The 57,671-nt window shown below is 59.6% G+C and carries 46 protein-coding genes, 3 tRNA genes and 9 pseudogenes (2 of these 58 only partly in view); 22 read left to right on the top strand and 36 right to left on the bottom strand.

The features are described from left to right. On the bottom strand, positions 1-48 hold the beginning of the coding sequence (locus N7E02_RS23545; protein WP_093003064.1) for a response regulator. The gene continues 324 nt to the left of window position 1, outside the view; only the first 48 of its 372 coding nucleotides appear in the window; it begins with the start codon at positions 46-48; its stop codon lies beyond the left edge, outside the window. Between the two features lie 130 nt (positions 49-178). On the opposite strand from N7E02_RS23545, the gene N7E02_RS23540 reads away from it, so the two are divergent. The 4 genes and pseudogenes from N7E02_RS23540 (at position 179) to N7E02_RS23525 (ending at position 4,004) form a co-directional block, all read left to right on the top strand. Next, on the top strand, positions 179-490 hold the full coding sequence (locus tag N7E02_RS23540) for a DUF3572 domain-containing protein (protein WP_286580001.1): 312 nt from the start codon (positions 179-181) through the stop codon (positions 488-490). Between the two features lies 1 nt (position 491). Next, a pseudogene (locus tag N7E02_RS23535) lies at positions 492-1,140 on the top strand (hypothetical protein). Positions 1,141-1,250: 110 nt separating this feature from the next. Further along, entirely contained in the window at positions 1,251-2,528 is a 1,278-nt protein-coding gene (locus N7E02_RS23530) for a DNA polymerase IV (protein ID WP_445344463.1), read from the top strand. A gap of 144 nt (positions 2,529-2,672) precedes the next feature. Continuing rightward, positions 2,673-4,004 carry a L,D-transpeptidase family protein gene (locus N7E02_RS23525; protein WP_286579999.1) on the top strand — a complete coding sequence of 444 codons (1,332 nt, stop codon included), beginning with the start codon at positions 2,673-2,675 and terminating at the stop codon, positions 4,002-4,004. 179 nt (positions 4,005-4,183) lie between these two features. On the opposite strand, the gene dnaE is transcribed toward N7E02_RS23525, so the two are convergent. From dnaE to N7E02_RS23395, 26 genes and pseudogenes are all read right to left on the bottom strand, one after another. Further along, positions 4,184-7,675, bottom strand: a complete 3,492-nt coding sequence (gene dnaE / locus N7E02_RS23520; protein WP_286579998.1) for a DNA polymerase III subunit alpha — start codon at positions 7,673-7,675, stop codon at positions 4,184-4,186. 906 nt (positions 7,676-8,581) lie between these two features. Then, entirely contained in the window at positions 8,582-8,980 is a 399-nt protein-coding gene (locus N7E02_RS23515) for a type II toxin-antitoxin system VapC family toxin (RefSeq protein WP_286579997.1), read from the bottom strand. Beyond that, positions 8,977-9,252 carry an AbrB/MazE/SpoVT family DNA-binding domain-containing protein gene (locus N7E02_RS23510; protein ID WP_286579996.1) on the bottom strand — a complete coding sequence of 92 codons (276 nt, stop codon included), beginning with the start codon at positions 9,250-9,252 and terminating at the stop codon, positions 8,977-8,979. The genes N7E02_RS23515 and N7E02_RS23510 overlap by 4 nt, the downstream gene beginning before the upstream one ends. A gap of 95 nt (positions 9,253-9,347) precedes the next feature. Further along, positions 9,348-10,033 (bottom strand): annotated as a pseudogene (locus N7E02_RS23505) (ABC transporter ATP-binding protein). 6 nt (positions 10,034-10,039) lie between these two features. Then, positions 10,040-11,356, bottom strand: a complete 1,317-nt coding sequence (locus N7E02_RS23500; RefSeq protein ID WP_286579995.1) for a lipoprotein-releasing ABC transporter permease subunit — start codon at positions 11,354-11,356, stop codon at positions 10,040-10,042. A gap of 91 nt (positions 11,357-11,447) precedes the next feature. After that, positions 11,448-12,770, bottom strand: a complete 1,323-nt coding sequence (gene proS / locus N7E02_RS23495; protein ID WP_286579994.1) for a proline--tRNA ligase — start codon at positions 12,768-12,770, stop codon at positions 11,448-11,450. A gap of 539 nt (positions 12,771-13,309) precedes the next feature. Then, positions 13,310-13,582, bottom strand: a complete 273-nt coding sequence (locus N7E02_RS23490; protein ID WP_286579993.1) for a DUF1467 family protein — start codon at positions 13,580-13,582, stop codon at positions 13,310-13,312. Between the two features lie 118 nt (positions 13,583-13,700). After that, positions 13,701-14,105 (bottom strand): methylmalonyl-CoA epimerase, encoded by a 405-nt coding sequence (gene mce / locus N7E02_RS23485; RefSeq protein ID WP_286579992.1) that lies wholly within the window; start codon positions 14,103-14,105, stop codon positions 13,701-13,703. Positions 14,106-14,355: 250 nt separating this feature from the next. Then, positions 14,356-16,027, bottom strand: a pseudogene (locus N7E02_RS23480) (ribonuclease J). Positions 16,028-16,035: 8 nt separating this feature from the next. Beyond that, positions 16,036-16,806, bottom strand: a complete 771-nt coding sequence (locus N7E02_RS23475) for a biotin--[acetyl-CoA-carboxylase] ligase (RefSeq protein ID WP_286579991.1) — start codon at positions 16,804-16,806, stop codon at positions 16,036-16,038. Between the two features lie 2 nt (positions 16,807-16,808). After that, positions 16,809-18,251, bottom strand: a complete 1,443-nt coding sequence (nuoN, locus tag N7E02_RS23470; RefSeq protein ID WP_286579990.1) for an NADH-quinone oxidoreductase subunit NuoN — start codon at positions 18,249-18,251, stop codon at positions 16,809-16,811. Between the two features lie 18 nt (positions 18,252-18,269). After that, positions 18,270-19,780 (bottom strand): annotated as a pseudogene (locus tag N7E02_RS23465) (NADH-quinone oxidoreductase subunit M). Further along, positions 19,780-21,780 (bottom strand): NADH-quinone oxidoreductase subunit L, encoded by a 2,001-nt coding sequence (gene nuoL / locus N7E02_RS23460; RefSeq protein ID WP_286579989.1) that lies wholly within the window; start codon positions 21,778-21,780, stop codon positions 19,780-19,782. Before nuoL ends, N7E02_RS23465 begins: the two are co-directional and overlap by 1 nt. 7 nt (positions 21,781-21,787) lie before the next feature. After that, positions 21,788-22,096: an NADH-quinone oxidoreductase subunit NuoK gene (gene nuoK, locus N7E02_RS23455; RefSeq protein WP_093003032.1), complete on the bottom strand. Its 309-nt coding sequence runs from the start codon at positions 22,094-22,096 to the stop codon at positions 21,788-21,790. Between the two features lie 18 nt (positions 22,097-22,114). After that, positions 22,115-22,729 (bottom strand): NADH-quinone oxidoreductase subunit J, encoded by a 615-nt coding sequence (locus tag N7E02_RS23450; protein WP_286579987.1) that lies wholly within the window; start codon positions 22,727-22,729, stop codon positions 22,115-22,117. Between the two features lie 126 nt (positions 22,730-22,855). Further along, on the bottom strand, positions 22,856-23,344 hold the full coding sequence (gene nuoI, locus N7E02_RS23445) for an NADH-quinone oxidoreductase subunit NuoI (RefSeq protein WP_286579985.1): 489 nt from the start codon (positions 23,342-23,344) through the stop codon (positions 22,856-22,858). A gap of 39 nt (positions 23,345-23,383) precedes the next feature. Then, on the bottom strand, positions 23,384-24,427 hold the full coding sequence (gene nuoH, locus N7E02_RS23440; protein WP_286583998.1) for an NADH-quinone oxidoreductase subunit NuoH: 1,044 nt from the start codon (positions 24,425-24,427) through the stop codon (positions 23,384-23,386). A 7-nt stretch (positions 24,428-24,434) separates the two neighbouring features. Continuing rightward, the gene (gene nuoG, locus N7E02_RS23435) at positions 24,435-26,516 is read right to left on the bottom strand and encodes an NADH-quinone oxidoreductase subunit NuoG (protein ID WP_286579984.1); all 2,082 of its coding nucleotides are present in this window, start codon (positions 26,514-26,516) and stop codon (positions 24,435-24,437) included. A gap of 86 nt (positions 26,517-26,602) precedes the next feature. After that, on the bottom strand, positions 26,603-27,907 hold the full coding sequence (nuoF, locus tag N7E02_RS23430; RefSeq protein ID WP_286579983.1) for an NADH-quinone oxidoreductase subunit NuoF: 1,305 nt from the start codon (positions 27,905-27,907) through the stop codon (positions 26,603-26,605). A 10-nt stretch (positions 27,908-27,917) separates the two neighbouring features. Beyond that, a complete protein-coding gene (locus tag N7E02_RS23425; protein ID WP_286579982.1) occupies positions 27,918-29,105 on the bottom strand; it encodes an NADH-quinone oxidoreductase subunit E in 1,188 nt (395 codons plus the stop codon). 98 nt (positions 29,106-29,203) lie between these two features. Then, complete coding sequence (locus tag N7E02_RS23420; RefSeq protein WP_286579981.1) at positions 29,204-30,394, bottom strand: NADH-quinone oxidoreductase subunit D; 1,191 nt, start codon at positions 30,392-30,394, stop codon at positions 29,204-29,206. A gap of 85 nt (positions 30,395-30,479) precedes the next feature. Then, complete coding sequence (locus tag N7E02_RS23415; RefSeq protein WP_286579980.1) at positions 30,480-31,082, bottom strand: NADH-quinone oxidoreductase subunit C; 603 nt, start codon at positions 31,080-31,082, stop codon at positions 30,480-30,482. Between the two features lie 18 nt (positions 31,083-31,100). Continuing rightward, positions 31,101-31,681: pseudogene (locus N7E02_RS23410) on the bottom strand (NuoB/complex I 20 kDa subunit family protein). Continuing rightward, a complete protein-coding gene (locus N7E02_RS23405; RefSeq protein WP_286579979.1) occupies positions 31,672-32,037 on the bottom strand; it encodes an NADH-quinone oxidoreductase subunit A in 366 nt (121 codons plus the stop codon). Before N7E02_RS23405 ends, N7E02_RS23410 begins: the two are co-directional and overlap by 10 nt. A gap of 723 nt (positions 32,038-32,760) precedes the next feature. Then, positions 32,761-32,837: transfer RNA gene (locus tag N7E02_RS23400), tRNA-Asp, on the bottom strand. A 55-nt stretch (positions 32,838-32,892) separates the two neighbouring features. Next, positions 32,893-32,969: transfer RNA gene (locus tag N7E02_RS23395), tRNA-Asp, on the bottom strand. 276 nt (positions 32,970-33,245) lie between these two features. Here N7E02_RS23395 and N7E02_RS23390 point away from each other — a divergent pair. The 14 genes and pseudogenes from N7E02_RS23390 (at position 33,246) to N7E02_RS23325 (ending at position 44,071) form a co-directional block, all read left to right on the top strand. After that, positions 33,246-33,321, top strand: a tRNA-Val gene (locus tag N7E02_RS23390). A gap of 299 nt (positions 33,322-33,620) precedes the next feature. After that, entirely contained in the window at positions 33,621-34,865 is a 1,245-nt protein-coding gene (locus N7E02_RS23385) for an acyltransferase family protein (RefSeq protein ID WP_286579977.1), read from the top strand. Between the two features lie 203 nt (positions 34,866-35,068). Then, positions 35,069-35,242: a hypothetical protein gene (locus N7E02_RS23380; protein ID WP_286579976.1), complete on the top strand. Its 174-nt coding sequence runs from the start codon at positions 35,069-35,071 to the stop codon at positions 35,240-35,242. Between the two features lie 2 nt (positions 35,243-35,244). Continuing rightward, positions 35,245-35,385: a hypothetical protein gene (locus N7E02_RS23375; RefSeq protein WP_286579975.1), complete on the top strand. Its 141-nt coding sequence runs from the start codon at positions 35,245-35,247 to the stop codon at positions 35,383-35,385. A 29-nt stretch (positions 35,386-35,414) separates the two neighbouring features. Beyond that, on the top strand, positions 35,415-36,458 hold the full coding sequence (locus N7E02_RS23370; RefSeq protein WP_286579974.1) for an SGNH/GDSL hydrolase family protein: 1,044 nt from the start codon (positions 35,415-35,417) through the stop codon (positions 36,456-36,458). A gap of 359 nt (positions 36,459-36,817) precedes the next feature. Continuing rightward, positions 36,818-37,981 (top strand): glycosyltransferase, encoded by a 1,164-nt coding sequence (locus N7E02_RS23365; protein WP_286579972.1) that lies wholly within the window; start codon positions 36,818-36,820, stop codon positions 37,979-37,981. Further along, positions 37,978-38,550, top strand: a complete 573-nt coding sequence (locus tag N7E02_RS23360) for an LbetaH domain-containing protein (RefSeq protein ID WP_286579971.1) — start codon at positions 37,978-37,980, stop codon at positions 38,548-38,550. Before N7E02_RS23365 ends, N7E02_RS23360 begins: the two co-directional genes overlap by 4 nt. Next, complete coding sequence (locus tag N7E02_RS23355; RefSeq protein ID WP_286579969.1) at positions 38,547-39,461, top strand: glycosyltransferase family 2 protein; 915 nt, start codon at positions 38,547-38,549, stop codon at positions 39,459-39,461. Before N7E02_RS23360 ends, N7E02_RS23355 begins: the two co-directional genes overlap by 4 nt. A gap of 143 nt (positions 39,462-39,604) precedes the next feature. After that, complete coding sequence (locus N7E02_RS23350) at positions 39,605-40,885, top strand: lipopolysaccharide biosynthesis protein (protein ID WP_286579968.1); 1,281 nt, start codon at positions 39,605-39,607, stop codon at positions 40,883-40,885. Continuing rightward, the gene (locus N7E02_RS23345; RefSeq protein ID WP_286579967.1) at positions 40,882-41,538 is read left to right on the top strand and encodes a glycosyltransferase family protein; all 657 of its coding nucleotides are present in this window, start codon (positions 40,882-40,884) and stop codon (positions 41,536-41,538) included. Before N7E02_RS23350 ends, N7E02_RS23345 begins: the two co-directional genes overlap by 4 nt. Next, positions 41,523-42,035: pseudogene (locus N7E02_RS23340) on the top strand (glycosyltransferase family 4 protein); the annotation flags it as partial. The gene N7E02_RS23345 and the pseudogene N7E02_RS23340, both read left to right, overlap by 16 nt. Continuing rightward, on the top strand, positions 42,032-42,997 hold the full coding sequence (locus N7E02_RS23335; protein WP_286579966.1) for a DUF6625 family protein: 966 nt from the start codon (positions 42,032-42,034) through the stop codon (positions 42,995-42,997). The pseudogene N7E02_RS23340 and the gene N7E02_RS23335, both read left to right, overlap by 4 nt. A gap of 88 nt (positions 42,998-43,085) precedes the next feature. Beyond that, positions 43,086-43,763, top strand: a complete 678-nt coding sequence (locus tag N7E02_RS23330; protein WP_286579965.1) for a glycosyltransferase — start codon at positions 43,086-43,088, stop codon at positions 43,761-43,763. Further along, positions 43,760-44,071: a hypothetical protein gene (locus tag N7E02_RS23325; protein ID WP_286579963.1), complete on the top strand. Its 312-nt coding sequence runs from the start codon at positions 43,760-43,762 to the stop codon at positions 44,069-44,071. Before N7E02_RS23330 ends, N7E02_RS23325 begins: the two co-directional genes overlap by 4 nt. An 18-nt stretch (positions 44,072-44,089) precedes the next feature. Here the strand turns inward: N7E02_RS23325 and N7E02_RS23320 are convergent, their stop codons facing one another. From N7E02_RS23320 to gmd, 8 genes and pseudogenes are all read right to left on the bottom strand, one after another. Beyond that, positions 44,090-44,674 (bottom strand): hypothetical protein, encoded by a 585-nt coding sequence (locus N7E02_RS23320; RefSeq protein ID WP_286579961.1) that lies wholly within the window; start codon positions 44,672-44,674, stop codon positions 44,090-44,092. 112 nt (positions 44,675-44,786) lie between these two features. Continuing rightward, entirely contained in the window at positions 44,787-46,190 is a 1,404-nt protein-coding gene (locus tag N7E02_RS23315) for a glycosyl hydrolase family 28-related protein (RefSeq protein ID WP_286579960.1), read from the bottom strand. 226 nt (positions 46,191-46,416) lie between these two features. Beyond that, a complete protein-coding gene (locus N7E02_RS23310; RefSeq protein ID WP_286579959.1) occupies positions 46,417-46,971 on the bottom strand; it encodes a hypothetical protein in 555 nt (184 codons plus the stop codon). Positions 46,972-46,988: 17 nt separating this feature from the next. Beyond that, the gene (gene wzy, locus N7E02_RS23305) at positions 46,989-47,819 is read right to left on the bottom strand and encodes an O-antigen polysaccharide polymerase Wzy (RefSeq protein ID WP_286579957.1); all 831 of its coding nucleotides are present in this window, start codon (positions 47,817-47,819) and stop codon (positions 46,989-46,991) included. Positions 47,820-47,876: 57 nt separating this feature from the next. Further along, complete coding sequence (locus N7E02_RS23300) at positions 47,877-48,545, bottom strand: glycosyltransferase (protein WP_353622929.1); 669 nt, start codon at positions 48,543-48,545, stop codon at positions 47,877-47,879. Further along, positions 48,531-48,994 (bottom strand): annotated as a pseudogene (locus N7E02_RS23295) (glycosyltransferase); the annotation flags it as partial. The pseudogene N7E02_RS23295 and the gene N7E02_RS23300, both read right to left, overlap by 15 nt. Positions 48,995-49,161: 167 nt before the next feature. Beyond that, positions 49,162-50,133, bottom strand: coding sequence for a GDP-L-fucose synthase (gene fcl / locus N7E02_RS23290; RefSeq protein ID WP_286579954.1), 972 nt, complete (start codon positions 50,131-50,133; stop codon positions 49,162-49,164). Then, positions 50,126-51,229, bottom strand: a complete 1,104-nt coding sequence (gene gmd / locus N7E02_RS23285) for a GDP-mannose 4,6-dehydratase (RefSeq protein ID WP_286579953.1) — start codon at positions 51,227-51,229, stop codon at positions 50,126-50,128. The genes fcl and gmd overlap by 8 nt, the downstream gene beginning before the upstream one ends. Positions 51,230-51,879: 650 nt before the next feature. On the opposite strand from gmd, the gene N7E02_RS23280 reads away from it, so the two are divergent. The 4 genes and pseudogenes from N7E02_RS23280 to N7E02_RS23265 all read left to right on the top strand — a co-directional run bounded on the left by N7E02_RS23280 (position 51,880) and on the right by N7E02_RS23265 (position 57,114). Next, positions 51,880-52,608, top strand: coding sequence for a sugar transferase (locus N7E02_RS23280; RefSeq protein WP_286579952.1), 729 nt, complete (start codon positions 51,880-51,882; stop codon positions 52,606-52,608). 245 nt (positions 52,609-52,853) lie between these two features. Continuing rightward, positions 52,854-54,314, top strand: coding sequence for a phosphomannomutase (locus N7E02_RS23275; RefSeq protein WP_286579950.1), 1,461 nt, complete (start codon positions 52,854-52,856; stop codon positions 54,312-54,314). After that, positions 54,311-55,736 (top strand): annotated as a pseudogene (locus N7E02_RS23270) (mannose-1-phosphate guanylyltransferase/mannose-6-phosphate isomerase). The gene N7E02_RS23275 and the pseudogene N7E02_RS23270 overlap by 4 nt, the downstream one beginning before the upstream one ends. 68 nt (positions 55,737-55,804) lie before the next feature. Next, positions 55,805-57,114: pseudogene (locus tag N7E02_RS23265) on the top strand (UDP-glucose dehydrogenase family protein). Between the two features lie 300 nt (positions 57,115-57,414). Here N7E02_RS23265 and N7E02_RS23260 read toward each other — a convergent pair. Then, a protein-coding gene (locus tag N7E02_RS23260; protein WP_286579949.1) for a hypothetical protein crosses the window boundary here: on the bottom strand, positions 57,415-57,671 show its end. 424 nt of this gene lie beyond the right edge of the window; the window shows 257 of its 681 coding nt (coding positions 425-681); the start codon falls outside the window, past its right edge; the stop codon is at positions 57,415-57,417.

Genomic DNA, 57,671 nt, shown 5'->3' with positions numbered 1-57,671 from the left:
CTTCATGTTCAGCTCGTTATCTTCAACAATCATGACCCGTTTGGGCATGCGGTCCATTCCTTAATTCACGCCTTGCAAGCATTCCTTCGACATATAAGCTCCCGAAAATTCGATTCCACGGAGCTTCGTTCGCGACGACGCTAACGCGATTTAGTTGAAAAGAGGTAACCTCAGGACAATGCCCCCGAAAAACACCGCAAACCAGCAGGCAATCGCCGCGCAGGCAGAGGAAACAGCCGCGACCGTTCTCGCATGGCTGGCAGGCGAACCGGACATGTTCCAGCGTTTTCTCGCACTTTCCGGCGTGACACCGGACCAGATCCGCAATGCGGTGTCAGACCCCGGCTTTCTGGCGGGCATGATCGATTTCGTCATGGGCCATGAGCCGACCCTGCTCGCTTTCTGTGAGGCCACGGGCACGAAGCCGGAAACGGTGGTGGCCGCCTCGCATCACTATACAGGCCCTCATCTCGGCTCCGGCGAATACTGACATGACAGAAATCGTAGACATCTCCCACATCCGCCTTGGTGACAGACCGCTGGTCGTCTGTGACGTCGATGATGTGGTGCTGAACTTCGCGGCCCCGTTTGCCGACTATCTGCGCAAAGGCGGCCATGAACTGTTGCCGCGCTCCTTCCGGCTGACCGGCAATATCGTCTCGATTGAAACCCAGGTCGCGCTGGAAGAGGCAGCCGTCAAAGGCCTGATCGGGGACTTCTTCGCAGCGCAGGAAAACTGGCAGACACCGGCCGAGCTTGCAGTCGACACCCTCAAGGCACTGGGTGAAGACGCTGACATCGTCTTCCTGACCGCCATGCCGCCACGTTATCAGGAGGCCCGGCGCCGGCTTCTCGACCGGCTCGGCTTCGACTTCCCGCTGGTCGCGACGCAAGAGCCGAAGGGCCCGGTGATGCACAATATCCACTCCGGTCGCGCCCTGCCCTCGGTTTTCATAGACGACATGGCCCACAACCTCCATTCCGTGCGGGATCATGTCGCGAGCTGCCTCGTGATCCACATGATGCCCGATTCTGCCGCTGCATCTTCTGGCGCCGAAGCCTGATGACGGCATCGTCAGGGCAATGGACTGGGGCCATGCGGAACGTCTTATCCGAGCCCATATGCGCTGCGCCTCATAGACCTAAGGACGATGCGGCTACCCCACGGAAGCGACCTCGCATCCTCTTGAGCGTTGCGGGATTCCAGCCTATTGTGGCGATGTTCAATATTTGTTCCGGACCTGATGCTCGTGACCGACAAGAAGACCGGCTTCTGCCGCGACTGCCTCGCCGAGCAGACGGCCGAGATCAAGAGATGCCGATCCTGCGGCAGTCCGCGGCTTGTCTATCACAACGAACTCTATGACCTGACGCTCGCCCATATCGACTGCGACGCCTTTTATGCGACGATCGAGAAGCGGGATGATCCCAGCCTCGCCGACAAGCCTGTCATTATCGGCGGAGGCAAGCGCGGCGTCGTGTCGACCGCCTGCTACATTGCCCGTATCAGCGGCGTGCGTTCCGCCATGCCCATGTTCAAGGCAATGGAACTTTGCCCCGACGCGGTAGTGATCCGCCCCAATATGGAGAAATACGTGACCGTCGGCCGGCAGGTGCGGCAGTTGATGATGGAACTGACGCCGCTCGTGCAGCCGCTGTCGATCGACGAGGCCTTTCTTGAACTTGCAGGCACCGAGCGTCTGCATCGCGATCCGCCGGCGCGCATCCTGGCCAAGCTTGCCAAGCGCGTCGAAAGCGAGCTCGGCATCAGCATTTCCGTGGGCCTCTCCTATTGCAAGTTCCTCGCCAAGGTCGCCTCCGACCTTGAGAAACCGCGCGGTTTCTCCGTAATCGGTGAGACCGAAGCCAAGGATTTTCTGGCCCCTCGCCCGGTCACGACGATCTGGGGCGTCGGCAAGGCCTTCAACAGCACACTCGAAGCCGACGGCATCCGCACAATCGGCCAGCTCCAGACGATGGAGGAAGGCGATCTCATGCGGCGTTACGGGACGATGGGCCAGCGGCTCTATCGCCTCGCCCGTGGCATAGACGACCGCGACGTGCATCCGAACGATCCGGCCAAAAGTGTTTCCGCCGAAACGACCTTCTTCGACGATATTTCGCGCCATGACGACCTTGTGCCAATTCTCCGGCGGCTTTCGGAAAAAGTGTCGGCGCGGCTGAAGAAACACGAGATTGCCGGACATACCGTCGTCCTGAAAATGAAGACGGCAGACTTCAAGAGCCGGACGCGTAACAAGCGGCTGGAAGACCCGACCCAGCTCGCCGACAAGATTTTTCGCACCGGCCTGTCCCTGATGGAGCGGGAGACGGACGGCACGAAGTTCCGGCTTCTCGGCATCGGTGTCACCGATCTCTGCGACCCGACGCTGGCCGATCCGCCCGATCTCGTCGACCAGCAGGCCGGGCGGCGCGCGGCGGCGGAGGCGGCGATGGACAAGCTGCGCGACAAGTTCGGCACGGCAGCCGTCGAGACCGGCTACACATTCGGCGGCAAGCGTCGTTAAGCGGCGATAAGAAATTTTCGGGGCCCCCAATCGGCGCATTTCAACGGTTTGTGATGCCGCGCCACGATCCCGACACTTTTCGTAAAATTTTCATTAAGTACGCCGCGCTAACATGCAGACCATTGTATTGCGTATGAGGTCTTCATGTTTCGTGGCGTCTTGTTCAGCCTCGGGCTCCTGTCCGGGACCATTCTCTCCCAGTCAGCTTTTGCCGATACCGCGACCCTCCAGATCATCGTCTCAAAGAACAAGCAGTCCATGACCGTTTATGACGGCGAGACCGTTGTGCAGACGACGAAGGTGTCGACGGGCAAGGCCGGGCACACGACGCCGAGCGGCATCTTCTCGATCCTCGAGAAGCGCAAGTATCACGAATCCAACATCTATTCGAACGCGCCGATGCCGTTCATGCAGCGCCTGACATGGTCGGGCATCGCGCTGCATGAGGGCCATGTGCCGAACTATCCGGCATCGCATGGCTGCGTGCGCATTCCGCCCGGCACCGCCAAGGCGATCTTCGACATGACGGATCGCGGCGTGCATGTGGTGATCTCCGATGCGCCGGTCGCGCCGGTGAGGATCGAGAACGCCAACCTGTTCATGCCGCTGAAGCCGATGCCGTCGAGCCCGATGATGTCCGACGTCGATCTGCGCCCGACCGCGATGAAGAAGGCAGCGGACGGTCCCTATCGCATTGCCATGGCGGGAACGGATCCGATGACGACAGGCTCTCTTCAGGCCGTAGTACCGGAAGACGCGCCGCCGCTGCGCATCCTCGTTCATCGCCGCGGCGCCCGCGAGACGATGATGGACGTTCAGGCGCTTCTGCTGGACCTCGGTTTCGATGCCGGCGCGGCAGACGGCATTCCCGGCCCGATGACCCGCGATGCGATTGCCGGCTACAAACGCTGGAAAGGCATGCCGACCAATGGGCCGCTGATCAACAAGGATTTCCTCGCCGCGCTTTATCACTCGGCCGGGCAGGAAGCAGCGCCCGCCGGCCAGATCCTGGTGCGCCGCAATTTCGAGCCTCTGTTCGAGGCGCCGATCGGCATCAAGGATCCCGAGCTTGCGCTTGGAACCCATTTCTTCAGCGCCGACCATATCGAGCGCAACGCCGAGACGGCTGAATGGCATGCGATCACGCTTGCAAACAAGCTGACCGCGGACGAGATGCGGGATCTCGGTATCGAGAAGGCGGCCGACGAAAGCCAGCCCAATGCAGCCGCCGCAGCCCTCGACCGTCTCGACATCCCGAAGGAGGTGCGCGAGGAAATCGCCGTGCTGATGACCAACGGCACCTCGCTGACGATCACCGACCAGGGCCTTGGTCCGGAGACCGGCAAGGGCACCGACTTCGTGACGCTCACCAAATCCGAGGCGAGCCTCGTTCAGGCCCGGCCTGAGCAGAGCAGCCCTAAGCCTGCGCGGCGTTCAAAAAGAGAATCATATGTCGGCGGTATCGGCCTGTATTGATTGATAAAACGAGGCTTCGACAAAATCGGGGCCCGCTTTACAACGCCGTCATCCTCGCCCTTGTGGCGAGGATCCAACCACGTCGAATAAAATCAGGACGTTGCAGATCCTCGGGACAGGCCCGAGGATGACGTCAGAGGCGTTTTATACCCCTGCCGCCAAACCGGCAGGGCTTTGTCTTATTGCACCAGCTCGACATCCAGAACGCCCGGTGCCGCCTTGAGCGCGGCGGCGATCTCCGGCGACAATCGGAACCGTTCCGTCAGCTCGACCTCGATCTCGCGCCGGCCGTCATCCTTGATGACGATGAAGGAGACGAGGCCCTCGCCCCTGGCATTGAGGTGACGCCTGACGACGTCGACCGGGCGGGCATCGCGGACGAAGACGCGCAGCGCCTTCTGCATGCGGATCGACTGCTCTTCGAGCGACTGTGCCGTCTGGATGCGCAGGCCGATGCCTTCCGGCCTCTCGTCGGCCTGCACGGTGATGACCAGCGATTTGCCGGGTTCGAGCAGATCGCGATACTGCGCCAGCGCCTCGGAGAAGAGCACCGCCTCAAACTGCCCGGAGGAATCCGAGAAGGTGATGATGCCCATCTTGTTGCCGGTCTTGGTCTTGCGCTCCTGGCGTCCGGTGACGGTTCCGGCCAGACGCCCGGCCGTCGCGCCTTGGCGTACCGAAGCGGCGAAATCGGCAAAGGTCTGCACGCGCAGCTTGGCCAGAACGTCGGCATAGGTGTCGAGCGGGTGGGCGGAGAGATAGAAGCCGAGAACCTGATACTCGCGCATCAGCATTTCCGACGGCATCCAAGGGTTGAAGCTCGGCAGGACCAGTTTTTCCGGCCCGGAGCTGGCGGATGAGCCGAAGAAATCCGACTGGCCGGAGATCTTTTCCTCCTGGGCGCGCTGGGCATAACCGATAACGCGGTCGAGACCGGCGATCAGCTGGGCCCGGTCGATGCCGAAGCAATCGAAGGCGCCGGCGGAGATCAGGCTTTCCAGAACGCGGCGGTTGATCTGCTTGGGATCCACGCGCAGGCAGAAATCCTCGATGCCGGCAAACGGCTTGTCGCCGCGCACTTCCGTGATGTGCTCGACGGCGGAATCGCCGACGCCCTTGATGGCGGCCAGCGCGTAATAGATCTTCGCCTCGCCCGTCTCGAAATGGCGGAAGGAGGTCTGCACGGACGGCGGAATGACCTTGATACCGAGACGGCCGGCATCCTCGCGGAAATCGTTGAGCTTCTCGGTATTGGCCATATCGTAGGTCATCGACGCGGCGAGGAACTCGACCGGGTAATGCGCCTTCATATAGGCCGTCTGGTAGGAGACGATCGCGTAGGCCGCGGCGTGCGACTTGTTGAAGCCGTAATTGGCGAACTTGGCGAGCAGTTCGAAAATGTTCTTCGCCTGCGGCTTGGAGACGCCGTTCTTGACGGCACCGTCAACGAAGCGCTCGCTCTGCTTGTCCATCTCCTCCTTGATCTTCTTACCCATGGCGCGGCGCAGAAGGTCGGCCTCGCCCAGCGAATAGCCCGACAGGACCTGAGCGATCTGCATGACCTGCTCCTGGTAGACGATAACACCCTGGGTTTCTTTGAGCAGATAGTCGATCGAGGGATGGACGGACTCGATCTCTTCCTCGCCATGCTTGCGGGCATTGTAGGTCGGGATGTTCTCCATCGGACCCGGGCGGTAGAGCGCCACGAGCGCGATGATGTCCTCGATACAGTCCGGCCGCATGCCGATCAGCGCCTTGCGCATGCCGGCACTTTCCACCTGGAACACGCCGACCGTCTCGCCGCGCGAGAGCATCGCATAGGTCAGCTCGTCATCGAGCGGTATTTTCGCCAGATCGACCTCGATGCCGCGCTTGCGGCAGAAATCGACGGCCGTCTTCAAGACGGTCAACGTCTTCAGGCCGAGGAAGTCGAATTTGACGAGGCCCGCCTGCTCGACCCACTTCATGTTGAACTGGGTGACCGGCATGTCCGAGCGCGGGTCCCGATACATCGGCACCAGCTTCGACAGGGGCCGGTCGCCGATGACGATGCCTGCGGCGTGGGTCGAGGCGTGGCGATAAAGGCCTTCGATCTTCTGGGCGATATCGAGCAGGCGGCCGACGACCGGCTCCTTGTCGATCTCCTCCTGGAACTTCGGCTCCTCCTCGATCGCTTTGTGCAAAGGCGTCGGATTGGCCGGGTTGTTCGGCACCAGCTTGCAGATCTTGTCGACCTGGCCATAGGGCATTTCCAGCACGCGACCGACGTCACGTAGCGCCGCACGCGCCTGCAGCGAACCGAAGGTGATGATCTGCGCCACCTGCTCGCGGCCGTATTTGCGCTGCACGTAGCGGATCACCTCTTCGCGGCGGTCCTGGCAGAAGTCGATGTCGAAGTCGGGCATCGAGACGCGTTCCGGGTTGAGGAAGCGTTCGAAGAGCAAGGAAAAGCGCAGCGGATCGACGTCGGTAATGGTCAGGGCATAGGCGACCAGCGATCCCGCACCTGAGCCACGGCCCGGGCCGACCGGAATGTTGTGCTGTTTCGCCCATTTGATGAAGTCGGCAACGATCAGGAAGTAGCCGGGAAACTTCATGCGCTCGATGATGGAAAGTTCGAAATCCAGCCGCTCGCGGTAATCCTTCTCCGTAAATCCCGCACTCAGACCGAGCTCTGCAAGGCGATGATCCAAGCCCTCGACTGCCTGGCGGCGCAGTTCGGCTGCTTCCTTGCGTTCATCCTCTTCGGGATGATCGCTGACGCCGGTGAAGCGTGGCAGGATGGGATTGCGCGTTTTGAGGATGAAGGAGCAACGGCGGGCGATTTCGACCGTGTTCTCCAGTGCTTCCGGCAGGTCGGCGAAAAGCTTTGCCATTTCTGCGCGGCTTTTCAGATAGTGATCGGGTGTCAGGCGGAAGCGGCTGTCGTCGGAGACAATCGCACCATGGGCGACCGCCATCAGCGCATCATGAGCATCGTAATCGGCCTTGGTCGGAAAGAAGGCCTCGTTGGTGGCGACCAACGGCACGTCGTGCTCATAGGCCAGATCGACCATTTTCTGCTCGTGACGACGATCATAGCTGCCATGACGCTGCAGCTCGATATACAGCCGGTCACCGAAAAGATCCTTGAGACGCAGCAGGCGGGCGGCCGCCTGGGCGGCATTGCCATCCTTCATCGCCCTGTCGACCGGTCCCGATGCAGCACCTGTCATCGCAATCAGGCCGTCGGTGCCGGACTCGTCGAGCCAGGACGCGCGGATGCAGGTTTCGCTGTTACCTTCACCGCCGAGATAGGCGCGGCTGACGAGGTCGACGAGGCGTTCATAGCCCGCAGCCGTCGCGGCAAGAAGAATGATGGCCGGCAGCTTCGCAAGTTGCTGATTGCCGCGCCGCTCTTCGGACTGGTCTTCCATGTCGATCGACAGCTGGCAGCCGATGATCGGCTGCAGACCGTCGCCGATCGCCTTCTGGGCGAATTCGAGCGCGACGAAGAGGTTGTTGGTATCGGTGATCGCGATCGCGGGCTGATTGTCCGCGACCGCCTTGCCCAGCACCTTCTTGAGCGGAAGCGCGCCTTCGAGCAGAGAATAGGCGGAATGAAGACGCAGATGGACGAATTGCGGGGTCTGCCCGATGATCTCGTCCGAAGTGCTTGTCTGTTCTGCCATGACTGCGCCGTACCCAATGATTCAACCGGGGCATTTTCGGGCGCCTGACGGCGCAAGTCCAGCTTGGAATGCCACCGTCAACGTCTTTTGAAGTTTGCAGCGCCGGATTTCCGGCACCGCGAAAGAATCACATCGCCAGCATGATCATCGACAGGGTCGCAACGAAGGTTGCGATGGATGCGAAAGCGGCAATATCACGAAGAAGGTCAGTCATCGTCGTCTCCCGTGTTCGTTATGTTTTTAATTTGTTCTCTTTTCGTACAGGAGTCAACAAAAGAACAAAAAGGAAACGAAATTTGCGCGATATCCTCGCCACGACGGTAAACAGGACATTAATCCGCGCCTGAGTGCACGACGGAGTCGTCCCTTGGCGATCTTGGCATTTCGAATTTCGGCCGGGACACGTCGGGTGCCTCGAATTGAATTTTTAATAGTGACACTCGGCGTGTCCCGTTCGGTGTGTTTTTCCGCGCAACTCCGGTCCGTCTAGGGCGACAGGTCTTATGTCCTTGCGGACTGCCGGCCGGTTTGTGTGCGACACACGCACGCCTCCTCGAAAAAGGAGAGGCAGACCATTTTTCTGCGCAGCCCCGGATGTCCCGCCTGCATCACTGCGGCCCATCCGATCACCGATCCCGCCTCGCCGGCAATGCTGACCGGTGTAGCCGAAGCGGAACGGGTGATTGTAGGCCTGGGGCTGTAGGGCGGGGATGAAGTTTGTTGTAAGTGATTGGAATTGCTGAAATGAGGTGCCGGAACGTCCCCGATGAAATGGCGGAGGCGCTAGAAGTTGCCGATGGTGTCGGGCTGATCGCGTCGGCACGTCGATCCGATGACCACTTGACGGCCTGATTTCTCCCACCGCCGCACTATTCAGTCCTCTATGGCATGAGGAAACCGATCGCCTCAGGTCAGGAGGAGAGCCGCCCTGCCCTGATCCTGTATCAAGCCTACTGCCTTCTTGTCGAAGGAGACAAAGGTATCGGCGCCGAGCCATTGTCCGTCGAAGGTGATCGCGCCATCTGCAAAATCGCCGCCGGTATCGAGCAGCGCCAGGCCGGCTTCGATGGCTGGCCGGTTGATCACAACGTTGCGCATATCGAGCACGCCGCGGATCGCCGTGGCGATGTCCGAACGACTGACCCGGTAGCTTCGGTCGAGCACCCAAGCGAACTCACAAAAGACATACGTGCTGATCGCGACCAGTTCCGCATCTTCAAGTATCTGCGCGGCGGCCTGCTGCTGCGCTTCGTCATCACCTACAACGAGGCGCAAAAGCACGTTGGTATCGAGGCTGATCTTCATTTGCGCTCGATGCCGGCCATGCCGGCAGCGGCGCCCGCTTTGGAGGTGGCATCATCGATATCCTCGACCGAAAGCCGCGCACCGTTGGTCTTGCCTCTGAGCATGCCGCCAAGATCCTGCCAGGAGCCCTTGCGCTGATCGGCCTTCAATTCCGCGCGCCCATCTGGCAGGAGTTCAAGCCTGATCTTATCCCCCGGCTTGATGCCGAGATGTTGAAGCACTTCTTTCCTGAAGGTAACCTGCCCACGGGCAGTGACTGTCACTGTCGTCATGTTGGGATCTCCGAGCCGCAACAAAAGTAATGCAAAATTGCATTATCTTCAATTGGCCACCCCATGCGACAGCGCCAAATGCGAGCTTCCCAGCTTTAGAACTCGACGACCTTGCCGCCCTCGATGGTCACACGACGGTCCATGCGGCCGGCAAGTTCGTGGTTGTGGGTGGCGATCAGCGCGGCGAGGCCGGATTGGCGTACCAGGGCTTCCAGCGCGTCGAAGACATAGGATGCTGTCTTCGGGTCGAGGTTGCCGGTCGGTTCGTCGGCGAGAAGAACGCGAGGTGCATTGGCGACAGCGCGGGCGATCGCGACGCGCTGCTGCTCGCCGCCGGACAGTTCCGCCGGGCGGTGCTCGGCGCGGTGACCGATGCGCATGTAGTCGAGAAGCTGCGCGGCACGCCCCTCGCCTCGACCTTGGACAGTCCGCCGATCAGCTGCGGCATCATGATGTTCTCGATCGCGGAGAATTCCGGCAGGAGATGGTGGAACTGGTAGACGAAGCCGATCTCGGAACGGCGGATCGCAGTGCGCTCCTCGTCGGGAAGATCATTGCAGGACTTGCCGCCGATCGAGACATCGCCGCCATCGGGATGTTCGAGCAGGCCGGCGAGATGAAGGAGCGTCGACTTGCCGGTGCCGGACGGCGCAACAAGCGCGACGATCTCGCCGCTTCGAAGCTCGAAATCGGCGCCCTTCAGGATCGACAGCATGGTCTCGCCCTGGCCGTAGTGACGTTCGACGCCCGAGAGCTTCAAGACGGATTTGCGCGGTGCCATGGAGACCTATTCGTATCGGAGTGCCTGGACGGGATCGAGCCTGGAGGCCCGCCACGCCGGGAAGATGGTGGCGATGAAGGAGAGCGTCAGCGCCATGGTGACGACCGACACGGTTTCGCTGATGCTCATTTCGGCCGGAAGCTCGCTTAAGAAATAGAGTTCCGGATTGAAGAGGACAGTGCCGGAAATCCAGGAGAAGAACTGCCGGATGGATTCGATATTGAGGCAGACGATGACGCCGAGTGCCACGCCGGCCAGAGTACCAACCAGACCGATAGCTGCTCCTGTCATGAAGAAGATGCGCATGATGGCGCCGGAGCTCGCCCCCATCGTGCGCAGGATGGCGATGTCCGAGCCCTTGTCCTTCACCAGCATGATCAGGCCCGAGATGATGTTGAGCGCGGCGACGAGCACGATCAGCGTCAGGATCATGAACATGACGTTGCGCTCCACCTGCAGGGCGGAGAAGAAGGTCTGGTTGCGCTGGCGCCAGTCGGTGATGAAGATCTGCCGGCCGGCGGCCTCCTCGATTTTGGGGCGCATGGCGTCGACATTGTCGGGATTGTCGATGAAGAGCTCGATCGACTGGACGATGCCTTCAGCGTTGAAATAAAGCTGCGATTCTTCCAGCGGCATGTAGATGATCGTCGCGTCATATTCCGACATGCCGATCTCGAATATGCCCGAGACGGGGTAGGATTTGACGCGCGGGTTGACGCCCATCGGCGTCACGTCGCCTTCCGGCGAGATCAGGGTGATCTGGTCGCCGGCGTTCAAGCCCAGTTGCGCCGCGAGCCTGGAGCCGACGAGAACGCCCTGCCCCGAGGCGAAACCGACGATATCGCCCTGTTTGATATTGCCGGAAACCTCCGGCAGCTTTTCGAGATCTTCCGCCCGCACGCCGCGCACCAGCGCGCCGGAGCCGGCACCGCCCTTGCCCGAGGCAAGCGTCTGGCCCTCGACCAGCGGCAGCGCCATCGTGACGCCCGGGACGGCGGAGAACTTCTTGGTCAGTTCGGCATAATCATTGAGCGGCTGATCGATCGGCTGGACGATCATGTGGCCGTTGATGCCGAGAATGCGGGAAATCAGCTCGGTGCGGAACCCGTTCATCACGGCCATGACGATGATCAGCGTCGCGACGCCGAGCATGATGCCGATGAAGGAAAAGCCGGCGATGACGGAGATAAAGGCTTCCTTGCGGCGCGAGCGCAGGTAGCGCCAGGCCACCATGCGCTCGAAGGCCGAAAAGGGACCGGCGCTCGGGGCCTTGGGAGCCTTCTCCGCCTTGTCCTTCTCACCACCCGCAGCGATGCTCGCCATCCACGCTTTCCTCGTCTTAGTCTGTGCGGGACCGGGCCGTGCGGCCCGTCCTCGCACCAAATGCTGTAGAACCGGAACGGCAGATAAGCCGTCAGCCGGTGATGCGGTTCAGCGCGGCCTCAAGGGTCATGACCTCGCGGGCGCCGGTCTTGCGGAGCTTCACCTCGACCTCGCCGACGGCTGCCGAGCGGGGACCGACGATGATCTGGACCGGCACGCCGATAAGGTCCGCCGTGGCGAACTTGGTGCCGGCGCGGTCGTCGGTGTCGTCGTAGAGAACATCCTTGCCGGCCTTGCCAAGGCTTGCATAGAGGTTTTCCGACAGGCGGTCGCAGGCATCGTCGCCCGGCTTCATGTTGATGACCACGACATCGAACGGTGCGACCGAATCCGGCCAGATGATTCCGTTCTCGTCATGGGAGGCTTCGATGATGGCGGGAACGAGGCGGGTCGGGCCGATGCCGTAGGAGCCCATGTGGACAAGGTGCTCCTTGCCGTCGGGACCCTGGACCTTGGCGCCCATCGGCTCGGAATATTTGGTGCCGAAATAGAAGATGTGGCCAACCTCGATGCCGCGCGCCGAAAGGCGGTCGCTGTCCGGGATCGCGTCGAAGGCGGCAGCATCGTGCATTTCGGACGTGGCAGCGTAGACGGATGTCCATTTGTCGAAGATCGCCTGCATGCCGGCGACATCGTCGAAATCGGTATCTTCGCCCGGAATGTCGAAATTGACGAAATCGCGGTGCGAGAAGACTTCCGATTCGCCGGTTTCGGCGAGAATGATGAATTCGTGGCTGTGATTGCCGCCGATCGGGCCGGTATCGGCGCGCATCGGGATGGCGCGCAGGCCGAGACGATCGAAGGTGCGCAGATAGGCCGCGAACATCTTGTTATAGGAATGGACGGCGTCTTCCTTGTTGAGGTCGAAGGAATAAGCGTCCTTCATCAGGAATTCGCGCGAGCGCATCGTGCCGAAGCGCGGACGGATCTCGTCGCGGAACTTCAGCTGGATATGATAGAGGTTCAGCGGCAGGTTCTTGTAGGACTTCACGTAGGACCGGAAGATGTCGGTGACCATTTCCTCATTGGTCGGGCCATAGAGCATCGGCCGCTCCTGGCGGTCCTTGATGCGCAGCATTTCCTTGCCATAGGCCTCGTAGCGGCCGCTTTCCTGCCAGAGCTCGGCCGATTGCAGGGTCGGCATCAGAAGCTCGATGGCGCCGGCGCGGTTCTGCTCCTCACGGATGATGGCGTTGACCTTGTCGAGGACGCGCTTGCCGAGCGGCAGCCAGGAATAAATCCCCTGGCTCTGCTGGCGGACCATGCCGGTGCGCAGCATGAGCCGGTGCGAAACGATCTCCGCTTCCTTGGGGTTTTCCTTCAGGATGGGCATAAAATAGCGGGACAGGCGCATCTAGCTTTCCGACATGTTGCTTGCCGATCCGGATCGATCAGGAATCGGCCGATTTAAAGACCATATGGTGTGGCTTCATATCGGTTCGCAAGCGCCAAGGAAACCCGGATATGCACGAAAGCCGGGGAAGACACCTTGAGCTCCGCATCGTCGGAAGCAATGAGAAGGCGCCTGAAAGCTGACCCAATGTCGCGAACATGTGTTTTTTATGAAGGAAGGGGTGCGACATATTCGTCAACGGGAATTTTTTCGCATAACTGTCGCAAAAATACAAAAAAGAGGATGACAAAGCTCAACCGTTGAGCTAGTTTTAGCTCATAAAACAGGCATGAAGTTCAAATTCTTGCCATTCGCGGTCAAAGTCTTGGGAGGATGAGATCTTAGGCGCGCTTGTCGCAGCCCCGGAAACGGTGAGGATCACGCGAAACTGAAAAACAAGGCTTAAACGCCTTGTTTTTTTTGCCTTCATGCCAGCCGAGGCAATGTCATCTTTTACAGAATATCGTGACAGTTCAATGACATGCCGGGGAAAGGCTTCGTTACCGGGTAAAGCTCGGGACGATGGTGGGGATGCTGGCGATGCCGAAGCCGAAATAGGTGGAGGCGAGATGATAGGCGAAATAGATCGCAGCAGAGATAACGGTCGTGAGCAGAATGACGCGGCCGCCGCGGAACTTTGCCGGAGCGCTCTCGACGGTTCCCAGCGTCACATCGCCGACGTCCTGCTGGCTGCGATAGCCGAATGGGAGGACAATGAACAGCACGGTCCACCAAAGGATGAAGTAGATGGCGGCGACGGTCAGAATGGGCATGGCGCGTCACTTCCGTTATGGCCAACGATGGCGGCCTGAAGCATATCCTCAAGGTGCTGCGAAAATGATTCCGCCCACCCTTCGAATCGGCTGTTTTCATTGAGAATAGGTTCGCGCATCAGACCTCCTCCAGTTCGATCAGCGTACCATTGAAATCCTTCGGGTGCAGGAACAGGACGGGCTTGCCATGGGCGCCAGTCTTTGGCCGGCCATCGCCGAGAATGCGGGCGCCTGAGTCCAGCAACCGCTCGGCTGCCTTTTCAATGTCTGCGGTCTCGTAGCAGATGTGGTGGATGCCGCCGGATGGATTGCGCTCTAGGAAGGCTGCGATCGGCGAATCGTCGCCGAGCGGTTCGAGCAGTTCAATCTTGGTGTTGGGCAGCGTGACGAAGACGACGGTGACGCCATGCTCCGGCAGGGCTTTCGGCGCGGAAACGTCGGCGCCGAGCGTATCGCGGTAAAGTGCTGCCGCCTCGTGGAGGATCGGGACTGCGATGGCGATGTGATTGACGCGGCCGATCATGCGTTATCCTCCTCCCGGTTTAAGCCCATACGCCTCACGTAAGCGAGGAGATCTCAGCAGCCCACAAAATTCCCCCTCTGGCCTGCCGGCCATCTCCCCCACAGGGGGAGAACACTTGTCACGATTTCCCTGCCTCGATTCACACTCGGCGGTGCAACCGGGTTAAGCCCTCCCCTTGTGGGAGGATTGGGAGGGGACTTGCTTCCTGTGCCTTTCCTCCAAGGTCGAAGCAAGCCCGCAGCAAGCTCTTCTATTGCACCCTCGTGACAAACACCGTCACTACCGGTTTCTTGCCCCAGGCCATGTTGGCGGCGGCGCGGACGGCGCGGCGGACGGCTTCGCGCAGTGTGTCGAGATCCTTGCGGCGGGAGCGCGGGATGCTTTCGATGGCGCCGAGGACAGCATCGTAAAGGCCATCTTCCATGTCCTCGCCCTCGTCGTCGAATTCCGGCAGGCCGTAGGAGACGAGATCCGGGTCGGCGAGAAACTCGTAGCGGCTGTCGAGCAGGACGTTGACGGCGACGTGCCCGACGAAGGAGAGCTTGCGGCGGTCGCTGACGCCCATCTCGTCCAGATCGCCGATCAGCTTGCCATCCTTGAAGATGCGACCGTGGGGCGCGTCGTCGATGATTTCGGCCGGTCCCGGCGCGAGCCGCAGGATGTTGCCGTTGCGGACACGCGGGATTTCGGAGATGCCGGCCGAAGCGCCGAGTGCCGCTTGAGCCGTCGGATGTGCGGCTTCGCCGTGGACTGGCACGAGGATCTTCGGTTTCGTCCACTCGTACATCTTCAAGAGTTCGTTGCGGCGCGGGTGGCCGGAGACGTGAACCAGCGCGTCACTGTCGCTGACGATATGGACGCCCTGCTCGATCAGTGCGTTCTTGATGTCGAGAATGGCCTTCTCGTTGCCGGGAATGGTGCGCGAGGAGAAGACGACCGTGTCGCCTTTGGTAAGCGCCACATGGCGCATCTCGTCGCGGGAAATCTTGGCAAGTGCCGCGCGCGGTTCGCCCTGGCTGCCGGTCAGGATGACGACGACCTTGTCGCGCGGGATATAGCCGTATTCGTCCTCGGCGATGAAGGGCTTCAGGCCTTCCATGATGCCGATATCCTGCGCGACATTGACGACGCGCTTCAGCGACGAGCCGAGCAGCAGGACTTCGCGGCCGGCGGCTTCTGCCGCCTCGGCGATCGAGCGGATGCGGCCGACATTGGACGAGAAGGTGGTGATGGCCACCCTGCCCTCAGCGTCCTCGATGACCTTCTGCAGGCCCTTGGAGACTTCCTCTTCGGACGGCGAGACGCCATCGCGCATGGCATTGGTCGAGATCGCACATCAGGGCGAGCACGCCCTCTTCGCCGATGGCGCGGAAACGATCCTCGTCGGTGAGCGGGCCGAGCGTCGGCTTGGCGTCGATCTTCCAGTCGCCGGTATGGACGACATTGCCAAGCGGCGTGCGGATGACGAGCGACATCGGCTCCGGGATCGAGTGGTTGACGCCGACGGCCTCGATCTCGAACGGGCCGACATTGATGCGGTCGCCGGCCTTGAAGATGGTGATCGGGATTTCGGCGCGGTTGCCTTCATACTTGCGCTTGGCTTCCAGCATGCCGGCCGTGAAGGGCGAGGCATAGACCGGTATGTTGAGGCCGGGCCAGAGATCGTTCATCGCGCCATAGTGATCCTCATGGGCGTGCGTGATGATCATGCCCTTGAGGTTGTTGCGCTGCGAGGCAAGGAAACGGATATCGGGCAGCACGAGATCGACACCCGGAAGATCGGGACCCGGGAAGGTCACGCCACAATCGACCATGATCCACTGGCGCTTCTCGGCCGGTCCATAGCCGTAGAGAGCGAGGTTCATGCCGATCTCGCCCACGCCGCCCAGCGGCAGAAACACCAGTTCGTCTTGCTTAGCCATTCTTCTTCTTATTCCGTTCTTGCGAAAAATACATCACCTGCCGCGATCGGCATGACTTGTCCATCCCCTCTGTCGAGCAGGAGCAAGCCATTGTCGTCTATCCCGGCAAATATGCCCTCAAGCGACCTGTCGGGAAGGTTTACGGTGATCTTTTCACCGATACCACAGGCGATCTCGCGCCAGCGCGAAACGATGGCGGTGGTGCCGCGGCCCTCATCCCATGATTCCAGTGCCGTCGCCATCGACTTGAAAAGATGGGCGAAAAGCTCATCCGGCGATACACTCGCGCCGTGATCGACAAGGCGCGTCACGCCATAGGGTGCGGTGTCGGGCATATGGCGGATATTGATGCCGATGCCGATCACCAGCGCACGTCGGCCGTCGGCAAGCGGCTCACCTTCGAGCAAAATGCCGCAGGTCTTGCGGCGGTCGATCAGGATGTCGTTCGGCCATTTGACCGCGAGCGCCGCATCGCCGAGCGGCAGCACTGCCTTCACCGCATCATGGACCGCAACAGCCACGGCCAGAGGCAGCGAAGCGACGCGCTCCATCGGGGCTGGATCGATCAGAAGCAGGGAAGCGTAGAGATTGCCGGGCTCGGAGGTCCAGGCGCGACCGCGGCGGCCGCGGCCCTCGGTCTGGCGGGCGGCGGTCACCCACAACAAACCGGAATCGCCCGCGCGAGCGCGGGCGAGACATTCACTATTGGTGGAACCGATGTCGTCGAACGCGACAAGGCGGAACGCTTCCAGCGAGAAGCGTCCGCTATTCCTGGCCATGCTCAGAAGAACGACCGGGCTGCCGCATTGGCCGCCACTCCGATCGGGCCGCCGATCAGGACGTAAGCCGTGACGAACAGGCCGGAGAGGCCGAACACCAGGCGCAATTCGCCGGAGGTGCGGGCAAACTCGCCCTTCGGCTCATCGAACCACATCAGCTTGACGAGGCGCAGATAGTAGTATGCGCCGACGACCGAAGAGAGCACGCCGATGATGGCAAGCGCATAGAGCTTGGCTTCGATCGCCGCGACGAAGACGAAATACTTGGCGAAGAAGCCAGCGAGCGGCGGGATTCCGGCCATCGAGAACATCAGCGCCGTCAGCACGACCGCCATGAACGGACGGGTCGACGACAGACCTGCGAGATCCTCGACGCTTTCGACATAGGTGCCGTCTTCGCGCTGCATCGCCATGATGCAGGCGAAGGTGCCAAGCGTCATGACCATGTAGATGGTCATGTAGAGCACGACGCCGGAGACGCCGGTTTCGGAACCTGCGGCAAGACCGACGAGCGCGTAGCCCATGTGACCGATGGAGGAATAGGCCATCAGGCGCTTGATGTTGCGCTGGCCGATAGCGGCGAACGAACCGAGCAGCATGGAGGCGATCGCCACGAAGACGATGACCTGACGCCAGTCGGCGACGATCGGCAGGAAGGCTTCCGAGACGATGCGCACCAGAATAGCCATGGCGGCAACCTTGGGGGCGGAGGCGAAGAAGGCGGTGACCGGGGTCGGCGCGCCTTCATAGACGTCCGGGGTCCACATGTGGAACGGCACGGCCGAGATCTTGAAGCAGGCGCCGGCAAGGATGAAGACCATGCCGAAGATGACGCCGAGCTGGCGGGTATCGGAGGTGAGCACGCGGGCGATCTCGTCGAAGCCGGTATTGCCGGTGAAGCCGTAGACCAGCGACATGCCGTAGAGCATCATGCCCGACGACAGCGCGCCAAGGACGAAATATTTCAGGCCTGCTTCGGTCGAACGGACGCTGTCGCGGTTGAAGGCGGCGACGACATAGAGCGACAGGGACATGAGCTCGAGGCCCATGTAGAAGGCGATCAGGTCGTTTGCCGAGATCAGCACCATCATGCCGAGCGTCGCAAGAACGAGCAGGACCGGGAATTCGAAACGGTCGAGCTGCTGCGAACGGGCGCTCGAGAGCGACATGAGCATGGCGACCATGGAGCCGATCAGCGCCAGGACCTTCATGAAGCGGCCGAACGGATCGAGCAGGAAGGCGCCACCGAAGGCTTCGCCCTCGCCGGTCGCGAAAATCAGCCAGAGGCCGGAAATCGCGACCAATATGATCGACAGCACGGTGACCATGGTGGCGGACTTTTCACCGGAAAAGACGCCGATCATCAGGAGCGCGAGCGCACCCACTGCCAGAATGATCTCCGGCATGGTCAGCTGCAGGCTGAGTGAGAGAAGTTCAGGGGTCATATCAAATTTCGTCCCGTCTCACTGCACGTTGAGTGCAAGGTTCGCCGCCGCCTGCAGGGCTGCGGAATAGTTGTTCACCACGAGGTCCACCGAGGCGGCGGTCGCATCGAAGACCGGGGCCGGATAGACGCCGAAGAAGATGGTCAGCACGATCAGCGGGTAGAGGATGAGCTTTTCGCGGCCCGAGAGGTCGAGAAGGCTCTTGAGGCTTTCCTTATCCAACGGCCCGAAAATGACGCGGCGGTAGAGCCACAGCGCATAGGAGGCCGACAGGATGACACCGGTTGCAGCAAAGAGCGCGACCCAGGTGTTGACGCGGAAGACGCCGATGATCGTCAGAAATTCGCCGATGAAGCCGGACGTGCCGGGCAGACCGACATTGGCCATGGTGAAGATCATGAAGGCGACGGCATATTTCGGCATGTTGCTGACGAGACCGCCATAGGCCGCGATCTCGCGGGTGTGGAGGCGGTCATAGACAACGCCGACGCAAAGGAAGAGCGCGCCCGAGACGATGCCGTGCGACAGCATCTGGAAGATGGCGCCCTGCAGACCCTGCGCATTGGCTGCGAAGATGCCCATGGTCACGTAGCCCATGTGGGCGACCGAGGAATAGGCGATCAGCTTCTTGATGTCTTCCTGCATCAGCGCCACCAGCGAGGTGTAGATGATGGCGATGACGGAGAGCGCGAAGACCAGCGGCGCGAAGTAATCCGACGCGAGCGGGAACATCTGCAGCGAGAAGCGGATCATGCCGTAGCCGCCGAGCTTCAGCATGACGCCGGCCAGGATGACCGAGCCCGCGGTCGGTGCCTGTACGTGCGCGTCAGGAAGCCAGGTGTGGACCGGCCACATAGGCATTTTGACCGAGAAGGCGGCGAAGCAGGCGAGCCAGAGCCAGGTCTGCATGCCGGCCGGGAAGCCGTGCTTCAGCAGTTCCGGAATGTCGGTCGTGCCGGCGTTCCAGTACATCGCCATGATGGCGAGCATCATCAGCACCGAGCCGAGCAGCGTGTAGAGGAAGAACTTGTAGGATGCGTAGACACGATCCTTGCCGCCCCACACGCCGATGATGACGAACATCGGGATCAGCGTCGCTTCGAAGAAGATGTAGAAGAGCACGACATCAAGCGCGACGAAGACGCCGACCATGACCACTTCCAGAAGCAGGAAGGCGATCATGTATTCCTTGATGCGCTTCTCGATCGCCTGCCAGCTTGCCAGCACGCAGAAGGGCATGAGGAAGGTGGTGAGGATGACGAACAGCATGGAAATGCCGTCGACGCCGAGGTGATAGGCGATGCCCGTGCCGAGCCAGGCATGCTTCTCGACCATCTGGAAGCCGGCATCGGAATTATCGAAACCGATCCAGACGAAGAGCGACAGGATGAAGGTCACGACCGTGGTCGCGAGCGAGATGTTCAGGACGTTGCGACGACCGTTTTCCCCTCCCCGTTCATGAACAGGAGGAGAAGCACGCCGACCAGCGGCAGGAAGGTGACCGTCGAGAGAATTGGCCAGTCGGTCATTACATAGAGCTCCCGAGCATCATCCAGGTGACGAGGGCGGCGATGCCGATCATCATTGCGAAGGCGTAATGGTAAAGGTAACCGGACTGCAGCTTGACGACCCGGTTGGTGACGTCGACCACGCGGGCGGCAACGCCGTTCGGGCCGTAGGTATCGATGACGGCGACGTCACCCTTCTTCCACAGGAACCGGCCAAGCGCCTTGGCGGAGCGGACGAAGAGGAAGTCATAGAGTTCGTCGAAATACCACTTGTTGAGCAGGAATTCGTAGAGCACGCGCTGCGAGGCAGCCAGGCGCTTCGGGGTTTCCGGCGACTTGATGTAGAAGTACCAGGCGGTGAGGAAGCCGGTCGCCATAGCGACGAAGGGGCTCCACTTCACCCAGAGCGGCACGTGGTGGAAGTGCTCAAGGATCTCGTTTTCCGGAAGCGTGAACAGAGCGCCCTTCCAGAATTCCTCGTAGTGATGGCCGAAGAAATAACCTTCGAAGACGACACCGGCGAAGACCGCGCCGACGCCGAGGATATAGAGCGGCGCCAGCATGACGAGCGGGCTCTCATGGACGTGGTGCATCACTTCATGGCTCGCACGCGGCTTGCCGAAGAAGGTCAGGAAGGCCAGGCGCCAGGAGTAGAAGCTGGTGAACAGCGCGGCAATGACGAGAAGGACGAAGGCGAAACCGGAGACCGAGGAATGGGCGGCATAGGCGCTTTCGATGATCACGTCCTTGGAGAAGAAGCCCGCAAAGCCGAGCATGGTGCCGGGAATGCCGACGCCGGTGAGCGCCAGCGTGCCGATCGTCATCATCCAGAAGGTGATCGGGATGTGCTTCCTCAGACCACCCATGTAGCGCATATCCTGTTCGCCATCGACGGCATGGATGACCGAGCCGGCGCCAAGGAACAAGAGCGCCTTGAAGAAGGCGTGGGTGAAGAGGTGGAAGACGGCCGCGCCATAGGCGCCGACGCCGAGCGCGACGAACATGTAGCCGAGCTGCGAGCAGGTCGAATAGGCGATGACGCGCTTGATGTCGTTCTGCACGAGGCCGACTGTCGCCGCGAAGAAGGCGGTGATTGCGCCGATGACGGTGACGACGGTCAGCGCATCATGGGACAGTTCGAACAGCGGCGACATGCGGGCGACGAGGAAGACACCAGCGGTGACCATTGTTGCGGCGTGAATGAGGGCCGAGACCGGGGTCGGGCCTTCCATCGCGTCCGGCAGCCAGGTGTGCAGCAGGAACTGCGCCGACTTGCCCATCGCGCCCATGAAGAGCAGCAGGCAGGTGACGGTGAGCGCGGTGCTCTTGGTCAGCTCCATGCCGAAGAAGTTGGCGATGACGGCATTCGCGTCAGCGGCACCTTCTGCCGGGAGGTAGGTTGCGGCGGCTGCGAAGATCGTCTCGAAGCTGATCGAGCCGAACAGGACGAAGACACCGCCGATACCGAGGATGAAGCCGAAGTCGCCGACGCGGTTGACGATGAAGGCCTTCATCGCGGCAGCCGATGCGGAGGGCTTCGTATACCAGAAGCCGATCAGCAGATACGATGCCAGACCCACGCCTTCCCAGCCGAAGAACATCTGCAGCAGGTTGTCTGCCGTGATGAGCATGAGCATGGCGAAGGTGAAGAGCGACAGGTAGGCGAAGAAGCGCGGCCGATGCGGATCGTGGTGCATGTAGCCGATCGAATAGATATGCACGAGCGTCGAGACGGTGTTGACGACGACGAACATGATCGAGGTCAGCGTATCGACGCGGAAGGACCATTCGACGTCAATGCCGCCGGACTGGATCCAGCGCAGGACGGAGACCTTGATTACTTCGCCGGCTTCACCGTGGTGAAGCGCCACGTTGAAGAAGACGATCCACGACAGGATGGCGGCGATGATCATCAGGCCGCTGGTGACGTATTCGGATGCCTTGGCGCCGATCTGGCGGCCGAACAGGCCGGCGATCAGGAAGCCGATCAGGGGAAGGAAGACGATTGCCTTGTAGATCATGACCCGATCAGCCCTTCATCATATTGACGTCTTCGACCGCGATCGAGCCGCGGTTACGGTAGAAGACGACGAGAATTGCGAGACCGATGGCGGCTTCCGCAGCCGCGACGGTCAGAATGAACAATGCGAAGACCTGGCCGACGATGTCGTTCAGGAAAGACGAGAAGGCCACCATGTTGAGGTTGACCGACAACAGGATCAGTTCGACCGACATCAGGATGATGATGACGTTCTTGCGATTCAGGAAGATACCGAACACGCCGATCGTGAAGAGGATGGCGCTGACCGTGAGGTAATGGGAAAGACCGATTTCCATTTTTCTATTCCTTTTTCCTCAGAGGCCCTGGCCTGCCTTCACCTTGACCACCTCGACGGCGGTCTCCGGCGTGCGGGCGACCTGGCGGGAAATATCCTGCCGCTTGATGTTCTGGCGGTGACGCAGCGTCAGAACGATCGCTCCGATCATCGCGACCAGCAGCACCATGCCGGCGAGCTGGAAGAAGTAGACGTAATTCGTATAGAGCACGTCGCCGAGCGCTGCCGTGTTCGTGCGTTCCGCCGGGTTCGGGATCGGCATGGTGATCGACTGCGCCGCTTCCGGCGTCAGCACGCTGCCGCCGATGACGACGATCAGCTCGGCCGCGACGATCAGGCCGACCAGAACGCCCACCGGCGCGTTGCGGACGATGCCGGAGCGCAGTTCGGCGAAGTCGATGTCGAGCATCATGACGACGAAGAGGAAGAGAACCGCGACCGCGCCGATGTAAACCACCAGCAAGATCATCGCGAGGAATTCCGCCCCCGTCAGCAGGAAGAGACCCGCCGAGTTGAAGAAGACCAGGATCAGGAACAGCACCGAGTGAACCGGGTTCTTGGCCGAGACGACCATGAACGCCGACGCCACGGCGACGAACGCGAACAGATAGAAGAATATAGCCTGCAGACCCATAGTGGTGCCTTCTCGTCCCTCGTCGGGATCGGGCCTCTCGCCCTACCCGCCTGACCGATGCGGAATTTCAAGCATCGGAACTAAACTCTGATGAGCCGGCGCCGCCTGGCTGCCGGCGGACGCGCCTTAACGGTAAGGCGAGTCCATTGCGATATTGCGGGCGATTTCCCGCTCCCAGCGGTCGCCGTTTTCCAGAAGACGCGCCTTGTCGAAATAGAGCTCCTCGCGGGTTTCCGTCGAGAACTCGAAATTCGGACCTTCGACGATTGCGTCGACCGGGCAGGCTTCCTGGCAGAAACCGCAATAGATGCACTTCACCATGTCGATGTCGTAACGCACCGTGCGGCGGGTGCCGTCATTGCGGCGCGGGCCTGCCTCGATGGTGATCGCCTGAGCAGGACAGATCGCCTCACACAGCTTGCAGGCGATGCAGCGCTCTTCGCCGTTCGGATAACGGCGCAATGCGTGTTCGCCGCGGAAGCGCGGAGAGACCGGGCCCTTCTCGAAGGGATAGTTGATCGTGGCCTTCTGCTTGAAGAAATACCGCATCGACAGGAAGAAGGCGCCGACGAATTCCTTCAGGAACAGCGAGTTGATAGCCTGTGCAATAGCCATCTTATTCTCCAGTAATGCCAGAAGCCTGGGAGGTCATGATCATGCCCATCCCGTCAGCTTCAGCGTAAATGCTACGATGACGACCATGGCGAGCGACAGGGGAAGGAAGACCTTCCAGCCGAGACGCATGAGCTGGTCATAGCGGTAGCGCGGTACGAATGCCTTCACCATGGCGAACATGAAGAAGACGAAGGCGACCTTGAGCAGGAACCAAATGATGCCCGGGACCCAGTTGATGAGCCAGAAATCGAATGGAGGCAGCCAGCCGCCGAGGAAGAGGATCGTCGTCAGCGAGCAGATGAGCATGATGGCGGCATATTCGCCGAGCATCAGCATCATGTACGGGGCCGACGCGTATTCGACCATGTAACCGGCGACGAGTTCGGATTCCGCTTCCGGAAGGTCGAAGGGCGGGCGGTTGGTTTCAGCCAGACCCGAGATGAAGAAGATCACGAACATCGGGAAGAGCGACAGCCAGTGCCAGTCGAGGAAGGAGTTCGGCAGACCGAGCTTGGTGCCGAGACCGTCCTGCTGTGCATAGACGATATCCGTCAGGTTCAGCGAGCCGACGCAGAGAAGAACGGCGACGATGACGAAGCCGATCGAGACTTCGTAGGACACCATCTGTGCGGCGGAACGCAGCGCGCCGAGGAACGGGTATTTCGAGTTCGACGCCCAGCCGGCCATGATGATGCCGTAGACTTCGAGCGAGGAGATCGCGAAGACGTAGAGGATTCCGACATTGATGTTGGAGATGACCCAGCCGTCGTTGAGCGGGATCACCGCCCAGGTGGCCAGAGCCAAAGTCACCGAGACGAGCGGCGCCAGAAGGAAGACGCCCTTGTTGGCGCCGGCCGGGATGATCGGCTCCTTGAAGACGAACTTCATCAGGTCGGCGAAGGACTGGAACAGGCCGAAGGGGCCGACGACATTCGGGCCGCGGCGCAGCTGGACGGCGGCCCAGATCTTGCGGTCGGCGAGAATGACGTATGCCACCACGATCAGCAGGCAGACGAGGAGCAGCAGAGACTGACCAACCATGATCAGTGCAGGCCAGACATAGGTCCAGAAGAACGAGTCCATATTCATATTACTCCGCCGCAGCCTGGAAATTGTTGCGGGCCAGCGCCGAGCATTCCGCCATGACGGCAGATGCGCGAGCGATCGGGTTTGTCAGATAGAAGTCCTTCACCGGCGAGGTGAAACCGCCCTTCGACATGCCTTCGGCCTTCTGGCCGAGCGAAGCGATGTCGTTGACGGAACCGCTGGCGATCTCATCGATCGCGGCAAAATGCGGATGAGCTTGGTAGAGCTTCGCACGCAGCGCCGAGAGGCTGTCGAACGGAAGCTTCTTGCCGAGCACGTCGGAGAGCGCGCGGATGATCGCCCATTCCTCGCGGGCTTCGCCCGGCGCGAAGCCGGCGCGGTTGCCCATCTGGACGCGGCCTTCGGTGTTGACCCAGGTGCCCGACTTTTCAGTATAGGCCGCACCCGGCAGGATGACGTCGGCGGTCATTGCGCCCGCATCTCCATGGCTGCCGATATAGACGGTGCACTTGGCATACTTGGCCGAGAAGTTCATCTCGTCTGCGCCGAGCAGGAAGAGAACGTCCATCGAGCGCAGCATGGTTGCGGCATCGGCACCCTTTGCACCCGGCACGAAGCCGAGGTCGAGGCCACCGACGCGCGATGCCGCCGTATGGAGGACGGCGAAACCGTTCCACTCTTCCGTCAATGCGCCGACAGAACCGGCGAGCTGGGCTGCGGCCTGAAGGACGGCCAGACCATCGGGGCGGGACAGAGCCCCCTGCCCTACGATGATCATCGGGTTCTTGGCGCCACGCAGCTTTTCGGCAAAGCCGTTTGCACCCGATGCTAGATCGGAGAGCGTTTCGGTGCCGGCGCCGAGATAGTCATAGGCGTAGCGCAGTTCGCTGACTTCGCCGATCACGCCGATCGGGAAGTTGCCGCGGCGGAAGCGCTTGCGGATACGGGCGTTGAGAACGGCCGCTTCAAGGCGCGGGTTGGCGCCGATGATGAGCAACGCGCCGGCCTGTTCGATGCCTTCGATCGTCGGGTTGAAAAGGTAGCTTGCACGGCCGAGCGACGGATCGAGCGCCGTCCCGTCCTGGCGACAGTCGAGATTTTCCGAACCGAGCGAACCGAGCAGCTCCTTCAGCGCGTACATTTCCTCGACGGATGCGAGGTCGCCGGCAATCGCGCCGATCTTGGCGCCGGACGTGGCGGAAACGGCGGACTTGATGGCGCCGAACGCTTCACCCCAGGTGGCGGGCTGCAGGCGGCCGTCCTTGCGGACGTAGGGGCGGTCGAGACGCTGGGTCTTCAGGCCATCCCAGATGAAACGGGTCTTGTCGGAGATCCACTCCTCGTTCACCTGCTCGTTGACGCGCGGCATGATGCGCATGACTTCACGGCCACGGGTATCGACGCGGATGGCGGAGCCGACGGCGTCCATGACGTCGATCGATTCCGTCTTGCCGAGTTCCCACGGACGGGCGGTGAAGGCGAAAGGTTTGGAGGTGAGCGCGCCGACCGGGCAGAGGTCAACGACGTTGCCCTGCAGCTCGGAGGTCATCGCATGCTCAAGATAGGTGGTGATCTCGGCATCCTCGCCACGTCCGATCAGGCCGAGCTCGGAAATGCCGCCGACTTCCGTCGTGAAGCGGACACAGCGCGTGCAGTGAATGCAGCGGTTCATCACGGTCTTGACGAGCGGGCCGATATACTTGTCCTCGACGGCACGCTTGTTCTCGCCGTAGCGGGAACTGTCGATACCGAAGGCCATGGCCTGATCCTGCAGGTCGCATTCGCCGCCCTGGTCGCAGATCGGGCAATCGAGCGGGTGGTTGATCAGCAGGAATTCCATCACGCCTTCGCGGGCCTTCTTGACCATCGGCGTGTTGGTGAAGACTTCCGGCAGCTCGCCGTTCGGACCACCGCGGATGTCGCGCACGCCCATGGCGCAGGAGGCCGCCGGCTTCGGCGGGCCGCCCTTCACCTCGATGAGGCACATGCGGCAGTTGCCCGCCACGGACAGACGCTCATGAAAACAAAAGCGCGGGATCTCGGCGCCGGCTTCCTCACACGCCTGAAGCAGCGTGAAATGATCCGGGACTTCGATTTCCTTGCCGTCTACCTTCAGCTTCGTCATCGTATCACTTACGTCCTGTGTTCAACCCGGACCGCAGCCCGGAACTCTTCCATTTCAACGACCGGTCGCCTGCCTTGAGCAGTGCGTTACTCGGCCGCTTCCATGACGGCGCCTTCAGACGTCGCATTGTATGTGTACTGGTCGATCCGTGCCTCGATCTCGGGGCGGAAGTTGCGGATCAGACCCTGGATCGGCCAGGCGGCAGCATCGCCGAGCGCGCAGATCGTGTGGCCTTCGATCTGCTTCGAGACCTGGAACAGCATGTCGATCTCACGCTTCTGGGCGTTGCCGCGGACCATGCGCTCAAGAACGCGCATCATCCAGCCGGTGCCTTCGCGGCACGGCGTGCACTGGCCGCAGCTCTCGTGCTTGAAGAAGGCCGCGATGCGCCAGATCGCCTTGATGACGTCGGTCGACTTGTCCATGACGATCATGCCGCCGGTGCCGAAGGACGACTTGACGTCGCGCATGCCGTCGAAATCCATGATCGCGTCGGCCATGTCCTCGCCGCGCACGATCGGGCAGGATGCGCCGCCCGGAATGACGCCGAGCAGGTTGTCCCAGCCGCCGCGAATGCCGCCGCAATGGGTTTCGATGATCTCGCGGAAGGACAGGCCCATCGCCTCTTCGAAGGTGCAGGGCTTTTCGACATGGCCGGAAACCATGAACAGCTTGGTGCCGACATTGTTCGGACGGCCGATGGCCGAGAACCAGGCGGCGCCGCGACGCAGGATGGTCGGGGCAACGGCGATGGATTCAACGTTGTTGACCGTGGTCGGGCAGCCGTAGAGGCCCATGTTGGCCGGGAACGGCGGCTTCAGGCGCGGCTGGCCCTTCTTGCCTTCGAGGCTTTCGAGCAGCGCCGTCTCTTCGCCGCAGATATAGGCCCCCGCGCCATGGTGGACGTAGATGTCGTAGTCCCAGCCGTTCTTGTTGTTCTTGCCGAGAAGGCCGGCGGCATAACATTCGTCGATCGCGGCCTGGAGGGCTTCGCGCTCGCGCATGTATTCGCCGCGAACATAGATATAGGCCGTGTGGGCGCCCATGGCGAAACCGGCGATCACGCAGCCTTCGATCAGCGTATGCGGATCGTTGCGCATGATTTCGCGGTCCTTGCAGGTACCGGGCTCGGATTCGTCGGCGTTTACGACGAGGTAATGCGGTCGACCGTCAGATTCCTTCGGCATGAAGGACCATTTCAGGCCGGTCGGGAAGCCTGCACCACCACGACCGCGAAGGCCGGAGGCCTTCATCTCGTTGATGATCCAGTCACGACCGTTTTCGATGATCTGCTTGGTGCCATCCCAGTGGCCACGGCTCATCGCGCCCTTCAGGGACTTGTCCTTGAGGCCGTAGATGTTGGTGAAGATGCGATCCTGATCCTTAAGCATGTTTCACCTCTCAGCGCGGCTTCTTGCCGAAGACTTTAATGTATTCGGCTTCGCCACCCTTGGCGAGCGCCTTGGCCTGCTTGACCCAGTCGTCACGGTCGATGCGGCCCTTGAAGTTCAGGTAGCCGTCGACCCAGTCGCGCTCAGCCTTCTTCCAGCCCGCGACCTGGGCGAAGGTGTAGATGCCGAGTTCGTTGAGCGTGCCCTCGATCTTCGGGCCGACGCCGGAGATGAGCTTGAGGTCGTCGACAGCTTCCGGCTTTTCGATGCCCTTCGGACGGTTCTTGTCTTCGAGCGACGGCTTTTCAGCCTTCGGTGCTGCAGCGGCCTTGGGTGCGACAGGTGCGCCTTCGGCAGTGCTGCCGGGCGTCTTGTCGGTCGGGGTGCTGGAGGCTTTTGCGGCGGAACCTTCGGCTTCAGCAGCCTTGGCGTTCTTCGCGGCAGCCTTCGGTGCGGTGACCGGGGTCTTCAGCTTGGGATCGGTTTCCGGTGCCGTGTCCTTGGGACGGGCGGCCTCAGCGGGAGGAACGGGTGCTGCGTCTTCCACCGGCTCGGGCTTCGGCTCGAGATTGGTGCGGACGGGCTTGATGTCGTCGAGCAGCGTCACCGCGCCGCCTTCAGGGGCGGACTCGTGACGGTCGATCTGCGGACCGGTCTTGATCTCGGCGCCCTTGCCTGCCTCGAACTGGTCGATGATCTCTTCAAGACGCTCGGGCGTCAGGTCCTCGTAGGCGTCCTTGAAGATGATGACCATCGGCGCATTGACGCAGGCGCCCTGACATTCGACTTCTTCCCAAGAGAGCGTGCCGCTCTCGTTGCGATGCAGCGGATCGTGATGGATCTTGCGCTGACAGACCTTGATCAGGTCTTCGGAGCCGCGCAGCATGCAGGGCGTCGTGCCGCATACCTGGATGTGCGCACGGGTGCCGATCGGCTTAAGCTGGAACTGGGTGTAGAAGGTCGCCACTTCCATGACGCGGATATAGGGCATGTCCAGCTTGGCGGCGATGTGTTCGATCGCGGAGCGCGTAACCCAACCGTCCTGCTCCTGCGCTCGCATGAGCAGCGGGATGACGGCAGACTGCTGCCGGCCTTCCGGATATTTCCTGATCGTTGCCTCGGCCCATGCCGCATTCTCTTCGCTGAAGGCGAAGTTAGCGGGCTGGAACTGTTCTTCGGCTAGTCGACGAACGGACATTCTTTCTCACGCCTTATCAGTAATTGAGACACGCCGCGCAGCCGCTGAAGAAGCGGCCTCGCCAGCATAGGCAGACATGGTGACGGTCTTTCGAACCATCAGCGGTCCACCTCACCAAACACGATGTCGAGCGAGCCCAGCACCGCGGAAACGTCCGCGAGCTGGTGGCCGCGACAGACGAAATCCATTGCCTGCAGATGCGCATAACCCGGGGCGCGGATCTTGCAGCGATACGGCTTGTTGGTGCCGTCGGCGACGAGGAACACGCCGAACTCGCCCTTCGGCGCTTCGACGGCCGCATACACTTCGCCGGCCGGCACGTGATAACCTTCCGTATAGAGCTTGAAGTGGTGGATCAGCGCTTCCATCGAACGCTTCATCTCACCGCGCTTCGGGGGCACGACCTTGCCGTCGACCGACGATACCGGACCGGTCTTGGCGTCGCCGAGCAGGCGATTGACGCACTGCTTCATGATCTTGCAGGCTTCGCGCATCTCGATCATGCGGATCAGGTAACGGTCGTAACAGTCGCCGTTCTTGCCGATCGGAATGTCGAAATCGAGCTCGGAATAGCATTCGTAGGGCTGCGACTTGCGCAGATCCCATGCGGCGCCCGAACCGCGCACCATAACGCCGGAGAAGCCCCAGGCCCAGGCATCGTCGAGGCTGACGACGCCGATATCGACGTTACGCTGTTTGAAGATGCGGTTGCCGGTCAGAAGATCGTCGATATCGTCGAGCTTGGACGGGAATTCGTCACACCACTTGCCGATGTCCTCGACCAGTTCCACCGGGAGATCCTGGTGGACACCACCCGGACGGAAATAGGCAGCGTGCATGCGAGCGCCACAGGCACGCTCGTAGAACACCATCAACTTCTCGCGTTCCTCGAAGCCCCAGAGCGGCGGCGTCAGCGCGCCGACGTCCATGGCCTGGGTCGTGACGTTGAGGAGATGCGACAGGATGCGGCCGATTTCCGAATAGAGAACGCGGATCAACTGGCCGCGGATCGGGATCTTGATGTCGAGCAGCTTTTCAACGGCCAGGGCATAGGCATGCTCCTGGTTCATCGGCGCGACGTAATCGAGGCGGTCGAAGTAAGGAACGGCCTGCAGATAGGTCTTCGTCTCGATCAGCTTTTCGGTACCGCGGTGAAGCAGACCGATATGCGGATCGACGCGCTCGACGATTTCACCGTCCAACTCCAGCACGAGGCGCAGAACGCCGTGGGCGGCGGGGTGCTGCGGCCCGAAGTTGATGTTGAAGTTGCGAACGTTATGCTCAGTCATGCTGTTGCTCCATGCCGGCGCTCAGGCGTCCGGGCGGGGAAAAACGTGGCGGCGTCCGGCGCGGGTTCGCGCCAGCGTCAGATCTTTACGTCTTGGCCTTCTCGTCGCCCGGGAGAACGTAATCCGTTCCCTCCCAAGGGCTCATGAAGTCAAAGTTGCGGAATTCCTGGCGAAGCTCGACGGGTTCGTAGACGACACGCTTGACGCTGTCGTCATAGCGAACCTCGACGAAGCCGGTCGTCGGGAAATCCTTACGCAGCGGGTGACCTTCAAAGCCGTAATCCGTGAGGATGCGGCGAAGATCCGGGTGGCCGGTGAAGAGGATGCCGTACATGTCCCAGGCTTCGCGCTCGAACCAGTCGGCGCCGGGGAAGACCGGGAAAGCAGACGGAACAGCTTCGTCTTCAGTCGTCGCGAGCTTGATGCGGATGCGCAGGTTCTGCTTCGGCGACATCAGGTGATAGACGACATCGAAGCGCTTGGCGCGCGCCGGATAGTCGACACCGCAGATATCGATGAAGCTGACGAAACCGCAGCGGGGGTCATCTCGCAGGAAGGTCAGGAGCTCGATGATGCTGTCGCCATTGGTGACGAGCGTCAGCTCGTCATAGGCAAGGATCGCATCATCGACCAGCGCAGGACGCGCCTCGCGGATGTAGGTGGAAAGATCGGTCAGGGCTTCAGTCATGATATCCTCCTCAAGCCCTCAGCGCTCGATCGTACCGGTGCGCCGGATCTTCTTCTGCAGCAGGAGCACGCCGTAAAGCAGTGCTTCTGCCGTGGGGGACAGCCCGGCACGTAGATGTCGATCGGTACCACGCGGTCGCAGCCGCGCACGACGGAATAGGAATAATGATAATAGCCGCCGCCATTGGCGCAGGAGCCCATCGAAATGACGTAGCGCGGTTCCGGCATCTGGTCGTAGACCTTGCGGAGCGCCGGCGCCATCTTGTTGGTCAGCGTGCCGGCGACGATCATGACGTCGGACTGGCGCGGCGAGGCGCGCGGCGCAAAGCCGAAACGCTCGACGTCGTAACGCGGCATGGAAAGCTGCATCATTTCCACGGCGCAACAGGCCAGACCGAAGGTCATCCACATCAGCGAGCCGGTACGGGCCCAGTTGATCAGCTCGTCCGTCGAGGTGACAAGGAAGCCCTTGTCGGCGAGTTCGTTGTTGATCTCACCGAAGAAAACGTCATCGCTGCCGATCGGTTTGCCGGTGTTCGGATCGATGATGCCTTTGGGCTGAGGCGCAACGAGGGTGCTGCCGCTATCGACTACTCCCATTCCAGCGCTCCTTTCTTCCATTCATAGATAAAGCCTATGGTCAACACACCAAGGAAGACCATCATGGACCAGAAGCCGAACCAGCCCATTTCGCCGAAGGACACAGCCCAAGGGAACAGGAAGGCGACTTCGAGGTCGAAGATGATGAAGAGAATCGACACGAGATAGAATCGGATGTCGAACTTCATGCGCGCGTCATCGAAAGCATTGAATCCGCATTCGTAAGCGGAAAGCTTTTCGGCATCGGGCGCCTTGTAGGCAACGGCGAACGGCGCAACCAGAAGCGCCAGGCCAATGACCATTGAGATTCCGATGAAGATAGCAATCGGGATATACGACGCGAGGAGTTCACTCATGATATTCCATCCCTGCCTGCATAAGCGCCGGGAAGCACTTTATTCTAATCAGTGCACGGCAAGCGAACGTGCATTGCAAACAAGCCCGTGACTAGCGCAGCCGAGCCCCCACGCAAGTGCTTTAACGGCGCACCGCACACGCATAGCGGCGTGAAAGACGACGAAATGTCGCACACCACGCCAGAATGCCGGAAACGCAGGGGAAGCAACCATGCTGCAGCAGCGAAATTATCTCGCACAATTATTAACAGGAGCAAAAACCTCAAGGATTGCAGAGGGATTTGCGTTTTGCCAATTATGGCTACAACCTCAAGCGCTGCGACGATAGCGCGCAGGTCAAACCCGGGCAATTGACCCAAATCAATGCACGAAAAGCAATCAATATATTCAACGGGTTGCCGCAGCGCACAATGAGCACTCGCGCGATACGGGAGCATTTCCGACACCCGATATTCTCAACATACACGACAAAAAACGACAGCCCCACGTCACATCCGATCACGCGATTGCGAAGGGACGTCAGATTTACAAACCTGCCCCTGACTCAATTCGAGCAAGCCTCACCCGCCCGTCGGCAAGGCAAACAGCTGGAGCGAAACGGAATCACAGACACACGGAATAAGCAGCGAAGCGGCAGGCAGAAATCCGCTGCGAGAAGAGCCGAAAGATAACGAGACCCATCCGGGCCCAGGACTTCATCAACATGGAGAAAAAATGAAGAAATGGCGCGAGTGACGGGGCTCGAACCCGCGACCTCCGGCGTGACAGGCCGGCACTCTAACCGACTGAGCTACACCCGCGCATATTGCCTTGCGGCAGCTTCCGGAAACCGGAAGAGAGTTTCGAGGAGAAGAATGGCGCGAGTGACGGGGCTCGAACCCGCGACCTCCGGCGTGACAGGCCGGCACTCTAACCGACTGAGCTACACCCGCACTTTCTTCAAGTGAACCCCTAGGAAAACCTTCGGGGAAACCACTTGGCCGGGCGACCTCGATCGCTCGGTTGGCGGCTTCCTAAGAGGTTCGTGATCGGGTGTCAAGCAGGTTTCAAGACAAAAGAATGACGCTTTTCCTCTTTCCACCGCGACCAGCATATTTTGCAGGGTTTCGACGAAAAATTCAAAAAACATCACGAAGGCTCTTGCGGTTTTTCCACGATCCGCATAGATCAGCGCCACCGACGCGGCGGGGACGACCCGGTCTCGCGAAGGGCGATTAGCTCAGTTGGTAGAGCGCCTCGTTTACACCGAGGATGTCGGGAGTTCGAGTCTCTCATCGCCCACCATTTTTCCATTCGATTAAAGACTGCTGTAGTTTTGAAATTGGGCAAGCTTGCCCGCAGGAACGCGTGTTGATTCTTAACGCAACCTGCATGACAATCGTCAGCATAGCAGCTACGCACTAGGCTTCAAATGTAGTCGGCCCGAAAACAGATCGGCCTATACTTAAGCATTCACCCGCAGAATTAAGCAAGTACGGAATATATTTCCACGAACTTGCAACAATATGATTTAATGCAATCTCTAAGCACGCATTTCAAAATAAATAATCAATTTATCGCGCACATAAAAATAAGGCATTGAAGTGGATCAGCGACTTTTCTTTCTAGATGCCTTGCGTGGAGTGGCGGCAATCAACGTCATGCTTATGCATGTTGCAGCTCATTTCGGCTATCGATTCATGGGCGCGGCCTATTTCTCAGTCGATCTGTTTTTTATTCTGAGCGGCTTCGTTATTGCGGCAAGATATACAGCGCTTCTTGCGTCAGGAATGAGATGGGTAGAATTCGTCAAACAACGACTGATTCGACTTTATCCAATGTATTTTCTTGGCATTTTCGTTGGTGCATTCGGGCTAAACTACATATCGCAAAACAACCTTTCCACCATCACACCTACGGAATCATTGAATTCGATACTGCTAAATTTATTCTACATACCTTTCTTCAACGCTGCCGATTACCCAGTATTCGGGACAGAAGTCGAGCGTGGATTGATATTTCCGGTCAATGGTCCAGCATGGTCCCTCTTCTTCGAGATCGTAATCAACATTGGGTTCCTTCTTACTTCTCGATGGAGTATCCGCAGGCACATCGCGCTGGCCGCGACATGCCTTTTTGTATTAAGCTATCTTACCTTTTCGCCTTACGGTGCCACTGGTTGGGCAACACATAACTTCGGGGTCGGCTTTATCCGAGTTATTGCCGGCTTTCATGCGGGTATCGTTATTGCCCATCTCTATCGACATGAGCGCGTGGAGTCGGCTTTGAACATGCTGCGTGCCCGATCGAAATCGATGGCAATGCTACTCTTACTTGGTCTCTGCTTCGTAAGCTCGGGAATGCTTCCTTATCCGCGCGCCGTATACCTTCTTGCGGTCATAGGATCACCATTGGTAATATTGATAGGTGCGCATCTTTATGTTCCTTCACGTTGGCAGCCGACATGCTACTGGTTGGGGCTCGTCTCCTATCCCCTTTATTGCCTGCATATGCCCATCATAAGAGCGGCCAAAGCGGTTGTCGGTTATGATCAGACAATCTCGCACTCACTTTTCTTCGCTTGTATTGTTGTCGCCATAACCGCAGTCGTGTCGATCGCGGCGGCCCGATTTTTCGACGAACCATCGCGCCGATTGCTTCGCCGGTTATTTGCCTCGAAAAATCTGGCACGGATTCTCCAACCGGAATGTAGAGGCGCCGTTCCCCGCTTAGTTGTCTTTTGGTTACGCCAACCGCACCTTTCAAACGTGGACGCTAACCGCGGAAAAATTTTGAACAAGGCGACTGCGCACTCTGCCCCCTTTCCTAAAAACAACTGGTTAGCTTGATTTGGGCGCCCTTCAGGCAAGTTCCACGCGTGAGTTACGTCCACGCCCCCGTCTCCCCTCTTAGAATTCAAGCGCCGCAAAAAACGCGGCACATGAAACTTGGTCCAAAGCAGGGAGATCGCTTTGCATAGCAGACATAATCTTAGACCGATTGGCGAAAACGCCGCCTACTACCTGAGTAGTTGGCCTCAAGGCGCACGCTAATGCTCGGGCTCGGCATCGGAATCGCCGGACTAGCAGTAACTCAGCAGGATAACGCCGATTTTCAGGACCTACCTGCAGGTGTCGCACTGCTGTTCGACGACGCTTTACCCCCATCAACGCCCCTGCCTCCCGTTTTGGAAGAAGGCGGGGCATTGCTTACCGAGGAGATCTAATCATGGTCGATACGCGTCCAATCTCGCATTCCTATCACTACAAGCTAGATCGGCTGAAAATGTCCTTCTCGCGCGGCCATCTTCCTAGGCTGATGATCGCGCCGCCAGTCGTTACCCCCGGCCCTACCCCCTTGCCGGAATGACCAAAACTTCTTCGGCCTCGGATTTCGGCATGACGGGTAAACACCGCTATCTCGGAGGTGAGCCTTACAAGCTCGATTTTGCCGGGACGGACTGGGTGAAGTTCAAGACGGTGAACTATTCCACCGATAACAACAGCTTTGAGCAGATCGGCGGAAGCATCGAATTCTGCACGGATGCTCCCACATTCGAAATCAACCTGGGTGGCAGCACTGCACCTTTTCGTCTCTGGTGCGAGGAAGATGGCGAACTGCGCCTCGTTTCTCAGCCGATCCATCACGTCGATGCAGCCAACAACCACGTCATCGTCGACTTCTCCGCAATCTCGGATATCCCGACAGCGCGGAAATTTCGGGTTGACCTCGGCGCAGGCGGAGCTGCCGGTTTCTTCTCCGGCATCACCACCTCCGTCCTTCACGATGTCTGGCGGCCGGCGGGCGCCAATCCGATCCGGTGCATCGTCGCGGGCGACAGTTTCGTCGAAGGAACAACGAGTGACGGGGTACCCAATGATGTGATGGGGTTGTCCGGGCTCGTCAATCACATGGGCTGGCACCTAGGGCTCGACGATGTATGGGCGTCAGGTTCCGGCGGCACCGGCTGGTTGCGCGCCAATGGAAACCGGGTCGCTCTCAGCGATCGCTTCCAGCGGGACGTGATCGACCACGCACCGGACCTCGCCATCATCGCGATGGGCGTCAATGACGGCGAACAGAATCCGGGCCAGGTCCAGACGGTGGTCGCAACATGGTGCGCGAAGTTCCGTCAGGCGCTGCCGACCTCGCCGCTCTTCATTGTCGCGCCGTGGTCACCTCAGGGTTCAGGGCCTCTCGATATCCGCACCGCGATCATTGCCGGCGCACAGACGGAAAATTCGGGAAGAACCTTCGTCATCGATCCGGCCGTGCCGGGTTCGGAATGGCAATGGCCTGCACCCGGCCACCAGGGCATGACGACCGGCGTCGGCAATGGCGACTGGGTCGTCGATAACGGCGGCACCCACCCGAGTGTCGCGGGCCATGCCTATCTCGGCGCACGCCTCGCCAATGCGATCCGGGAAAAGCTCGCCGCCTGACCAAACTGGCCGCTCGTCGCCTTCCATGGCGGCGGGCGCCCATTCCCGAAGGGGTCTTAAGACACGCTTAGCGGCCTGCTGTTCTCGATGCCGACGACGGCTCGCAGGCGAGTGGTAAAAGCGCCTCACAAGCTAAGAAACTCGAACCGGCCAAGATTCCTACTTCAAACCGGGCCAGATTAACCATCGACTTGAAATGTAATTGCAGTATAAAAATCAAAATAATATAAGAATATCACACTTCATATAGTGCTAATTATAAATACTCCAAGGCGATTACCGGCGAGACGGACCTGACACGAGACTTCGCCGGCAAGAGATGTCGGGCAAATGCCGAATGATTTGCATCGGGGGATGCTTTGAAGGTTCTACATGTAATTGCAGGCGTCGATCCGGCCGACGGGGGCCCCATCGAAGGTCTGAAGCTGACCGCCGAACACCACAGATCGCTCGGGCATGCGACCGAAGTCGTTACACTGGATGATCCGCACTCGCCTCATGTGACTACCTTTCCATTCAAGGTCCATGCCTGCGGGCCGGGGCGTGGGAAGTATGGCTACACCACCAAGATCAGCCGATGGATCGCTGAAAACGGTTCACGCTATGATGCCGCTGTCATTCATGGCCTCTGGAACCACGCTTCGGTCGGCGGATGGCTGGGGCTCAGGAAAGCCTCCCTGCCCTATGTGGCCTATACGCATGGGATGATGGATCCCTGGTTCCGCAAATCCTATCCCGCCAAGCACATGGCAAAACAGATCTTCTGGCTGCTCGCGCAGGGTAAGGTGCTTCGCGACGCACGGTCCGTGCTCTTCACCTGCGAGGAGGAACGGGACCTCGCGCGCGGTGTTTTCCAGGGCTATCGCTATGCCGAAAAGGTCGTTGCTTTCGGCACGTCCGAGCCGCCGGTAGCGACACCGGCGCAAACGGATGCATTTCATGCGGTCCTGCCCGCGCTCAAAGGGCGACGCTTCCTGCTTTTCCTCAGCCGCATTCACGAAAAGAAGGGATGCGACCTGCTGATCGATGCCTTTTCGAAGATCGCTACGGCCCATCCTGATATCGACCTCGTCATCGCCGGTCCCGACCAGACCGGGCTTGGGGCCACGCTGCAGGCGCAGGCAGACGATGCCGGGATCGGAGATCGCATCCATTGGCCGGGCATGCTGACCGGTGAGGCGAAATGGGGAGCCTTCCGTTCGGCAGAGGCCTTCATCCTACCCTCGCACCAGGAAAATTTCGGCATCGTCGTTGCTGAGGCGATGGCCTGCGGCACGCCGGTGCTGACGACCGACAAGGTCAATATCTGGCGCGAAATCGAGGCGTCCGGCGGCGGTTTCATCGAGACCGACACGCCGGACGGCATCCTGCGTCTTCTTCAGCGTTGGCTTGCGCTGGAGAGCGGGGCCAAATCAGCCATGGGCGCCAAGGCGCGGGCCGGTTTCGACAGGCATTTCCGCGTCGAACAGGCGGCGCTCGACCTGATGGCCGCGCTGGAAGACGCCCGTTCGGAGGCTGCATGACCCCTCTGCTCGACGCGCGATCGGCAAATCCCCGGGAGGGTGGGCCAAGCTTTGCTCTTCGGCATCGGCTGACCAGGCTTGCCTGGGCTGTCGTGTGGAACGGATTGGGTAAATGGACGCCGGTGCCGTTTCATGGATGGCGGCGTCTGCTGCTGTGCGGTTTCGGTGCCAGCATCCATCGGGATGCGAGAATTTATCCGGGTGTAAAGATCTGGTATCCCGCCAATCTTTCGATGGATGCTCATGCCTGCCTGTCGAGCGGGGTGAACTGCTATTCGATGGACAAGATCACGCTCGGCGCCTACGCGCTTGTGTCGCAGGGCGCGTATCTGTGCGGCGGCACCCATGACGTCGACGATCCGCATTTCCAGTTGGTGACGAAACCGATCACAATCGGCGCCAATGCCTGGATCGCGGCCGATGCTTTCGTCGGACCGGGGGTCGTGATCGCGGACGGCGCAGTGCTCGGAGCCCGCGGCGTGACATTCAAGAATCTCGAGGCGAACTCGATCTACGCCGGAAATCCTGCCCGGTTCATCCGGCACAGAAAACAGCCAGGGATAGTATGACAAAAGTTGCCGTCCTGATCCTGACCCATAACGAGCAGAAGCATATCGGACGTGCCATCCGGTCAGTGCGCGCCTTTGCATCGGAAGTCTTTGTCGTCGATTCCTTTTCGAAAGACAGGACAGTCGAGGTTGCCGAAGAGGCCGGCGCCGTCGTCCTGCAAAATCCCTGGACCAATTATTCGAAGCAGTTCCAGTGGGGTCTGGAAAACGCGCCGATCACGGCCGACTGGATCATGCGGCTCGATGCCGACGAGATCATCGAAGACGACCTCGCCGCCACCATCCAAGCGACACTACCCGCCCTTGGTGCAGACGTCGCCGGGATCAACATCAAGCGAAAGCACATCTTCTGGGATCGCTGGATAAGACATGGCGGCCGTTACCCGCTTGTCCTTCTAAGGCTCTGGCGAAGGGGGCAAGGCCGCATCGAGGATCGCTGGATGGACGAGCATATCGTCGTCTGGGGCGGCAGGACAATCACGCTCGAGGGCGGGTTCTCCGACTGCAATCTCAACGACCTTACATTCTTCACCGCCAAGCACAACGGCTATGCGACGCGGGAGGCAATCGACGTCCTGAACCAGAAATACAAGTTGTTCGAACGAGACCAGGATCTCTCCAGCGACAGCGCCTCCAAACAGGCCGCCATCAAAAGATGGTTCAAGGAGAAGGTCTACAATCGATTGCCCTTCTGGGTAGGGCCACTCGGATATTTCCTGTACCGCTATATCTTCCAGTTGGGATTTCTCGATGGCCGGCCAGGCCTCGTGTATCACTTTCTGCAGGGGTTCTGGTACCGCTTCCTGGTCGGTGCCAAGATCGTCGAGTTCGACCGCACACTTCAGCTGCTCCCAAACCGTGACGAACGGTTGCGTGCGTTGGAAGCGATGACCGGCCACAAGCTTTCATGACAGCTAGCAACAGCGGGATGATTGAGACGAGAATAAAGTTTAATCCGAAACAATTATTGTCTCTCCTCGCTGTCGTGAGGTTATAATACATAGATAATATTTTCCACGCAGATGTTTTTCGCTCGAATGAGCAGAGGTTAATTTTGAAATTTTTCCACGTCATCTGGGGTCAGCTCGTTGTTGCGGTGGTGATATTCGCCTCCATCCGCATCTATACCGAGTTGATGGACGCGGAAACATTCGGTGCGGCGATGCTCGGCATCGGTGTGATCGCCTTCCTGGAGAGCCTCGTTTCGATGGCGCTCAACCAGACCCAGATCGCCCTTTGCGCGAAACTGCCTTCGGGCGAGGAACGTCGGCAGATGTCTGTGGGACTGGCCTATCTGTTGCAGACATTTCTGGCCCCAATCGCCTTGCTTCTCGCTGTAGCCTGCCTGATTGCCACCCCGTTCCTGCCGGGCGCCCTTTACGCGGCGATCGCCACCATCGCACTGTTCTGCTATTTCGCAGGCGAGGCTCTCAAATACAGCCTGATGACCCTCCTCGTGCTTGACCAGCAGTATCGCCGCCAGTCGCTGTGGAACGCGGGCGAGACCGTGCTCACATTCGCGGGCATCATTGCAGCTCTCCTCTTGTTCGGCGCCGACGCGTGGACGTTTCTTGCCGCCCATATCGTCGTGCGTATTTTCAGCGCGCTCCTGTTCACCATCCTCTTTGGCGGCGTCTCGCATCTGCGCGGCATCCGATTGGGTCGCGCCAAGGCCCGGTGGCGCGAGGCGCTTGGACATGGCTTGCCCGTATCCGCCATGGGTCCGCTCGGCTGGATCTCCTCCTTTCTCGATCGCTTCATCATAGGTGGCATTCTCGGTACCGCGGCGACCGGCTCCTATGTCGCGGCGACGGGGTTGGTCGGACGTCCCTACGCGCTGACAACGGCAATTCTCTCGAACTATTTCCGCCCTCATCTCTTCACTGCCTCCGGCAACGAGAAGCGCCAATCGCAGATCACCATGAAATGGCTGGCTGCGGCAGCGGTAGTCGGCCTTGGCGGCGCCCTCGCCCTACTGCTCGTCGGGCCGTTCATCCTGCATTTTCTGCTCGCGGCCGATTACAGGGACGGCGCCGTTGCCTTGATGGTGACTTTTGCGATCGCGCAGACGCTCTCGATCATGACGCATGCCATCGACAACAACCTGCTGGCCTCAAGCAGAAGCGCCAGCCTCCTGAAGGTGCAGACGGTGATGTCCGTGTCCACGCTTGCGATCATCCCGGTCGGCACCGTCCTGCTCGGCCCCCTCGGCGCGACGATCGCCAGATGCGTCGCCGAAGCGCTGAAGCTCTTTGCCACGTATCTGCTGATGGCCGGGTTCATCATCCGAAAGTCCGAGCCTGCTTCGCTGGCGACTGAGAGGAACGCATCATGAGGGTCGTGATCGCCACAACGACGGGTTTTCACCTGCGGCGCATCGCGACCGAGCTTTTCGAGCGCCAGATCGAAACCCGCTATTTCAGCTATATGCCGCGCTTCCGGCTTCGCCGCGAAGGCATCCCTGATCAACATTCGACAAGTCTGTTCCGTCCCTTGCTTCCGACGTCTTTCAATGCGCTGAACCGGCGTCTTCCTAGGCTGCAGGAAAAGGCAGTCGAAGCTTTGTTTGCCCGGACGGACGACTATGTCGCCCGCCATCTGCCGCCATGCGACATCTTTATCGGACTTTCCGCCATGGCCATCCGCTGTGCAGAGGCCGCGCGGCGGCAGGGCGCGACGGTGATCATCGAGCGAGGTTCGCGTCATGTCATCTCGCAGAATGCCCTGCTCGTCGAAGGCGGCGGGGCGGCCTTGAGCAGGCATTATATGGAGCGGGAGATGGCAAGCTATGCGGCGGCTGACTACATCTCGCTGCTGTCCGGCCATGCCGTTCAGAGTTTTGTCGACCAGGGTTTTGACCGGGACAGGCTGTTTCTCAATCCGCTCGGCGTCGACCTAGACACGTTTCCCCCTCGCCCCGTCCGGCAGGGCCGACGCGTCTTCTCTTCGTCGGCGCATGGTCAAGACGAAAAGGAGCCGATCTGCTGACCGGCGCAATGGCCGCACGACCGGATTGGCATCTCACCCATGCCGGCATGGTCACCGACATGCCGTTCCCCGACCTTCCCAATGCGAAGAGCATCGGTCATCGCAATCATCAGCAGCTCGCGCAACTGATGAAGGAGCATCATCTCCTCGTCCTGCCGTCCCGGGAGGACGGCTTTGGAATGGTCATGCTCGAAGGCCTCGCGGCCGGCCTGCCGGTCGTGGCGAGCGACATGACCGGTGGACCGGATATCCGTGCGATGATTTCCGACAAGAGTGCGGTGGAGATCCACGCCGCAAACGACGGGGAGGCTCTACTGGCGGCGCTGGACAGAGCCGTCGCCTGGGAGGCATCCAGCGATCCGTCACGGCAGCGCATGAATGCGGACGACAGGACCCGCTTCAGCTGGAATGCCTATGGCGACCGCTATGTCGAGTTTCTAAAGTCGGCCCGAAATCAAAATGCTGCAACGGCTATGAGCGGGAGGCTTGCACGATGAAGGCGGCCTCCTATCCGAGGATCATCATATTCGCCGTGTATTTCGGCCGGTTGCCGGACTATTTCGCGCTATGGCTGAAGTCCTGCAGCTTCAACCCCGAGATCGAGTGGCGACTGGTCACCGATGCGGATATATCCGCCTACACGCTGCCGGCAAATGTGAGCTATCGCCATACGAGCCTTGCCGAGATGACGGCCCAGATCGGTGCGACCGCGAATGTCGAACTCACTGTGCAGTCCCCCTACAAGGTCTGTGACCTCAGGCCGCTGTTCTGGACGTTGATCGAGCCTGATGATGGTTGCGATTTCTGGGGCCATTGCGATCTGGACATGATTTTCGGCGATCTGTCCGAGTTCCTGCCGGTGTCCTTGCTGGGAAGCTACGACAAGATCTTTTCCGTCGGGCACCTGACACTCTATCGAAACAGCCCGGAGGCGAACCACTTCTTCGAGAAGCCGCACCCCGATCTCGACTTTCGCGAGATCCTCGCCGACCCGGCGCATCGCGGCTTCGACGAGCATATCGGCGTAAACCGTATCTGGCTTCGACATGAGGGCCGTTTCTACACCAATGAAGCGATCGTCGCCGATATCGATCCGCATATCATGCGGTTCGAGCGGTCGAGCAATTACTTCCACTTCCGCAACGACCGGCATCAGGCGTTCCTCTTCGACCGCGGCAAGGTCAAACGCCTTTACTGGGCCGGCGGAGCGCTGAGGTCCGAGGACTTCATCTATGTCCATTTCCAGAAGCGCAAATTCGCGTTGACGTCACTGCCGGACGATTGCGATCGCTTCTACATCACCCCTAACGGCTTCATCGCGGCTACAGATGAAGCGCCGGGCAGAGCCGAACTCGACCGCCTGAACGGCAAACCGCGCCTGGAGAAGAACGAAATCAGACAGCGGCTTCGACGGTGGAAACGCCGCGCCCTCGGTCTTCGAAAGGATAAGGCAGCGTGATCGGCGACATTGAATTTCTACTCCCCTTGTTATGGTCATGACGGCAAAGCAGTCGGCGCCGTCGCGCCTAGCCTCGAGCAACGATGAAATGACTTCAGTACCCAAGATCAGCGTGCTTATGGCCGTGCATGACGGTCAGAAGTACCTCAAGGAAGCCATAGACAGCATTCTGTCGCAAAGCTTCGCCGATTTCGAGCTTATCATCATCGATGACGAGAGCGAGGATGCCACGCCGGATATCATACGCAGCTATGACGATCCGAGGATCATCTATCTTCGGATCACCCATGGGGGCCTGGTGACCGCACTCAACCACGGCTTTGCGCATGCCAGAGGCGAATACATCGCCCGTATGGATGCCGACGACCGTGCAATCGCCAGTCGGTTCGAGCTGCAGGTCGCTCATCTGGACGCACATCCAGATATCGACGTCCTCTGCAGCGATATCTACACGATTGACGCCACCGGTGCCCGAAGTGGAGAGCAGGTCCAGCACGGCATGGACAATGACATGTTGCGGGACGGGCTGCTCGGCAGGCGACCTATGAAGCCGATCATCCATCCCTCCGTCATGATGCGCCGGAGAGTGCTTGAGGAGTTGGGCGGATACCGGCATTTTAACTATGCTGAGGACCATGACCTTTGGATGCGTGCCGTCGATCGCTTTTCTTTCGCACGGCTTGAGCAATTCCTGCTGGAATACCGTGTCTATGGCGGTGGCATTTCGAGGACGAAGGGGAAAGTCAGGCCGTTGCTGCGGCGATGAGCGCCACCTGCTATCTGATCGGGAAACAGGCCGGCATCGATGTCTTCGGCCAACGTCCGGAGGATTTTCACCGGCTGAGCGACGAGATGCGTGAAAAGCTAAGGAGCGAAGTGCTTCCGGCCAAGCTTGCGTTCAGAAACGCGCGGCTTGAAATGCTGAACGGCACAAGGATCAAAGGCATGTTCATGCTGGCGCTGGTTCTGCTCCGACATGGCCGAAAGGCTTTGCCGAAGCATAGTGACCGCTTGACCGCATCCCTGATCACTGAATTTGCGCGGCGTTATAGCGATGGCATCGTAAAGGCCTAGGACCACGACAGGCCCGCCTCAGCTGCCGGTCAGCTGCCGCACGAACAATGGGCACGGTCCGTCCAGCGCGATCGCCAGCGGAGACGTGAACTCGATTGTTCCGTCCTGGTCATCGTGGCTTGCTACCCGACCGATCGGCAGCGGCACCTCCCCTTTCGCCCCTGATAGGCCCGGAAGAATATCACCCTCGCGCAGAAAGACCGCGGCGACCGGCTCGGAAGAAAAGGTCGGATCCCGAAGAGCAAGCCGCGTTGCACGGGGGTGGCTGAGAGCCCTGGCGAGCCGAGCGGCGGGATAGAAGCGCCGCGTTGTCTCAACCGTCAAGATTCCACGATCGTGTTCGAGCCTTGCCGACGTCTCATAGTTCTGGCCGTAATCGAAGGTTCTCAATCCGGTCAGCGCCTGCAACAGCAGTGCCAATCGTCCGGAATCTGGGATGGAGGCTCGGGCGATGATGTATACGTGGCCAGTCTCTTCATCACGAAGCAGATCACCGGCACCAATATTTTCGAACGCCTCACGCTCGCCAGAACTTCCGGCGGAGATATCGAACTCGACCTCAATCTGGCGGCCTTGAGGCCGCTGGCTGACAATCGGCGTCAAGGACCGCTTGATCCTTGTCTTCATCGGCGATGGAACGTGAGCCCAGTTTGCACCGTCATGCAGGGTGGTGGCCCACCACGGAATGACCGCCGGCCTTGGTCCCGGCTGTCCCTCAAAGGCGATTGGAAAGCAGTCGGATGCCAGAAGTGGGCCCATGCCATCTCCCTGCACGCCATCGAAATCGACCAACTGCGCCGGGAAGATCGACAGATAACTCGCTTTCGGCGCGTGGACGCCGCAGGTGTAGGCTGCCGCCGCCCTGCCCGCCTCCGTATCCAAAGCAAGCGCTCCCCGGCCACCGGTTGGACCATGGCGAAGTTGCGGATATCGATTGCGCAATCGAAGGAGAAAAACCGAAACCGCCCATGAAGGTGCAGTTGCAGATGACCGCCAAGCCATCTCGCCCTTCGAGCAACGATACCGGCGAGAACTCCCGATGCTTGACCGAAAACTGGATCTTGCACTGCTCGAAAGTCACGGTTTTCGGTGCCGAGTTTTCGACGCCGTTGAAACGGCCAAGCGAATAGACGCTCTCGCCATAACAGTCGATAAAGGTCGGGCTGCCGCCACCCTGCGGCAGATGCCCGGCAACGTCGATATCCATGATGCGGACATTGTTGTCGAAGGACGAGCCGGCAATGTGGCCCATGAAACTGCCGCGGCCGTTGCCGTAGTTGACGCTGTCGAGGCTCGTATAATTGAAGTGAAGACGGCAGTTGATGATGTTGTTACAGCGCGCATCCGCATTGCCCAGCGCGATCCCGGTCAGATTGAACGAGATATCGCAATCACGAACGTTGAGGAAATCACCGTTAGAGGCGACAGGAACCTTGCCCGGCTGCACCATGAGACCAACGCAAAAACCGCCAATCTGGCAATCCTCCACAAAGGTGTAGGAGGAGAAATTTCGACCGTACTGATCCTGTTCCGGTACGAAGTCAGGTATGCGCGGCTGCGGATAGGCCTCATCCGGTCGCTCACCCGAGTAAGCATCAATGCAAATGCCGGCATAAGGCGCTGTCCTGCTGTCGGCGCTGTCCGGCATGTCCGGCACCATCCAGCCGCGTTTGTCCGTTCGGTCCGGTAGCGTCTCATAGACCGCGTACAGATGATCGTAGTTGCGGCCCCTCAGACCGATCGAGCGGAAATGCGCCCGCCGACCGCCCTGGAGATTGATACAGGGCCGGTCGAAGAAATCGGGCTGGATCAGCGAATTGACGACCTCCCGGCCGTTCGGATGGGGGAATGCCTCCCCTTCAAGGACGGCCGTGATGTAGCTGTAGCCGTAGCCGACCTGCAAACTATCCGTCGTGCGATAGATGCCACCGGGAAAATAGACCGTGCGCGGCACCGCATCGCCATAAACAGCGCAATCGATCGCGGCCTGGATGGCAGCAGTGTCGTCCGCCGCGCCGTCGCCCAACGCTCCGAACTGACGGACATCGAGATGGTGTGCTGGAGCTAGACGCCAGATGCCGCCGTCATGGGCGCGCAAGCGCGGCAAGAATGAGTGCACGTCTTCTGCGCGTTCGTACCATCCACCACCGATCCCGGGGCGTGTAAGCCCGGAAAGCCAGATGCGGGTGACGTCAGAGTTTACCGAGGAAGAGGCAAGATCTGCGGAATCGCGAAATGAAAGAATAGTCCGCCCCGGTAGATCCTGTGCCTGGGCCACGCCCGGCAGAACTGCAGCTCCAATGGCAGCACCCGTCAGCAGGCTTCGGCGGGATTGCCGCCTTGCCTCATCGCTCTCCATTCGCATAGCTCACATTGCCTGGAAGCGTAGCGGTGTCACCAGTTCCAAAAGCTCTCAGCCGTCGGCCGGATCTGTTTACCTTTCGTGGCATCAACCATCGCCAAGCCAGGGAAATCAGATAGAAAAATACAATGAAGGGGAAGATGCCCAGGAATGCCGCGAGCGCCTCGAAGAAGCTCGGCGGAACCTTGGCTACAGCCAGAGCAACAAAGAGAAGCGCATAAAAGAAACGACCGGCGGTACCGCCTGCGCCCAGCCAACGTGCAAGAAATGCGAAGAACATACCCGTGGCCAAGCCATTGACGCCGATCCACAGCCAGCCGCCCTCGCGGTAGGCATAGACACCACCAAAGGCGGTGAGGCTGCCAGTACCGCCATTCAGCACCTTCCAAGCCCAGTTGGATAGCTCGCCACCGAAGGTACCATCAACGCTAAGAAGGTAAGGCTTCTCTGGAATGAGTATCTTAGGGATCGGAATGAGGAATACGGAGGCGTAATATATCGGGCCTGGAACAGGCGTTATGTCGATGTAACGCTTCATGGCAATCGTGACGTAAATCAGGTCTGACCTGTCGACGATTGATTTGAAACTCGATTCGAGGAAGCCCCTTGATACTTGAACCCGTCGATGGAGCTTTGACCCGAGCCCTGTCTGTCATAGCGGGTTTCGCGGATGTAGACTGCAACCGGACTGACGATGAGAAGTATCAGCACGCCTGCGCCCAGCAAGCGGATCGCCCGCCTGCGCTGGCCACTGGCGTAGAGGCTGGCGAGCAGGATGAAAATCGGTGAGATAATGATCAGTCGCTGGCCGAGCGTCAGCGTCAGGCCAACGCAGGCGAGGAACATGCCGCCGATCACCAGTAGGCCGAAGCGGTCGGCAACCTTCCAGGACGCAGCGAGCGATACCGCGAGATAGGCAAGGCTCATATTTCCGAACGCCGCGATAATGGCAAAGAACGGACCCCGGTCATGAAAATAGGCTTCGAAGTCGTCCGCCGAATAGCTCGTAAGGCGTTGCGTCGAGAAATAGACGACATAGACGGCAAATGCGATGGCAGACAGCGGGATCCGGTAATTGTGCATTACCCCATCCACCAGGGCCAATTTCAAAGGGTTCTTGGCGGTGAATATCCGGCGGCCGACAGCGGCGCCAAGGATGAGGAAGACCAGGAAAAGCCAATGGATGAGCAGTGCGCTGAATACGGTCTCCTCGCGGTAATAGTCCAGCGACGAGAGCGACTTGAAGAAGACCGGCAGCGGGTAGTAACCGATCGAGAACGCGCCGATCACGCCAAGGTGGCAGTCAAGGACGCTCTTGCCCACGAACATGCGCGCAACGAGAACGCCGCATGTCACGAGATAAAAAAGGGCAAGTATCTGGTCCATCAATTCAGTCCAAACTCGCTATGCGGTCGCCCGGTGTTTGTCGGCTGGCCTGATCGGTCAGGCATGGCATGCGGGCGCCACCGCCGACACGATTTCCTTCAGCCCGGCCTCTCGTGACAGGCGTCCCAGAGCTTCCTCGCGCGAGCCGGAAGGCAATTCTCCTTGCTTCGCGCAGTGAAGGATTGCCTCGGCCATCGCTCCTGCATCGCCTGGCTCGACGACGAGACCTATATTGTCGACGAACTCGGCCAGCTCCGTTCCCTTCTCCGCCGTCACGAGCACCTGCTTTCCGGATGCGAGCATACCGCCCAGCTTGGAGGGAAGAACGAGATCGGCTGCCCCCTTGTCCTGTGGCAGAGCGTGAAGGTCGGCCATATTGAGGAATTCGTTCAGCCGCGAATACGGCTGGAAAGGAAGAAAGCGCACGTTCTCCAGCTGGGCGTATTTCGCCTGGAGATCGTTCTTGACCGGCCCCTCGCCCGCGACCACGAACTTGATACCGCGCTCGTCGCGCAGCTTCTCGGCCGCATCGAGGAGCACACCCAGCCCCTGCTTCGCCCCGATATTGCCCGAATAGAGCACGACGAAATCCTCGCCGGAAAAACCAAGCTCGGCGCGATAAGGGCTCACACCTTCCAGCGGGAAGATATGCGACAGATCCACCCAGTTGCGGATGACGGACACCCGATCTTGCCCAACGCCTTTTTCGACCAGCTTTTCGGCCATGCGGTTGGATATGGTGACCACGTGATCAAAGCGCTTCAGGGTGAATTTCTCGAATGCGAAGCCAAGCTTTTTAGCCAGGGCTTAGATCCCAGGTGACCGACGGCAAAAGCTGCGTCGACCTCCAGGTCCTGCACGTGCAGAAGCGTCCTGGCGCCCACCAGTTTGGCAGCCAGTTGGGCCACCGGCGACGCAAACAAGGTGGGCTCCACGCAAAATACCGTATCCGGGCGGCGACGCAGGATCTGCCAGAAGACAACCGGTGCCGAGGTCAGCGCGAAGGAAAGAGGCGCGATCAGGCGCCATATGCCTCCCATCTTCTTTCGCAGGATGAGCGGAGTGCGAAGCACCCGCACGCCCTTCTCGATCGCCGTCGAATAGCTGTTGCGATAACCCGGCTGCACGGACCATCCCGGATAATGCGGAGGCGTGGAGACGACGGTAACCACCATCCCCTCGCTTGCCAGGTGTTCCGCGATTTCGCCGGTATATTTGCCGACCCCCGCCACCTCCGGCGCGTAGTTCATGCCGTAGACGATCACGCCCCCACTTGTGGGCGCCGACACTGTATTGAGCACTTTCGACATATCTGCGTTTGGCATGTCCATTGTTGCGTCTGTCATGCAGCGTCTCCCTGCTTGCGCTCGAGATACTGGCCATTGAGGAAGGCCGCATAGGCGCCGCGAATACCATCTTCGAGGCCGATGCGCGGCCGCCATCCGAGAGCCCGGAGCTTCTGCGCACTCATCAGCTTGCGTGGTGTACCGTCGGGCTTGCTCAGGTCATGGACAATGGTGCCTTCATAGCCGACCACGGCGCAGACGAGCTGCGTCAGTTCGAGGATCGTGACATCTTCGCCGGAGCCGACATTGACATGGGTTTCACCGGAGTAGTTTTTCATCAAATGCACGCAGGCATCCGCGCAGTCGTCGACATGGAGGAATTCACGACGCGGCGTTCCGGTGCCCCAGATGGTAATTTCTGGCGCATGACTGGTCTTCGCCTCATGAGCCTTCCTGATCAGCGCCGGCATCACGTGGCTGGATTTCAGGTCGAAATTGTCCCCGGGCCCGTAGAGATTGGTCGGCATGGCCGAGATGAAGTCGCGCCCATGCTGCCTGCGATAGGCTTGGCAGAGCTTGATGCCGGCAATCTTCGCAATCGCGTACCATTCGTTGGTCGGCTCGAGCGCGCCGGTCAGCAATGACTCCTCGACGATCGGCTGATCGGCAAATTTCGGATAGATGCAGGAGGAACCGAGAAACATCAGTTTCTCGACGCCTACCTTATGGGCGGCATGGATGATGTTGGCCTCAAGGATGAGGTTTTCGTAAAGAAAGTCCGCCGGATAAGTATCGTTGGCGAGAATCCCGCCGACCTTCGCCGCTGCCAGAAAGACGGCGTCGGGCCTGTTCTTCTCAAACCAAGTCTCAACCTGATCCTGACGGGACAGATCGGCATCTTCCCGGCTCGCGGTCAGAACCACACAACCTTCCGTGGCGAGACGGCGAACGATTGCCGATCCGACCATGCCGCGGTGCCCCGCGACATAGACTTTCTTGCCCGTGAGGCCGTAAGGCGCGTCAGGCATGAGCCAAGCCCTTGTTGGCGCCGGATATCGGCACGTTGCGTGCCATGACCTTCAGGTCCTCGCGCACCATTTCGGCCACGAGCTGATCCAGGTTCGTCTCGTGCTTCCAGCCAAGCTTTTCGTGAGCCTTTGCCGGATTGCCGATCAGCAGATCCACTTCCGTCGGACGGAAGTAACGTGGATCGATCTCGATCACGCATTGCCCGGAGGTCATGTCGTAACCCTTCTCGTCCACGCCCTCGCCGCGCCATTCAATCGGCATGCCGACCTTGGCGAAAGACTTTTCGACGAAGGAGCGGACAGTATGCGTCTCGCCTGTCGCCAATACGTAGTCGTCCGGCTCGTCCTGCTGCAGCATCAGCCACATGCCCCGAACGTACTCGCGTGCGTGCCCCCAGTCGCGCTTTGAATCCAGGTTCCCGAGATACAGGCGGTCCTGAAGGCCGAGATGAATGGCTGCGGCAGCGCGGGTAATCTTGCGCGTGACGAAGGTCTCACCGCGGATCGGGCTTTCGTGATTGAACAGAATGCCGTTGGAGGCATGCATGCCGTAGGCTTCGCGATAGTTCACGACGATCCAGTAGGCATAGAGCTTGGCAGCGGCATAGGGCGAGCGAGGATAAAATGGCGTCGTTTCGCTCTGCGGAACTTCCTGAACCTTGCCGTAAAGTTCCGACGTCGAAGCCTGATAGAAGCGGGTCTTCTTCGTCAGCCCCAGCAGGCGGATAGCCTCCAGGAGGCGCAGCGTCCCGGTGCCGTCTGCGTTGGAAGTATATTCCGGCGTCTCGAAGGATACCTGAACGTGACTCTGTGCTGCGAGATTATAGATTTCATCCGGCTGCGTTTCCTGAACCACGCGGATCAGATTGGTGGAATCCGTCATGTCACCGAAATGGAGCCTGAAACGGGGGCTCTCTACATGAGGATCTTCGTAGAGATGCTCGATACGGTTGGTATTGAAGCTAGAAGAGCGGCGCTTGATGCCGTGGACGACATAGCCTTTTTCTAGCAAAAGCTCGGCAAGATAGGCTCCATCCTGCCCCGTTACGCCGGTGATTAGAGCAACTTTCCCATTGCTCTTCGCATTCGAACTCATCATGCCCCCTATACATCGGCAAAACACAGACATCCGAAGGAATATTCACGATCACTGAATAAACAAAAATATGGATGCCTTTAAATCATTATTCTAAACTATGCTGCGGAGCAACATTTTGGCAAATAATTAGTTAATCCGGCATTTTACGCTGTCTATCGGCAAATTTTCATTGCCGACAAGAAAGTATTTACGTCACAACAGCAGATCGGACCGGTACGCATTCAAGCCGTACATCATGATGTCCTGATGAACCTGATATGGATCAAAACAGAACCTGGAATAAATGTTAAGCCACCATCTCGGACTGCGCTGCACCGCCGGCCAACACCATTGCGGTACGCTCATCAGCGCCCGTGATCCAACCTCAGAAAATCAAACGTTACTTTATAATAATAATACGAAACATACACGACGCTTAAGGCGATCCCTCCATACCAAGAAGAATGGGATCAGATGGCGGAGCAGCAATTACAGCTCTTTCAAAGCATCAATTCGACGTCCGGGCAAGCGCCCTGTGACCTGAAATCTCCATGGTCATTATATTTAACCATTTGTTAATTTCACTGCTGACAAGCCGAAAAGTCTCGTTTAATACGTTTTGATAGTAATCAATGTTCTTGTTTTCCAGTATAAGTGGGATGGTTCCATTGAGTGTGCTGGGCTTAAATGAAAATACAGCGTATTCATCTTTTACGGATGGGCCGAAAATTACTCCTGCATCAGTCGGCAATGAATTAGTCTACACTAAAAAATATAATTCTTTTTCACGGCTCGCTCAGTTGATTGCCAAGCGCGTTATGGACGTCGGCGTATCAACCATTGCGCTGATAGTTCTTCTGCCTCTCCTGCTGGCGATTGCGGCGATGATACGTTTGGAAAGCCGGGGGCCGGTGCTTTTCACGCAGTTGCGCTGGGGCAAGGACGGCAAGAAGATACGGGTCTTCAAGTTCCGCTCGATGTATGTCGACAGGTGTGACGTTTCCGGCGTTACGCAAACGGTGCGCAACGATCCGAGAGTCACGCGGGTCGGCCGGGCCATCCGTCGGTCGAACATTGACGAATTGCCCCAGCTGTTAAACGTTCTCAGAGGCGACATGTCGCTGGTCGGGCCACGTTGTCACGCAGTCGGCATGTTGGCAGCCAGCGTGCCGTACGAGGAACTGGTCCCCGAATATCATCAACGGCATGCAATGCGGCCAGGCATGACGGGGCTTGCACAGATGAGGGGGTTGCGAGGGCCGACGGACAAGGCGTCCAAAGCGCGCGCGCGCATCGCCTGCGATCTGCACTATGTGGGCAACTTCTCCCTTTGGCTCGATTTCACGATCATCATCGGCACGGTCTATTCCGAGCTGCGTGGAGGCAAAGGATTTTGATCGACCAGCCGTGACCGCATGGCAACGAGAGCAATGTCTGTACTCGCCATTGTAAATCGCCGTGTCATGAAAGATGGTTATCCACTTTTTGGTCGCCCCTACCCTCCTTAAGATGTCAAAGCCGAGCGGAAGCGACTGTCGCAAGGCGCCGACATTCGCCTTATTGTAGAATGCAATCTCAGCCTGAACCTTCGGCTTCGGGGCATATCCCAAGTGAATAACAGGCAGAAAACGACGGATATGCGATGAAGTTCGGCACAAGTGGCCTGAGGGGCCTGGTTACGGATCTGGAGGGCGAAGCGTCCGCGCTTTATGCACAGGCTTTCGCACAGCACCTGATGCAGATGGGCCACGCCGCCAGCGGCGACACAATTCTGGTCGGGCGGGATTTCCGTCCATCCAGCCCTTCGATTTCGGCAACCTGCATCGGCGCGCTCTTACGGGCCGGCCTTGTTCCGGTCGATTGCGGTACGGTGCCGACACCGGCTCTCGCGCTTTACGGCTTTCGGACAGGTGCCGCCTCGCTGATGATCACCGGATCGCACATTCCGGCCGACCGCAACGGGATAAAATTCTATCGGGCCGATGGTGAGATAGACAAGAACGACGAGCTTCGAATTGCTGCCATTGCCTCGGAACTGGCGAGCAAACGGATCGACGACACTCCCGCCGAAGCCGCAAATGCGCAACAGGCCGTAACCGAACTTTTCATGTCCCGCGTGACATCGATCCTTCCGCCAGATGCTCTGAAAGGTCTGAAGATCGGTGTCTACGAGCATTCGACGGTGGCCCGCGAACTGCTGTCACGAGCGATTGAAGGCTACGGCGCAGACATCGTCAAGCTCGGTTTCTCCGACCAGTTCATCCCTGTCGACACAGAGGCCGTGTCGCAGGAGACCGTCGCTCAGCTGAGGATATGGGCTCGAGATCATGAACTCGATGCCATCGTTTCCGCCGATGGCGACGGAGATCGTCCACTGTTGGCTGACGAGGCAGGAGCTCCTTTGCGTGGCGATCTTCTTGGGCTGCTCACGGCCCGCTTCCTCGGTGCCAGAGTGGTCGTGACCCCAGTGACATCCAATTCGGGACTGGAAAAGAGCGGTTCTTTCGATGTCATAAGAACACGAGTCGGCTCACCCTTTGTCATCGCCGGAATGCTTGAGGCCCTTTCTCAGGGCCGGTCAAAGGTGATCGGATTTGAGGCGAACGGAGGCCTCCTCACCGGATCGCCCTTCGGAACCGCAGCCGGCGAACTCGCCCCTCTTCCGACCCGCGACAGTTTTATGCCCATCCTGGCGGCCCTCTGGACGGCAGCAAGGGATAACAAGCCACTCTCGGCGCTTTCCTCGGACTTCAATCTTGCCTGCGCGATGGCCGACCGGCTGGAGAATTTCCCGGTTGAAACGGGAATTGCGTTGATGAACCATCTCAGGAACGAGCGAGGCAATCTCGAGACGTTCGTGAGGCCGCTTGGCAAAATCCAGGACACCAGCGACATAGATGGTTTGCGTATCACATTCGACGATGGCCGCGTCGTTCACCTTCGCCCATCAGGCAATGCGCCGGAAATGCGCTGCTATGTTGAGGCAGAGACTGACGAGGCAGCGGCGCAACTTCTACACGACAGCCTGGACCTTATCCGCGAGTTGGCGGACAGCGTAACGAAGAAGCCCGACCAACGCGTGCGGGCCGGAGACATTTCATGACTGACAAGATCGTTCCGGTCATCATGGCCGGCGGCAAGGGCACACGCCTCTGGCCTCTTTCTCGCGCTGGTGCGCCGAAACAGTTTATCCAGTTCACGGGCGACCGGACGCTTTTCCAGGCAACGCTCGACCGCGTCTCGGACCAGAGCCTCTATGAGGCGCCGATCGTCATCACCAACGAGGACTTTCGCTTCCTCGCGGCAGAACAGGCGAGAGAGCTCGGCATTCCGCTTGCCGGCGTGCTTCTTGAGCCCGTTGCCCGCAATACGGCCCCGGCGATCGCCGCTGCTGCGGCCTATGCAATAAAACTGTTCGGTGACAGGGCAATCCTTCAGGTTTTGGCCTCGGATCATGAGATCGTGGCCGACGAGAACTATGCCGAGGCGATCCAGATTGCCTTGAAGACTGCACGTGCCGGGAAACTCGTGACATTCGGAATAACACCGATCGAGCCCGCGACCGGCTATGGCTATATCGAGGCCGGCGAGCCACTGGCGGACGGTGCCCGCAGCGTGAAGCGCTTTGCGGAAAAGCCGAACCGAGAGACAGCTCAGGCGATGCTCGATGCCGGCGGTTTCTTCTGGAACTCCGGCATATTCATGTTCTCGGCCCGCAAAATTCTCGGCGAGATTCGCGAGCATGCCCCGGCGGTCTCAGACGCTGCCAGCGATGCAGTGGCGAGTGCAAGCCGCGATCTGGACTTCATGCGGCTCGACGCCGCCGCATTCAGCAAGGCTCCGGATATCTCAATCGACTATGCGGTCATGGAGAAGACAGCGAACGCTGCTGTTGTCCCCTCTTCCTTCACCTGGTCCGACATGGGAAGCTGGGATGCCGTCTGGAAGCTAGGAGAGAGATGATGACGGCAATGTCACGCTCGGCAATGCCACGGTGGTGAACACCCGCGGCTCCCTGGTCATGTCCAGAACCAGCCATCTTGCCGTGCAGGGTCTTGAAGGCGTCGCGGTCATCGCCAGCGAAGACGCCGTCTATGTCGGCAAACTCGATGAAAGCCAGAATGTCGGCTCTCTCGTCAAACATCTCGCCTCGTATAAGGCGACCGAGGCGCTGACGCAAACCCACCCGACCTCCTATCGCCCCTGGGGTGGATATACGTCCATACTCAATGGCGATCGGTTCCAGGTGAAGCGGCTTTTCGTCACACCCGGCAAGAAGCTCTCGCTACAAAAGCATCACCACCGTTCGGAACACTGGATCTGCGTCAAGGGGACAGCCGAAGTGACGATCGGCGACGAGATCAAGGTTGTCCGGGAGAACGAGTCCGTCTACATCCCGCAGGGAGAAATTCACCGGCTTGCAAATCCCGGCAAGATCATGCTGGAAATGATCGAGGTGCAGACGGGCTCCTATCTGGGCGAAGACGACATCATCCGTATCGTGGATGAATTCGGCCGGGGATGAGTTCGAGGTTCGCTTGCGAGAGCGGCCTATAGGCATCAGCCGCAGATCCGATCGAGAAAGAGTTTAAGATGCGTATTGTGATGGTTGGTTCGGGTTACGTCGGGCTTGTGTCCGGAGCCTGCTTTGCAGATTTCGGCCATGACGTCGTGTGCGTCGACAAGGCCGAAGAAAAGATTACAGCCCTCAAAGAGGGCCGTATCCCAATCTTCGAGCCCGGCCTCGACGAACTGGTAGCGCGCAACGCCAAGGCCGGTCGCCTGTCCTTCACCACCGAGCTTGCACCGGCGGTCGCCGATGCGGATGTCGTCTTCATTGCCGTCGGTACGCCGTCGCGCCGCGGTGACGGCCATGCCGATCTCGGCTATGTCCATGGCGCCGCCCGCGAGATTGCTCAGGCGATCAAGGGCTTCACCGTCGTCGTCACCAAATCCACCGTTCCGGTCGGTACCGGCGACGAAGTTGAGCGGATCATCCGCGAAACCAACCCGAAGGCCGATTTCGCCGTCGTTTCGAACCCGGAATTCCTGCGCGAGGGTGCCGCGATCGAGGACTTCAAGCGACCGGACCGCATCGTCGTCGGCCTGTCCGACGAGCGTGCCCGCGAGGTGATGACCGAGGTCTATCGGCCACTTTATCTCAACCAGGCGCCGCTCCTGTTCACCAGCCGTCGCACCTCCGAACTGATCAAATATGCCGCCAACGCTTTTCTGGCGATGAAGATCACCTTCATCAACGAGATGGCGGATCTTTGCGAAAAGGTTGGCGCCGATGTGCAGGATGTATCACGCGGTATCGGCCTCGACGGTCGCATCGGCTCGAAATTCCTGCATGCGGGCCCCGGCTATGGCGGCTCCTGCTTCCCCAAAGACACGCTGGCCCTGGTCAAGACCGCCCAGGACTACGAGAGCCCCGTCCGTCTGATCGAGACGACGGTCGCGATCAACGACAACCGCAAGCGCGCCATGGGCCGCAAGGTTATTGCCGCGGCTGGTGGCGATCTGCGCGGCAAGAAGGTTGCCATCTTCGGCCTGACCTTCAAGCCGAACACCGACGACATGCGCGACAGCCCGGCGGTTGCCATCGTTCAGGCTCTGCAGGATGCCGGCGCTATTGTCTCCGGCTACGATCCGGAAGGCATGGAGAATGCGCGCCAGATGATGGATATCGAGTTTGCCGAAGGCCCTATCAGGCCGCCGAGGGCGCCGATATCGCCGTGCTGGTGACGGAGTGGAACCAGTTCCGAGCACTCGATCTCAACCGCCTGAAGTCGACCATGAAGGCGCCGGTTCTCGTCGACTTACGCAATGTCTACCGCGCCCAGGAAGTCGAGGCCCAGGGCTTCACCTATCACGGCGTTGGAATGGCAACCCAACCCTGACGGATCAGAGGTAGTGAGCTGACGACGTTGGCCGGCTTTTGCGCAGTCAGTTCGCTGAAGACCACGAGCGGCCCCGCCACGGCGTTCTCAACACCGGCCATTCGTCGTATAGACGCAAATCAGCCGCATCTCGTTTTGACGGGATGCGGCTTCCACCGGTGTCGAGCTCGGTCCATTTGCACGGCGTCCCCTGCTCTTCTTGACACCTGCGGATATGCTGTAGATCAGGAACACCAAGCCGGCCCCATATCTGAAGCCGCCCATCAGCGAAGTGCTTTGATACCAGCGCGCTCGCGTGACCTATAATCCTTCGGTCATCAAGCCGGGCAGGTTCAGCGAATGGAGGCGCGCATTAGGCACGATCTTCGCTTCTGATCGAACAAACGGATGCAGTTGGGCGGGTAGATTGCTCAGTGCGGTGACTGCATCCGTCACTGGCGCGTAAAGCAGCATCGTGCGGAGATCGCGGCGGATCAGCTCTTCCCCAAGTGCTGCCATGGGCCGCGTGACCTCGCCCCAATGGCGCAATCTTTTCCTGACTGTATCCAGGTTTGTCG

Origin of the sequence: Terrirhizobium terrae, from assembly GCF_030323265.1 — a bacterium.
In the GTDB taxonomy this organism is placed as follows: domain Bacteria; phylum Pseudomonadota; class Alphaproteobacteria; order Rhizobiales; family Rhizobiaceae; genus Neorhizobium.
Note: the sequence above shows the minus strand (reverse complement) of the source record. Positions and strands in the feature narration are given on the sequence as shown.

Coding starts and splice junctions, on each gene's coding strand:
- N7E02_RS23540 (WP_286580001.1), top strand. CDS start 179: ATGCCCCCGAAAAACACCGCAAACCAGCAGGCAATCGCCGCGCAGGCA.
- N7E02_RS23525 (WP_286579999.1), top strand. CDS start 2,673: ATGTTTCGTGGCGTCTTGTTCAGCCTCGGGCTCCTGTCCGGGACCATT.
- dnaE (WP_286579998.1), bottom strand. CDS start 7,675: ATGGCAGAACAGACAAGCACTTCGGACGAGATCATCGGGCAGACCCCG.
- N7E02_RS23515 (WP_286579997.1), bottom strand. CDS start 8,980: ATGAAGATCAGCCTCGATACCAACGTGCTTTTGCGCCTCGTTGTAGGT.
- N7E02_RS23510 (WP_286579996.1), bottom strand. CDS start 9,252: ATGACGACAGTGACAGTCACTGCCCGTGGGCAGGTTACCTTCAGGAAA.
- N7E02_RS23500 (WP_286579995.1), bottom strand. CDS start 11,356: ATGGCGAGCATCGCTGCGGGTGGTGAGAAGGACAAGGCGGAGAAGGCT.
- proS (WP_286579994.1), bottom strand. CDS start 12,770: ATGCGCCTGTCCCGCTATTTTATGCCCATCCTGAAGGAAAACCCCAAG.
- N7E02_RS23490 (WP_286579993.1), bottom strand. CDS start 13,582: ATGCCCATTCTGACCGTCGCCGCCATCTACTTCATCCTTTGGTGGACC.
- mce (WP_286579992.1), bottom strand. CDS start 14,105: ATGATCGGCCGCGTCAATCACATCGCCATCGCAGTCCCGATCCTCCAC.
- N7E02_RS23475 (WP_286579991.1), bottom strand. CDS start 16,806: ATGGCCAGGAATAGCGGACGCTTCTCGCTGGAAGCGTTCCGCCTTGTC.
- nuoN (WP_286579990.1), bottom strand. CDS start 18,251: ATGACCCCTGAACTTCTCTCACTCAGCCTGCAGCTGACCATGCCGGAG.
- nuoL (WP_286579989.1), bottom strand. CDS start 21,780: ATGATCTACAAGGCAATCGTCTTCCTTCCCCTGATCGGCTTCCTGATC.
- nuoK (WP_093003032.1), bottom strand. CDS start 22,096: ATGGAAATCGGTCTTTCCCATTACCTCACGGTCAGCGCCATCCTCTTC.
- N7E02_RS23450 (WP_286579987.1), bottom strand. CDS start 22,729: ATGGGTCTGCAGGCTATATTCTTCTATCTGTTCGCGTTCGTCGCCGTG.
- nuoI (WP_286579985.1), bottom strand. CDS start 23,344: ATGGCTATTGCACAGGCTATCAACTCGCTGTTCCTGAAGGAATTCGTC.
- nuoH (WP_286583998.1), bottom strand. CDS start 24,427: ATGGACTCGTTCTTCTGGACCTATGTCTGGCCTGCACTGATCATGGTT.
- nuoG (WP_286579984.1), bottom strand. CDS start 26,516: ATGACGAAGCTGAAGGTAGACGGCAAGGAAATCGAAGTCCCGGATCAT.
- nuoF (WP_286579983.1), bottom strand. CDS start 27,907: ATGCTTAAGGATCAGGATCGCATCTTCACCAACATCTACGGCCTCAAG.
- N7E02_RS23425 (WP_286579982.1), bottom strand. CDS start 29,105: ATGTCCGTTCGTCGACTAGCCGAAGAACAGTTCCAGCCCGCTAACTTC.
- N7E02_RS23420 (WP_286579981.1), bottom strand. CDS start 30,394: ATGACTGAGCATAACGTTCGCAACTTCAACATCAACTTCGGGCCGCAG.
- N7E02_RS23415 (WP_286579980.1), bottom strand. CDS start 31,082: ATGACTGAAGCCCTGACCGATCTTTCCACCTACATCCGCGAGGCGCGT.
- N7E02_RS23405 (WP_286579979.1), bottom strand. CDS start 32,037: ATGAGTGAACTCCTCGCGTCGTATATCCCGATTGCTATCTTCATCGGA.
- N7E02_RS23380 (WP_286579976.1), top strand. CDS start 35,069: ATGCTCGGGCTCGGCATCGGAATCGCCGGACTAGCAGTAACTCAGCAG.
- N7E02_RS23375 (WP_286579975.1), top strand. CDS start 35,245: ATGGTCGATACGCGTCCAATCTCGCATTCCTATCACTACAAGCTAGAT.
- N7E02_RS23370 (WP_286579974.1), top strand. CDS start 35,415: ATGACGGGTAAACACCGCTATCTCGGAGGTGAGCCTTACAAGCTCGAT.
- N7E02_RS23360 (WP_286579971.1), top strand. CDS start 37,978: ATGACCCCTCTGCTCGACGCGCGATCGGCAAATCCCCGGGAGGGTGGG.
- N7E02_RS23355 (WP_286579969.1), top strand. CDS start 38,547: ATGACAAAAGTTGCCGTCCTGATCCTGACCCATAACGAGCAGAAGCAT.
- N7E02_RS23345 (WP_286579967.1), top strand. CDS start 40,882: ATGAGGGTCGTGATCGCCACAACGACGGGTTTTCACCTGCGGCGCATC.
- N7E02_RS23335 (WP_286579966.1), top strand. CDS start 42,032: ATGAAGGCGGCCTCCTATCCGAGGATCATCATATTCGCCGTGTATTTC.
- N7E02_RS23330 (WP_286579965.1), top strand. CDS start 43,086: ATGACTTCAGTACCCAAGATCAGCGTGCTTATGGCCGTGCATGACGGT.
- N7E02_RS23325 (WP_286579963.1), top strand. CDS start 43,760: ATGAGCGCCACCTGCTATCTGATCGGGAAACAGGCCGGCATCGATGTC.
- N7E02_RS23310 (WP_286579959.1), bottom strand. CDS start 46,971: ATGAAGCGTTACATCGACATAACGCCTGTTCCAGGCCCGATATATTAC.
- wzy (WP_286579957.1), bottom strand. CDS start 47,819: ATGGACCAGATACTTGCCCTTTTTTATCTCGTGACATGCGGCGTTCTC.
- N7E02_RS23300 (WP_353622929.1), bottom strand. CDS start 48,545: ATGGCCGAAAAGCTGGTCGAAAAAGGCGTTGGGCAAGATCGGGTGTCC.
- fcl (WP_286579954.1), bottom strand. CDS start 50,133: ATGCCTGACGCGCCTTACGGCCTCACGGGCAAGAAAGTCTATGTCGCG.
- gmd (WP_286579953.1), bottom strand. CDS start 51,229: ATGAGTTCGAATGCGAAGAGCAATGGGAAAGTTGCTCTAATCACCGGC.
- N7E02_RS23275 (WP_286579950.1), top strand. CDS start 52,854: ATGAAGTTCGGCACAAGTGGCCTGAGGGGCCTGGTTACGGATCTGGAG.